48 protein-coding genes and 2 riboswitches (1 of these 50 cut by a window edge) are annotated in these 57,671 nt (G+C 44.8%); of the genes, 37 read left to right on the forward strand and 11 right to left on the reverse strand.

Annotated elements, in window-relative coordinates; genetic code table 11:
- The 8 genes from J7E35_RS13130 to J7E35_RS13165 all read left to right on the forward strand — a co-directional run.
- Window positions 1-486 carry the final stretch of an ATP-binding protein gene (locus tag J7E35_RS13130; RefSeq protein ID WP_214780372.1) on the forward strand. The gene continues 1,875 nt to the left of window position 1, outside the view, so the window shows 486 of its 2,361 coding nt (coding positions 1,876-2,361); its start codon lies off the left edge, out of view; the stop codon is at window positions 484-486.
- Window positions 458-1,798: a sigma-54-dependent transcriptional regulator gene (locus tag J7E35_RS13135; RefSeq protein ID WP_214780374.1), complete on the forward strand. Its 1,341-nt coding sequence runs from the start codon at window positions 458-460 to the stop codon at window positions 1,796-1,798. The genes J7E35_RS13130 and J7E35_RS13135 overlap by 29 nt, the downstream gene beginning before the upstream one ends.
- 237 nt (window positions 1,799-2,035) lie before the next feature.
- Window positions 2,036-3,013, forward strand: coding sequence for an NERD domain-containing protein (locus J7E35_RS13140; RefSeq protein WP_214780376.1), 978 nt, complete (start codon window positions 2,036-2,038; stop codon window positions 3,011-3,013).
- A gap of 391 nt (window positions 3,014-3,404) precedes the next feature.
- Window positions 3,405-3,605 (forward strand): twin-arginine translocase TatA/TatE family subunit, encoded by a 201-nt coding sequence (tatA, locus tag J7E35_RS13145; RefSeq protein ID WP_214780378.1) that lies wholly within the window; start codon window positions 3,405-3,407, stop codon window positions 3,603-3,605.
- Between the two features lie 24 nt (window positions 3,606-3,629).
- Complete coding sequence (locus J7E35_RS13150; RefSeq protein WP_214780380.1) at window positions 3,630-4,517, forward strand: 4Fe-4S dicluster domain-containing protein; 888 nt, start codon at window positions 3,630-3,632, stop codon at window positions 4,515-4,517.
- A gap of 12 nt (window positions 4,518-4,529) precedes the next feature.
- The gene (nrfD, locus tag J7E35_RS13155; RefSeq protein ID WP_214780382.1) at window positions 4,530-5,822 is read left to right on the forward strand and encodes an NrfD/PsrC family molybdoenzyme membrane anchor subunit; all 1,293 of its coding nucleotides are present in this window, start codon (window positions 4,530-4,532) and stop codon (window positions 5,820-5,822) included.
- On the forward strand, window positions 5,812-8,910 hold the full coding sequence (locus J7E35_RS13160) for a molybdopterin-dependent oxidoreductase (protein WP_214780384.1): 3,099 nt from the start codon (window positions 5,812-5,814) through the stop codon (window positions 8,908-8,910). Before nrfD ends, J7E35_RS13160 begins: the two co-directional genes overlap by 11 nt.
- 21 nt (window positions 8,911-8,931) lie before the next feature.
- Entirely contained in the window at window positions 8,932-9,558 is a 627-nt protein-coding gene (locus J7E35_RS13165; protein WP_214780386.1) for a molecular chaperone TorD family protein, read from the forward strand.
- A 207-nt stretch (window positions 9,559-9,765) separates the two neighbouring features.
- On the opposite strand, the gene J7E35_RS13170 is transcribed toward J7E35_RS13165, so the two are convergent.
- The 3 genes from J7E35_RS13170 to J7E35_RS13180 all read right to left on the reverse strand — a co-directional run bounded on the left by J7E35_RS13170 (window position 9,766) and on the right by J7E35_RS13180 (window position 11,880).
- A complete protein-coding gene (locus tag J7E35_RS13170; protein ID WP_214780388.1) occupies window positions 9,766-10,080 on the reverse strand; it encodes a hypothetical protein in 315 nt (104 codons plus the stop codon).
- Between the two features lie 124 nt (window positions 10,081-10,204).
- Window positions 10,205-10,429, reverse strand: a complete 225-nt coding sequence (locus tag J7E35_RS13175; protein ID WP_214780390.1) for a DUF1128 domain-containing protein — start codon at window positions 10,427-10,429, stop codon at window positions 10,205-10,207.
- A 95-nt stretch (window positions 10,430-10,524) separates the two neighbouring features.
- Window positions 10,525-11,880: an alanine/glycine:cation symporter family protein gene (locus tag J7E35_RS13180; protein ID WP_214780392.1), complete on the reverse strand. Its 1,356-nt coding sequence runs from the start codon at window positions 11,878-11,880 to the stop codon at window positions 10,525-10,527.
- 331 nt (window positions 11,881-12,211) lie between these two features.
- Between J7E35_RS13180 and J7E35_RS13185 the strand changes: the two genes are divergently transcribed.
- Window positions 12,212-12,574 (forward strand): YtxH domain-containing protein, encoded by a 363-nt coding sequence (locus J7E35_RS13185; protein WP_214780394.1) that lies wholly within the window; start codon window positions 12,212-12,214, stop codon window positions 12,572-12,574.
- A 50-nt stretch (window positions 12,575-12,624) separates the two neighbouring features.
- The gene (locus J7E35_RS13190) at window positions 12,625-13,440 is read left to right on the forward strand and encodes a YihY/virulence factor BrkB family protein (protein ID WP_214780396.1); all 816 of its coding nucleotides are present in this window, start codon (window positions 12,625-12,627) and stop codon (window positions 13,438-13,440) included.
- 861 nt (window positions 13,441-14,301) lie between these two features.
- On the opposite strand, the gene J7E35_RS13195 is transcribed toward J7E35_RS13190, so the two are convergent.
- Entirely contained in the window at window positions 14,302-16,221 is a 1,920-nt protein-coding gene (locus J7E35_RS13195) for a heavy metal translocating P-type ATPase (protein WP_214780398.1), read from the reverse strand.
- A 194-nt stretch (window positions 16,222-16,415) separates the two neighbouring features.
- Here J7E35_RS13195 and J7E35_RS13200 point away from each other — a divergent pair, with 194 nt between their 5' ends.
- Window positions 16,416-17,354 carry a DMT family transporter gene (locus J7E35_RS13200; protein WP_214780400.1) on the forward strand — a complete coding sequence of 313 codons (939 nt, stop codon included), beginning with the start codon at window positions 16,416-16,418 and terminating at the stop codon, window positions 17,352-17,354.
- 148 nt (window positions 17,355-17,502) lie between these two features.
- On the opposite strand, the gene J7E35_RS13205 is transcribed toward J7E35_RS13200, so the two are convergent.
- A complete protein-coding gene (locus tag J7E35_RS13205; RefSeq protein WP_214780401.1) occupies window positions 17,503-18,681 on the reverse strand; it encodes an MFS transporter in 1,179 nt (392 codons plus the stop codon).
- 162 nt (window positions 18,682-18,843) lie between these two features.
- On the opposite strand from J7E35_RS13205, the gene J7E35_RS13210 reads away from it, so the two are divergent.
- The 5 genes from J7E35_RS13210 to ggt all read left to right on the forward strand — a co-directional run bounded on the left by J7E35_RS13210 (window position 18,844) and on the right by ggt (window position 24,236).
- Window positions 18,844-19,230: an OsmC family protein gene (locus tag J7E35_RS13210; protein ID WP_214780403.1), complete on the forward strand. Its 387-nt coding sequence runs from the start codon at window positions 18,844-18,846 to the stop codon at window positions 19,228-19,230.
- Between the two features lie 622 nt (window positions 19,231-19,852).
- The gene (locus J7E35_RS13215; RefSeq protein ID WP_214780405.1) at window positions 19,853-20,470 is read left to right on the forward strand and encodes a YczE/YyaS/YitT family protein; all 618 of its coding nucleotides are present in this window, start codon (window positions 19,853-19,855) and stop codon (window positions 20,468-20,470) included.
- 154 nt (window positions 20,471-20,624) lie between these two features.
- Window positions 20,625-21,455 carry a YfkD famly protein gene (locus J7E35_RS13220; protein ID WP_214780407.1) on the forward strand — a complete coding sequence of 277 codons (831 nt, stop codon included), beginning with the start codon at window positions 20,625-20,627 and terminating at the stop codon, window positions 21,453-21,455.
- A gap of 175 nt (window positions 21,456-21,630) precedes the next feature.
- Window positions 21,631-22,419 (forward strand): YtxH domain-containing protein, encoded by a 789-nt coding sequence (locus J7E35_RS13225; RefSeq protein ID WP_214780409.1) that lies wholly within the window; start codon window positions 21,631-21,633, stop codon window positions 22,417-22,419.
- A 131-nt stretch (window positions 22,420-22,550) separates the two neighbouring features.
- Complete coding sequence (gene ggt, locus J7E35_RS13230) at window positions 22,551-24,236, forward strand: gamma-glutamyltransferase (RefSeq protein ID WP_214780411.1); 1,686 nt, start codon at window positions 22,551-22,553, stop codon at window positions 24,234-24,236.
- A gap of 38 nt (window positions 24,237-24,274) precedes the next feature.
- On the opposite strand, the gene J7E35_RS13235 is transcribed toward ggt, so the two are convergent.
- Window positions 24,275-24,778, reverse strand: a complete 504-nt coding sequence (locus J7E35_RS13235; protein WP_214780413.1) for a DUF421 domain-containing protein — start codon at window positions 24,776-24,778, stop codon at window positions 24,275-24,277.
- 165 nt (window positions 24,779-24,943) lie between these two features.
- Between J7E35_RS13235 and J7E35_RS13240 the strand changes: the two genes are divergently transcribed.
- Together J7E35_RS13240 and J7E35_RS13245 are read left to right on the forward strand one after the other, a co-directional pair.
- Window positions 24,944-25,129 (forward strand): SE1561 family protein, encoded by a 186-nt coding sequence (locus J7E35_RS13240; RefSeq protein ID WP_214780415.1) that lies wholly within the window; start codon window positions 24,944-24,946, stop codon window positions 25,127-25,129.
- A gap of 347 nt (window positions 25,130-25,476) precedes the next feature.
- Window positions 25,477-27,030 carry a fumarate hydratase gene (locus J7E35_RS13245; RefSeq protein ID WP_251040953.1) on the forward strand — a complete coding sequence of 518 codons (1,554 nt, stop codon included), beginning with the start codon at window positions 25,477-25,479 and terminating at the stop codon, window positions 27,028-27,030.
- 105 nt (window positions 27,031-27,135) lie between these two features.
- Here the strand turns inward: J7E35_RS13245 and J7E35_RS13250 are convergent, their stop codons facing one another.
- Entirely contained in the window at window positions 27,136-28,146 is a 1,011-nt protein-coding gene (locus tag J7E35_RS13250) for a DUF3231 family protein (protein WP_214780417.1), read from the reverse strand.
- A gap of 120 nt (window positions 28,147-28,266) precedes the next feature.
- Between J7E35_RS13250 and pdaA the strand changes: the two genes are divergently transcribed.
- The 3 genes from pdaA to rlmD all read left to right on the forward strand — a co-directional run bounded on the left by pdaA (window position 28,267) and on the right by rlmD (window position 31,818).
- Window positions 28,267-29,076, forward strand: coding sequence for a delta-lactam-biosynthetic de-N-acetylase (gene pdaA, locus J7E35_RS13255; RefSeq protein WP_214780419.1), 810 nt, complete (start codon window positions 28,267-28,269; stop codon window positions 29,074-29,076).
- Between the two features lie 318 nt (window positions 29,077-29,394).
- The gene (locus J7E35_RS13260; protein ID WP_214780421.1) at window positions 29,395-30,255 is read left to right on the forward strand and encodes a DNA-3-methyladenine glycosylase family protein; all 861 of its coding nucleotides are present in this window, start codon (window positions 29,395-29,397) and stop codon (window positions 30,253-30,255) included.
- A 168-nt stretch (window positions 30,256-30,423) separates the two neighbouring features.
- Window positions 30,424-31,818 (forward strand): 23S rRNA (uracil(1939)-C(5))-methyltransferase RlmD, encoded by a 1,395-nt coding sequence (rlmD, locus tag J7E35_RS13265; RefSeq protein ID WP_214780647.1) that lies wholly within the window; start codon window positions 30,424-30,426, stop codon window positions 31,816-31,818.
- Window positions 31,819-31,851: 33 nt separating this feature from the next.
- On the opposite strand, the gene J7E35_RS13270 is transcribed toward rlmD, so the two are convergent.
- Window positions 31,852-32,406, reverse strand: coding sequence for a TetR/AcrR family transcriptional regulator (locus J7E35_RS13270; RefSeq protein ID WP_214780423.1), 555 nt, complete (start codon window positions 32,404-32,406; stop codon window positions 31,852-31,854).
- Window positions 32,407-32,569: 163 nt separating this feature from the next.
- Here J7E35_RS13270 and J7E35_RS13275 point away from each other — a divergent pair, with 163 nt between their 5' ends.
- The 9 genes from J7E35_RS13275 (at window position 32,570) to J7E35_RS13315 (ending at window position 44,854) form a co-directional block, all read left to right on the forward strand.
- Window positions 32,570-34,627, forward strand: coding sequence for an efflux RND transporter permease subunit (locus J7E35_RS13275; RefSeq protein ID WP_214780425.1), 2,058 nt, complete (start codon window positions 32,570-32,572; stop codon window positions 34,625-34,627).
- 2 nt (window positions 34,628-34,629) lie between these two features.
- Entirely contained in the window at window positions 34,630-36,417 is a 1,788-nt protein-coding gene (locus tag J7E35_RS13280; RefSeq protein WP_353050370.1) for a YhgE/Pip domain-containing protein, read from the forward strand.
- Window positions 36,418-36,767: 350 nt separating this feature from the next.
- Complete coding sequence (locus tag J7E35_RS13285) at window positions 36,768-37,271, forward strand: ferritin (protein WP_214780429.1); 504 nt, start codon at window positions 36,768-36,770, stop codon at window positions 37,269-37,271.
- A 529-nt stretch (window positions 37,272-37,800) separates the two neighbouring features.
- Entirely contained in the window at window positions 37,801-38,184 is a 384-nt protein-coding gene (locus J7E35_RS13290; protein ID WP_214780430.1) for a hypothetical protein, read from the forward strand.
- 221 nt (window positions 38,185-38,405) lie between these two features.
- The gene (locus J7E35_RS13295; RefSeq protein WP_214780433.1) at window positions 38,406-39,035 is read left to right on the forward strand and encodes an NAD(P)H-binding protein; all 630 of its coding nucleotides are present in this window, start codon (window positions 38,406-38,408) and stop codon (window positions 39,033-39,035) included.
- 12 nt (window positions 39,036-39,047) lie between these two features.
- The gene (locus tag J7E35_RS13300) at window positions 39,048-40,664 is read left to right on the forward strand and encodes an FMN-binding glutamate synthase family protein (protein ID WP_214780435.1); all 1,617 of its coding nucleotides are present in this window, start codon (window positions 39,048-39,050) and stop codon (window positions 40,662-40,664) included.
- A gap of 110 nt (window positions 40,665-40,774) precedes the next feature.
- Window positions 40,775-41,437 carry an oxidoreductase gene (locus J7E35_RS13305; RefSeq protein WP_214780437.1) on the forward strand — a complete coding sequence of 221 codons (663 nt, stop codon included), beginning with the start codon at window positions 40,775-40,777 and terminating at the stop codon, window positions 41,435-41,437.
- A 213-nt stretch (window positions 41,438-41,650) separates the two neighbouring features.
- Window positions 41,651-42,565, forward strand: coding sequence for an MBL fold metallo-hydrolase (locus tag J7E35_RS13310; protein ID WP_251040970.1), 915 nt, complete (start codon window positions 41,651-41,653; stop codon window positions 42,563-42,565).
- Window positions 42,566-42,844: 279 nt separating this feature from the next.
- Window positions 42,845-44,854, forward strand: coding sequence for a phospholipase D-like domain-containing protein (locus J7E35_RS13315; RefSeq protein ID WP_251040972.1), 2,010 nt, complete (start codon window positions 42,845-42,847; stop codon window positions 44,852-44,854).
- A 165-nt stretch (window positions 44,855-45,019) separates the two neighbouring features.
- Here the strand turns inward: J7E35_RS13315 and J7E35_RS13320 are convergent, their stop codons facing one another.
- The gene (locus J7E35_RS13320) at window positions 45,020-48,079 is read right to left on the reverse strand and encodes an efflux RND transporter permease subunit (protein ID WP_214780441.1); all 3,060 of its coding nucleotides are present in this window, start codon (window positions 48,077-48,079) and stop codon (window positions 45,020-45,022) included.
- A 313-nt stretch (window positions 48,080-48,392) separates the two neighbouring features.
- Here J7E35_RS13320 and J7E35_RS13325 point away from each other — a divergent pair, with 313 nt between their 5' ends.
- On the forward strand, window positions 48,393-49,142 hold the full coding sequence (locus tag J7E35_RS13325; protein ID WP_214780443.1) for a 2-phosphosulfolactate phosphatase: 750 nt from the start codon (window positions 48,393-48,395) through the stop codon (window positions 49,140-49,142).
- Window positions 49,143-49,238: 96 nt separating this feature from the next.
- Here J7E35_RS13325 and J7E35_RS13330 read toward each other — a convergent pair whose 3' ends face one another.
- Window positions 49,239-50,657: a glycoside hydrolase family 18 protein gene (locus J7E35_RS13330; protein ID WP_214780445.1), complete on the reverse strand. Its 1,419-nt coding sequence runs from the start codon at window positions 50,655-50,657 to the stop codon at window positions 49,239-49,241.
- A gap of 266 nt (window positions 50,658-50,923) precedes the next feature.
- On the reverse strand, window positions 50,924-51,409 hold the full coding sequence (locus J7E35_RS13335; RefSeq protein WP_214780447.1) for a QueT transporter family protein: 486 nt from the start codon (window positions 51,407-51,409) through the stop codon (window positions 50,924-50,926).
- Between the two features lie 6 nt (window positions 51,410-51,415).
- A riboswitch (PreQ1 riboswitch) is annotated at window positions 51,416-51,460 on the reverse strand.
- A gap of 927 nt (window positions 51,461-52,387) precedes the next feature.
- On the opposite strand from J7E35_RS13335, the gene J7E35_RS13340 reads away from it, so the two are divergent.
- The 6 genes from J7E35_RS13340 to J7E35_RS13365 all read left to right on the forward strand — a co-directional run bounded on the left by J7E35_RS13340 (window position 52,388) and on the right by J7E35_RS13365 (window position 57,526).
- Complete coding sequence (locus tag J7E35_RS13340; RefSeq protein ID WP_214780449.1) at window positions 52,388-53,233, forward strand: pirin family protein; 846 nt, start codon at window positions 52,388-52,390, stop codon at window positions 53,231-53,233.
- Between the two features lie 67 nt (window positions 53,234-53,300).
- Window positions 53,301-53,384: riboswitch (cyclic di-GMP riboswitch) on the forward strand.
- Between the two features lie 88 nt (window positions 53,385-53,472).
- Window positions 53,473-54,687: a DUF5667 domain-containing protein gene (locus J7E35_RS13345; protein WP_214780452.1), complete on the forward strand. Its 1,215-nt coding sequence runs from the start codon at window positions 53,473-53,475 to the stop codon at window positions 54,685-54,687.
- 502 nt (window positions 54,688-55,189) lie between these two features.
- On the forward strand, window positions 55,190-55,315 hold the full coding sequence (locus tag J7E35_RS23510; protein ID WP_214780454.1) for an FbpB family small basic protein: 126 nt from the start codon (window positions 55,190-55,192) through the stop codon (window positions 55,313-55,315).
- 20 nt (window positions 55,316-55,335) lie between these two features.
- Window positions 55,336-55,734 (forward strand): sporulation protein, encoded by a 399-nt coding sequence (locus tag J7E35_RS13355; protein ID WP_214780456.1) that lies wholly within the window; start codon window positions 55,336-55,338, stop codon window positions 55,732-55,734.
- Between the two features lie 51 nt (window positions 55,735-55,785).
- A complete protein-coding gene (locus tag J7E35_RS13360; RefSeq protein WP_214780458.1) occupies window positions 55,786-56,400 on the forward strand; it encodes a protein kinase family protein in 615 nt (204 codons plus the stop codon).
- Between the two features lie 286 nt (window positions 56,401-56,686).
- Window positions 56,687-57,526, forward strand: coding sequence for an STAS domain-containing protein (locus J7E35_RS13365; protein WP_214780460.1), 840 nt, complete (start codon window positions 56,687-56,689; stop codon window positions 57,524-57,526).
- Window positions 57,527-57,671: the final 145 nt, after the last annotated feature.

A 57,671-nucleotide genomic window follows, 5' to 3' on the forward strand; every position in this document is an offset into this window, starting at 1 on the left:
CACGGAATCCCCGCAGAAGCGATGGATAAACTGTTTGACCCATTCTTTACGACCAAGCCAGTCGGCAAAGGAACCGGCCTTGGTTTGTCAGTATGCTACGGCATCATCCAGCAATTCGGCGGAAATATTTTGATAGACAGCAAACCAGCAGAAGGAACGACAGTGGAAATCCAATTGCCTGCAGGGGGTGCACTGGATGTGGAGAAGCAGCCAATAGTGATGGATCGCAGTAACGGCAGTCGTGTCCCAGGAGATAAATCAGCAATGGATCAGAGTATCAGCAGTCGTGTCCCAGGAGATAGATCAGCAGTGGATCAGAGTATCAGCAGTCGTGTCCCGGGAGATAGATCAGCAGTGGACCGCAGTAACGCCAGTCGTGTCCCAGGAGATAAATCAGCAATGGATCGCGAAGAAAACGGCGAGCCGCCGAAACAAGAAACAATGGAGGTGGGCTGCGATGTCAGCAACAAGATTGCTAGTCGTTGACGATGAACAGGATTTGCTTGAGCTTTTGGTAAGAAGGCTGAAGCGTAAGGGATTTGATGTGGACAGCGCTGGCACGGCCGAGGATGCCCTTGAACTGGTAAAGAGGAAGGATTACGATATTGGCGTCTATGATATCAGGCTGCCGAATATGGACGGCATCGAGCTTTTAAAAGAAACAAAGAAAATCCAGCCCGATGTAGAAGTGTTGATTCTGACCGGGCACGGGACGATTGATACCGCAATTGAAGCGATGAAAGTGGGGGCCTTCGATTATATCACAAAGCCTTATAATCTATCTGAATTGGAATTGACGATCGGGAAGGCTGCAGAGAATAAAGCGTTGAAAGAAAAAAACGATTCTATGAAAAAAATTATCGCCCAGCATAATGGGTTCAATATCATTGGCGACAGTGCCAATTTTTGCGAAGTACTTGAGATGACCAGGAGGATTGCCGACAGCGATGTACCTGTCCTGATTGAGGGTGAAAGCGGCACCGGGAAGGAGCTGTTCGCGAAGGCCCTCCATTATTGGAGCAGCCGTGCTGATGAACCATTCGTGCCGGTGAACTCCGGTGCGCTCCCTGAACATCTGCTGGAAAGTGAATTGTTCGGGCATGCCCGCGGTGCTTTTACCGGAGCGAGCCAGGATAAGAAAGGGCTTGTTGAAGCTGCAAAAGGCGGAACCTTATTTTTAGATGAGTTAGGGGAAATGCCGCTGGCGCTTCAGGTAAAGTTGCTGCGCTTCCTGGAAACGGGAGAATTCCGCCGGGTCGGCGATGTCAGGGAAAGGCATGTTACTGTCCGCGTCGTCGCTGCCACGAACCGCGACATGGTAAAAGAAGTGGCTGAAGGACGTTTCCGTGAAGACCTGTATTACCGGTTGAATGTCGTCAAGCTGACCATCCCGCCGCTGCGTGAACGAAAGGATGACCTGCCTGCGCTGATCGACCATTTCATCGGTAAAACCAAAGATCCATCGAAGCGGCTGTCGGCAGAAGCCTGGCTCGCGCTGGGGAAATATGATTTTCCGGGAAATGTCCGCGAGCTCAGCCATCTGATTGAACGCGGCGTGCTATTATCAAAAGGTAGTTTGATTGAAGCGGAAGATCTGCTTTTGCCTCAGTCTGTAAAAACAAAAGCTGAGACAGAAGTTCGGCTTTCTCCGCTATGCTCTTTGGAAGAAGTCGAAAAAGTGCATATCGAAAACGCCTTGAAACAATTGAACTGGAACAAAACAAAGGCTGCGGACGTGCTGGGAATCAGCGTCCGGAATCTTTATCGGAAGATTGATCAGTATGGGTTGAAAGAATAGTTTTTGGATGGACGGCGAACTGGAAAAAATCGCTTGGAATTTCCAGTTCGCTATAATAATTTTATTTGCGCTATATAATTTAAAAACTCGCTATAAAAAAGAAAAACTCGCTATATAAATGAGAAACTCGCTATAAAAACAAAAAACTCGCTATAAAAATTTTAGTGAAATGATAAAAGGGTTTTGAAGAGTGGAAAGAGAATCATTATAGAGGAAAAATAAAAGGGAGTGATGTGCTTGATTGAAAAAAATCGGGATTTTCCAAGAGAAATTACTGTTTTGAAGACAATATTAAAGAGATTCAGCTTAAATCCGCAGCTGAAATCAGAGCTTGAAAGCAAATTATCAAGAAAATTAGCAGGCTACAAAGGTGAAAAGGAACTAGACTACCATTTGTCGCAATTTGACCACACAAAGTTCTATATTTTACATGATTTAAGGATTCCACATAAGAATACTCACTTCCAGATTGATTCCCTCCTAATATCAGACAACTTCATGCTTATCATTGACTCAAAAAATTACGCTGGCACTTTGGATTTCTATCCGGAATTCAATTATTTGCTTCAAACATGGAATGGAATTGAAAAAGTCTATCCAGATCCAATCCTGCAAACGAGAACCCAGGCTTCACAATTAAAATCCTTCCTAATTAAAAATCATTTTTCCCCACCCCCAATCGAATTCCTTGTTTCCATCAGCAACTCACAGGCTATAATCAGAAATCCTGGGAACAACCAGGAAGTAAAAATGAGGGTTTGTAAAACACCTGCTGTTGCCTATAAGATTCAGTCCTTTAACGACAAATATCATAACGAGGTTTTATCAACTAAAGAAATCAGAAAAATCACCAAGCTGTTATTGAAAAGCCATGAACCGTATATTCCTGATATTTCTTCAATGAACTTGCCTATGGATCAAGTACAGAAGGGAGTCCAATGTCCGGAATGCCGCCAGATCGGCATGAAAAAAATTTATGGCAACTGGGTTTGTAAAAAATGCGGACATTTATCGAAAGATGCTCATATTGATGGGCTTAACGATTTTTTCATCATTTATGGTCCTGCGATTACGAGCAGACAATTCAGCAATTTCCTCAACATTTCATCCATCCACCAGTCAAAAAGGCTGCTTTCGGCGCTGGACCTTGATAGTGCTGGATCCACAAAAGGAAAAATTTACACCCCGGGCAAAAACTTTCACTTATGGGAATGAACTAGGCCAGACCTGCACGACATGTAAAATTAGTACTAAGTTAAATGTAACGTGCCCAAAATTGCAGCCCCATGGCAAAAAAATGTACCATGCCATGATTGCAGTCCATTCTAATAATCTAACATGCCCAAATTGCAGTACCATGCCAAAATGTCACATGTCAAAATTGCAGTACCATGCCAAAATGTCATATAACCAGCGGATGAGATCGAACCAAAAATTCGATTTCATCCGTTTTTTCTAGTTCACAAAAGTGTCACGATTACCCCGCGCCTTACTCCCATAAGCACTCCAGCAGTCCAGTTCCTTAAAAACCAACCATATCAAATAAGTTGGCACGCAGCTTGCATTATAAGTAAGCAAAGAAAAAATTTAAAAAGGAAGTGGCATTATGCTATCCAATATTGGGATTCCTGGTTTGATTTTAATCCTCACCCTGGCGTTGATCATCTTTGGTCCGAAAAAGCTGCCTGAAATCGGCAGGGCGTTCGGACAGACGCTGAAGGAATTCAAGAAATCGACTCGTGAACTGACAAGTGATATTACCGATGATATCGCGGATGACAACAAGGAAATCAAAAAAGAAATCTAAACGCATAAAAAGAGGTGAGTGGAAATGGGTCTTTTTTTAAATGAGAAAAAGGTAGATTACGATAAAATCGTCGACAAGATGCTTCCAGATGCTAAGAAGGAAATGGATGAATCACAGTATGACACAGAGCTTGGCCTGAACATGGCACGCGATGCCAGGAAGGTCATCAGCGGCAAATTGAAAATCGAAGACTTCCATAAAGTCTATTCTTCATCACTGACAAAGGAATTCGGCAACTACTACACTTCAGCTGATGGACCGGATATCAGGAAGGGTGACGGCCCGAAATGGGCGATGGTCATTGACCTGAAAAAATGCGTAGGCTGCGATACATGTACGGTTAGCTGCAAGGCGGAGAACAGGACGCCGCCGGGAATCTCCTACAACGTCGTCATGGAATCACTTGAAGGAGAATTCCCGAACATCAAGGCGGTCAACCTGCCAAGGCCGTGCATGCAGTGTGACAAACCGGCTTGTGCCCAGGTTTGTCCGACAAGAGCGACTTATAAAATGGAAAACGGAATTGTCGCGATCGACAATGACCGCTGCATCGGCTGCCGCTACTGCATCGTTGCCTGTCCTTATGGAGCGCGCTCCTTCGATTTCGGCGAAAGCTATGAACAGGAAATGCAAGGCGCGAATGATGTAACAAGCCCTGAATACGGCGTCGAACGCGGCAGCCGCGAAAAAGGTAAGACACCGATTGGCACAGTCCGTAAGTGCAGCTTCTGCTTCCACCGTTTGCAAAGAGGCGAAGAGCCGGCTTGCGTGGAAACATGCATTGGCGATGCCCGCTTCTTCGGTGATATCAGTGACCCGAACAGTGTGGTATCGAAGCTTGCTGCAAGTCCAAGAGCATTCCGCCTGAAGGAAGAGCTTGGAACTCATCCAAATGTAATTTATCTAAGATAGGAGGGACTGGCGATGGCCAATCTTGCTGTTGATTTAAAAGAGAAAAGCACATCAAAATCAAAAATCAATGTGACCGTATCAAAAGCTTTTAAAATATGGATTTCAGCCCTAACTGTTGCCTTTTTGATCGGCGGTTACTTTATTGTAGAGCGCTTCATCACCGGGCTGGCGGCTACGAATCTATCAAGCATCACTCCCTGGGGAGCATGGATTGCTTTTTACATCTTCTTTGTTGGTTTGAGTGCGGGTTCATTCCTGCTTTCGACCCTGATCTACGTTTTCGGGATGGAAGAGTATGAGAGAGTCGGTAAGGCGGCGCTCTTTACCGCGATAGTCTGTATGATCGTCGCACTGACCTTCGTCCTGATGGACCTTGGACGTCCGGAGCGCATGCTCAATGCGATCATCTACTGGAATGTTACTTCACCGCTTGCCTGGGAAGTCCACTTTTATTTAGTCTATATCGGACTTCTGGCAGTTGAGCTTTACATCGCGATGAGGGAAGACCTCGTCCGCGCTGCAAAAACGAACTCATTGAAAGGCTTTGTCGCAAAATTGATCACGTTCAAAAACGCAACCATCAATGCGGCTACGAAAAAGCGTGACCATATGTGGATGAAAATTCTCGGCACCATCGGGATTCCGCTTGCGATCCTCGGGGTCCACGGCGGAACAGGAACCATTTTCGCTGTGGTAAAAGCACGCCCGGCCTGGCATACAGCCCTTTTCCCAATCATCTTCGTCGTATCCGCGATGGTTTCGGGAACGGCTCTTCTTTTAGCCATGTATATCATTAAGAAAAAGGTGCAGAAACAGCCAATTGACCAGGGAATGGTTGTATCACTGGCAAAACTGATGGTCGGCTTCCTGATCATCGACCTGGGCCTACAATTCTATGAATATCTGATTGGCTGGTACGGCCTTGAGGCAGAACACCTTGATACGCTGGCAACAATGATGGCCAGTGAAAAAGCCTGGTCGTTCTGGATAGTGCAAATGCTCATGGGAGCAGTCATACCAATCACCATTGTTTTCTGGAAAAAAACAAGCCAGAACGTCAATGCGCTTCTTGCAGCCGCGGTACTGATAGTTATCGGGATTATCGGCGTCCGCTTCAATATTGTTCTGCCGCCGCTTGTGGTGCCTGTGTTCCACGAACTGCCATGGGGCAATTACGCGCCAACGATCAAGGAATGGATGGTCAGCGTCGGCGTCGTCGCGATGGGGCTATTAATCTACTCATTCGGCGAGCTGCTGCTGCCAATCGAAGAAACTTCTGACGAGGTGAGCCATAATGGAAAATAAACCAATGAAACGCCGTGGGTTTTTAAAAGCGCTCGGAACGCTCGGAGCGGTCGCGTTCGTCGGACCGGCATTCGTCGGGCCAATTAAGCAGGTCATGGGCGATGTCTGGATCGATTCACCGCATGGAACCGGGACGGATTATCAGGATTACACGGCCGAAAATGTCATTTTCACGTCATGCCAGCAGTGTAATGCGACATGTACGATCAAAACCTATATTACAGCCGGAGCGGCAGGCGGGGCATACTCCTCCATCGTCCGCAAGATTGCCGGAAACCAGTACAGCCCCATCAATATGGTGCAAATCGGACATATCAACTACGACACTCCAGTATCACAGGCTGTGAAAGGTACAGGGGATGTCGCTAAAACGGGGCGCGGACTCCGCGGCGGACGAACCTGCTTGAAAGGGCAGGCCGGCATCCAGACAAACTATGATGCTTTCAGGATCCAGAAGCCGCTCAAGCGTGTTGGTGAAAGAGGCAGCGGCGTCTGGAAAACGGTCAGCTGGGAAGAGGCTTATAAGGAAATCCTCGAGGGCAGCAAGGACCTTCGAACTCCTGGGTTAAAAGAAATGTGGAAATACGTACCGGAAGCAGCGGTCATGGCCGACTGGGAAAAATTTAAGGCTGGCGAAATGACCAAAGCTGAATTTGATAAAAAATACAAGGATGTCCTGATCGACACGAATCACCCGGACTTTGGCCCGAAAGCAAATCAAATTGCGGTCATGGCAGGACATCGGCGTGAATTCATCGAGCGTCTCGCAGCCAACAGCCTTGGTACAGCCAACTATTATGATCACGGCGGCTATTGCGGTATTACCAGCGTTATGGGTAATGTCCGCTCGCATGATTCTGAAAAGCCGAAGAAGCGGATGATTCCGGACTATGATAATGCTGAAATGGTCATTGTCTGGGGTACAAACCCGATGGTGGCAAACCGCGGGCCGACTACATTTGCTCCGCAAATTACCAATGCAATTGACCGCGGCATGAAAATGGTCGTGATCGATCCGCGTTTCAGCAAGACAGCCGAAAAAGCGCATGTCTGGGTTCCGGTAAAACCGGGCGGGGACGGTGCGCTAGCGATGGCGATGTCCCGCTGGATCATTGAAAACAACCGATATGACGATATTTACCTTCGCAACCCGAACCAGGAAGCAGCGAATGAGGATGGCGAAACAACCTGGAGCGATGCCTCTTTCCTTGTCAATGTCGGCGAAAAGAAGCGTCCGTTCGTCCGTGCCCAGGATCTTGGAATCGGCGGCGAGGAGTTTGTGGTCATCGAAAATGGCAAGCCAGTTTCACATGCCAAGGCAAGAAACGGCGAGCTTGATGTTGATACAACAATAAATGGCATCAAAGTGAAATCTGTCTTCCGGATTTTTAAAGAAAGGGTCATGGAAAAATCGATCGAAGAATATGCAAAGCAGGCAGATGTGCCAGTCGACCAGATTGTCCAGATTGCCCGTGAATTCACATCCCATGGCAAAAAGGTCGGGATCCATTCCTACCGCGGACCGGCGATGCATACGAATGGCTACTATAGCGTACGCGCCATCAATATGCTGAACCACCTTGTCGGCAACCACGACTGGAAGGGCGGCGATACTGTCCTTGGAGCCAAGTACAAAGCAACCGAAGGACGATACGATCTTGCGACAGTACCGAATGCGAACAAAGGCTGGGGCATCCCGGTCACAAGGCATAAAGTACCTTATGAAAAAACATCATTATTTGAAAAAGATGGCTATCCTGCAAAACGCCCGTGGTATCCATTCGGCAATAAACTGATCCATGATGTCCTTCCAAGCTCGGCTGAAGGCTATCCATACAAAATCAGGGCATTGCTCATCAATAGGACTTCACCTGTCATGTCTGCGCCAAGATCGGAAATGCAGGCGAAATTCATCAGGGATCCTAAGGTGGTTGAACTGGTTGTGGCATCAGATGTCATCATTGGTGAGACTTCCAAGTATGCAGACTTCATCCTGCCGGATCTTGCGTACCTGGAAAGCTGGAATGCGGAAGACATCTTCCCGATCCTGAAGCATAAGTTCGCAGGTGTCATCCAGCCGGTGACAAGGGTTGTACCTGACGCACGGCCAACGGAGCAAGTTTATATCGATTTACTAAAAGGTTTGGGCCTTCCAGGTGTCGGAAACAATGCATTGGCTGATGGATCGGCGATACACACACCTGAAGACTACTACTTGAAACGCATCGCAAACATCGCCTTTGACGGCAAGAAGCCGGTCAAGGACGCAAACGCTGAAGAGCTGGCGATTTTTGAAAAAGCAAGACAAAAAGCGCTCGGTAAATATTTTGACATCCAAAAGCTCAAAAGTGCTGTGAAACCGGAAGAATGGAAGAAGGTTGTCTACGTGCTGAATCGCGGCGGACGCTTTGAGGCAGCAGGCGATGAATATATCGGCAACAAGCTTAAGTATCAGTGGGCAAAACAGGTTTATTTTTACGATGAAAAAGCAGCAGGCTTCAAGAGTGCTTACACGGGCAAGTTCTTTGAAGGCGTGCCGGTGGCAGAGGCAATCAAGACTTACGACGGCGAAGTTTACAAGCCAAACAAACCGCTGCAGTTCATCAACTGGAAATCAAGGAATATGGCAACGCACCGTACTGAAGGAAATGCCTGGCTCCGTGAAGTGAAGCCGGAAAACTATCTGTGGATCAACCCGATCGACGCGAAGAAAAAAGGCATCAAGACTGATGATGAAATCTACATTTCATCCAATAACTCAAGAGTAAAAGGCCGCGCGCTCGTAACACCAGGAATCAAGCCGGGTGTGGTCGGAGCGAACTTTAGCTTTGGCCATGATGCTTATGGCTCTAAGGCAGTCAAAGTGGACGGCAAAACAATCGAGCCAGCCGGCAAATACGGGCATACAAGCTATGAATTCAATAAACCGCTCCATGAAGAATCTGGCTATGCAAAACCGCGTGGACTGGGCTTCTCAGTCAATGCCTTATCAGACCGGGATGGAAGCTACTTCGAAGGCTATCTCGCAGACTTACTGATCGGCGGACCGGCACAGCAGGACGTATTCGTGGAAGTGGAAAGAGTGTAAAACAACATCGGGGGATGCCTGGTGGGCACCCCTGAAATCTTGTTGAAAATGAAGGTGGAGACAATGATGGAAGAACGATATGGAAAGCTGGCGATTGCGAATATCATGACAAGCATCTGGCTGGGGGACTGGGACACCTATGAAGCATTCCTGAATGACGTCCCTGAAGGAATGCGGAAGGAGCTCTCATTTCATTCCTTATACAATCGGGATGAAGTGCAGCTCTGGTATGACAATCACTTTTTCATACCGGGAGATCATTTTGTCTCCCCTTACTTTTCTTCTTATACAAAAAATAATGAAGATGAAGAAGCCCGCAGGCATGAATTGCTTTGCCTGATCGGCCTTTATGAAAAAACAGCCTTTTACTTCCCGCTCGAGCAAGATCGGCTGCCAGACCATTTTGGCAGCATGACAGCGTTCATGAGTTCGATTTTACAGGGAGAGATCAAAGCGGAACAAGAAGGCGATCGGGAATACCTCCAGCAGCTTGAAGAAATAGAGGCAGAGATGCTGACAAGATTCATCAAGCCGGTCCTGAAACCATTGCTCGAGAACGCGGATGCAAAAATCAACCATCCATTCTTTATGGAGTTTCTCAACTTTTATTCTGAATTGATGAGTGAAGACTGGGTGGAGGCAGCATAAATGAAACGGTCCCCATAATTGGGGACCGTTTCATTTTATTCAAAATTTGCTGTTTCTACTTATTCTGTTTAAAGAGATCAATAAACGCTTGATAAAACTCTAAACTCTGATAAAACATGAAGCCCATTGCAGTCATAGAAAAGAAACCAATCATCAGAAACCGGAACCACATACTATCATTCCTCCTTGATTTTATTAGAGAAAAAATCAAAGAGACTTGATCACATAATTCGACTGGAAAAAGACTGCAGTTAGAAAAGCGGCAAAAGCCGAAATCCTGTTTGTTCTGTATATTGTTTTGCTTAAAAAACTGGTTAAAACAAGAAGTACAAATACGGGTGGGATGAATGCAACTTGTTTGTCTTCTTTACCCGGGCCGGAACCATCCTCGTGCATTTGGTCCATGGCGATGATTGCTTTTGATTTAGGCTCGAATAATTTCAGTTTTTCGGCAGGAAGAGCACCGTAGCTGAGTAAAAGCAAAATGAATAGACTCAGAGAATAAATGGTCAGCTTTTTCACGGTCCCACACTCCCTTCCAAAAGTAGTAATACAATCGTATAACAATATATGCACAGTGGAAACAAAAAAGTTTTGACGTTTTTCTCAAAACAAAAACAGGCACCTTAACAAGTGCCTGCTCCAATTACTGCTTTCTTAAGTTTCCAAGCTCTTCAGCGATCGCCTGCATTTCATTCGGGCTGAAGGTGTTTTTTCGCATGATCATATCATAGATTTCCTTCAGTTCTTCATACATCTCGCCGTCGAAATGTGATGATTTGATAGCGCCGAGGTTCATGACATTCAATTTTTCCTTGATTTTTTCGATCATGAAATCAACGTTTTCAGGGGAATTTTTAGTTAAGTCCACTCCGTTCATCCTTTCAATGGTTGTACAACCATCTTTCCATGTCCGTCAAAAAAAGTCAATTACAAATCCGGCGCCTTTCGAACGCCGGATTGCAATCAGGTACTATACGTGTCAGGTTGGTTCTTTTCTTCTTTAATCGCATTCAGGATATTTCGGGTCTCAACTACAACTACGCCGGACAATCCGAGAAGTCCAATCAGATTCGGGAAGGCCATCAAACCGTTCATGACATCGGCTATGCCCCATACAATTTCTAGCTGGGAAATTGCTCCGATGAATACAGCAGCGACAAACGCGATTCGATAGTATAACACGACCTTTTTGCTGAACAGATAGGAGAAGCATTTCTCCCCGTAATAAGACCAGCCGATGATCGTCGATGATGCGAAGAACATCAATCCGACCGCAACGATTACAGATCCGGTCTGGCCAAGGAACTTGCCGAAGGTCGCAGAAGTAAGGTCGGCTGCTGTTGTATCTCCTGTGTACAACCCGCCCATTACAATGGTAATTCCCGTGATCGAACAGATGACGATTGTATCAATGAATACCTGGGTCATCGACACAAGGGCCTGTCGTCCAGGCAAGTCCGTCTTAGCTGCGGCAGCCGCAATAGGTGCCGAGCCAAGACCAGCTTCGTTCGAGAAGACACCGCGGGCAACACCCATCCGGATGACTGTTCCAAGTGCCCCGCCAGCTACCGCTTCTCCAGTGAAGGCATCTGTAAAAATAAGTGCAACGGCCGCTGGAACAAGGTCAAAGTTCATGATCATGACCACAAGGCCGGCAAGAAGGTAAAATGCAGCCATCACTGGCACGAAAAGCGCAGTGATTTTTCCGATGCTCTTAATCCCGCCAATCAGGGCAAGTGCAGTGAAGACAGTGAGTACAATACCAGTTACCCAGGCAGGCACCGAAAAGGTTGATTGGACGACGCTCGCAACGGAATTTGATTGAACAAGGTTGCCAATCCCGAAAGCTGCAATCGCGCCAAAGAAGGCAAATAAAACACCAAGCCATTTTTGGCCAAGACCTCGTTCAAGATAATACATCGGTCCGCCGGACATCTCTCCATCCTTGTCCTCGACCCGGTATTTAACGGCTAAAACAGCTTCCGCGTATTTTGTAGCCATTCCGAAAAATGCTGTAATCCACATCCAGAAAACGGCACCCGGACCGCCAGTAAAGATCGCTGTAGCGACACCGGCTATATTACCAGTACCCACAGTTGCAGCTAGTGCAGTCATCAATGCCTGGAAATGTGAAATATCACCTTCCGATTTTTTGTCCTGTTTTTTAGTAAATGCCAGCTTGAGTGAGTAAGGCAGCAGCCTCATTTGCAAGAAGCCAATGCGGAAGGTCAGGTAGATCCCCGTCCCAACAAGCAGGATCAATAGAGGCGGGCCCCAAACCCAGCCGCTTATTTTTCCAACCCATTCTTCAAATGTCATAGTGCTCCCCCTTAGAAATTATATTCAAAAAATGTTCTTCAACAAGAATATTCTGATAATTAGTAGTAAGTCAAGCGATATCTATTAGGTAAAACTTAGGAGGGCAGGTGAAATCATACGTGAATAGTTGTCGCTAAGGGGTTTTTCCCTATAAAAATTATTATACAACTTTAAAAATTTTATAGAGTACTTTAATTACTCATTTCGATTGGATATTTAAAAAAGTTTTCACAACACTTGCATGAAGTGATGGCAATCGTGGAAAATGTTAGTTAGGAGACAGGCAAACAGAACCTGCAATACGAAAAGGCAGACTCTAGGAGGAGAAAAAATGGGCAGTTCGAAAAAATTTTGGATGGGCATGGTTTTAGGTGCGATGGCCGGCGGAGCGGTTACTCTTTTGGAAAAATCGACCCGGCTGGCTGTAAAAGAGGATTTCAGTAAGGTATCGAGCGGCGTTATGTATGTCGTCAAAAATCCAAATGAATTTATTGAAGACCTAAGGGAAACAGCGAATAAAGTGCGGACTACAGTGGAACAAGTAACAGAGGACGTGGCTTTTATCACTGAGAAGGTCGAAGAAATAAAGGATGTACCGCCTCAGGTTACTGAGCTGGTCAAAGATACAAAAGAAACGCTTAGGAAGATTGCCGCATCAGGGCAAACACAGCAGCATATAGATGAAAAAGAATGATGATTGACAAGCTCAAGGAAGGACAAGGAAAGCATAAATGAGGTGAAACAATGATTGATATATCATTTTTCAGGCATATGTGGCAGAGGATACAGGAGGACGATGTTCCGGCACTTGCCGCACAGCTTGCATATTTCTTTTTGCTCTCCTTGTTTCCGCTGTTGATCTTTTTGGTCACATTGGTCCCTTATTTGCCCATTTCAGAAGTGGATATCCTCGGTTTTTTTGATGATTATGCGCCAGGTGACTCGATGGATCTGATCAAGAACAGCCTGGAGGATATCATGAAAAAAGACGGAAAATTGCTGAGCTTTGGTTTATTGGCGACAATTTGGTCAGCCTCGAACGGAATCAATGCGGTTGTAAGGGCATTTAACCGTGCGTACCGGGTAGAGGAAACCAGGTCGTTCATCGTAAACAGAATAATGGCGATCTTTTTGACATTTGCCATGATCTTCGTGTTTCTGGTCGCTTTGATCCTGCCAGTGTTCGGCAAAGAAATCGGCAGCTGGCTTTTTGCTAATTTCGGGCTGAAGGAAGAGTTCGTCTATGTTTGGAATATGTTCCGCTGGCTGATCAGTATCTTGATCTTGTTTATAGTTTTTCTCGGGCTATATTGGATCGCCCCCAATAAAAAACTGACGTGTATCAGTGGTGTGCCGGGATCGATTTTTGCTACCGGTGGATGGGTGCTCGTATCGTTGGGCTTCTCCTACTATGTCAGTAACTTCGCTTCCTATACTGCTACTTACGGCAGTATCGGAGCAATCATCGTCCTGATGATCTGGCTCTATTTGTCCGCATACATTATCATCATCGGCGGAGAAATCAATGCCTATTACAGTGATAAGAAAGCAGGCTGCTGACACCATTATTTATCCTGAAATTACCTCAGGTAAGGTCTGCTGTTTTAGCAGAAGATACTGTTGAGGCTTGCTCCTCATTTCTTAAAGTAGTTCGATTTTTGGAACTTAGATTGGTGTCCAGCTCCAGCGCCTAGCCAGTATTCATCTCGAGAATGCTTCCTCGAGTATCTTGCGAGAAGCGTTAGCTTTAAGCAGCTCGAGTCGTTTCGGTCCGCCCAATGAAGTCAAAGAGCGACTTCACCGGTTGGCCCTCTGAGGCACACGATGTGCTAGACCCGCCAGCCACAGGACGTGGCGTTATTGGGGGCAACGCTTGTCGGGGCTGTACAAGGCGCTTGCGCTATTCTTATAATAGGGGGAATATCAGGATGGCAAAGAAGACGAAAAAAGACGGAAGCACGAAGCAGAAAGGCAAAAGCAACCACAGCCAAAAAACATCCGGTTCAGCAAACGGATCAAACGGATATCACTAATGAACAAGCGCCCCCTCGGTGGGCGCTTTTCTGTTGCGGAAATGCTTATAGATATTAGAGGAGAAATGACGGACAGAAATCGGAGGAAACAATGAAAAAGTGTCCGTCATCGGATTCATGACGGACAGAAATCGGAGGAAACAATGAAAAAGTGTCCGTCATCAGGTTCATGACGGACAGAAATCGGCGGAAACAATGAAAAAGTGTCCGTCATCGGGTTCATGATGGACAGAAATGGGTGGAACCAGAGAAAAAGTGTCCGTCATCGGACTCATGACGGACAAAAATCGGCAGAAACAATGAAAAAGTGTCCATCATCTTGCACACTACATACATAGTCGTTTCTAAGAAAAAAACTCCCACTGGGTTTTCCCGGTGAGAGTTATATTTACTTCAACAGCCTCAAGCTATTTAATATAACCAGAATCGTACTGCCTTCATGGCCGATGACGCCGTATGGCAGGTCTAGCAGCTGCAGGAAGTTGGATGCGATCAGCACCATGATGACCAGAATTGAAAAAACGATGTTTTGTTTGACGATCTTGTTCATCCGGCGTGACAGGTTGATGGCTTCGGCAATTTTTGGCAGGTCATTTTTCATCAGGACGACGTCTGCCGTTTCCAGGGCGACATCGGAACCTTCTCCCATGGCGATTCCTACATTCGCGGTCGCTAGCGCCGGGGCGTCGTTGATACCGTCTCCGACCATGGCAACCTGGCCATATTGTTCTTTCAATTTCTTCAATTCCTCTACCTTTGTTTCTGGCAGACATTCAGCAATATATCCTTCGACATGGCTTTCGGCAGCGATCGCCTTACCAGTGTTTTGGCTGTCGCCTGTGAGCATGACGGTGTAGATGCCTTCTGACTTCAACAGGTCGATTGCCTGCTTCGTTTCTTCACGGACAACATCTTTAAGGGCAATCAGGCCGGCAAGCTGCCCATTCCGTTCGATAAACACGATCGTTTTTCCTTGTGCTGCAAGCTTTACTGCCGCTCCGCCAGAAAATGCTTCAGCAGCGTACTTTCCGACAAAGTCAGCTTTCCCGATTTTCCAATCCTCATTCTCAAAATGAGCCTTCACGCCCCATCCTGATACATCCTCGATGCTTTCTGGGTGAACAAGCTCCTTGCCAAGCTTCTCCTTTGAGTGTTTCACGATTGCGTTGGCCAAAGGGTGGTTCGAGTGGCTCTCAATCGATGCTGCTTTGAGCAGCACTTCCTCAGGATCCACTCCCTCAGCTACAATCACATCCGTCACTTCCGGCTTGCCCTTCGTCAGTGTTCCTGTTTTATCAAAAGCAATGGCTTTAAGATGGCTGAGGTTCTCAAGGTGGACGCCGCCTTTAAACAAAATTCCGTGCTTTGCGCCATTTGAGATCGCCGACAAAGTAGCAGGCATGATCGAGGCAACGAGTGCGCACGGTGAAGCGACGACAAGCAGGATCATCGCTCGGTAAAACGTCTCCGTCCAGCTCCAGCCCAGCAAATAATGGGGAACGAACATCATTAGCACAACCACTGCCAGAACAACTTTTACGTAAGTGCCCTCAAACCTTTCAATGAACAGTTGGGAAGGAGACTTTTCACTTTGTGCGTTCTGGACAAGCTGAATAATTTTTTGAAACAATGTTTCATCATTTCGTTTTGTAATTTCGATTGTAAGTGATCCAGTCAGGTTGACCGTGCCGGCAAAAACATCGTCGCCGGAATCCTTTGAAACCGGAATCGATTCCCCGGTAATGGCAGCCTGGTCAATCGTCGTCTGTCCCCTGGCAACTTTCCCGTCAGAGGGAATTCTTTCACCTGGTTTCACCAAGATTAAATCGCCAATTTCAAGTTCTGCAACATGCACTCTTTCCTCAACGCCATCCGTAACCCTCAATGCTTCCTCCGGCTGCAGCTCCATCAAAGAGGAAATTTCCTTATGGCTTTTGTTCATCGTATACGTTTCAAGCGCTCCGCTCATCGCAAAAATGAAAATCAAAATCGCGCCTTCTGTCCAGTAACCAATGATGGCCGAGCCAATCGCAGCAAAGATCATCAACATCTCGACGTTCAATTCTTTGTCTTCGATTGTGGCTTCAATGCCTTCCTTCGCTTTAGCAAAACCGCCGATTACATAGGCCAGGATAAAAGCGATGACAGCTGCCGTTTGTGAATCTCCCTTGCTTAAAATCCAGCCTAAGACGATCAGGATTCCGCTGGTTCCGGCGGCGATCAGTTCCGCATGGGGCTGTATCTTTCCAAAAAAGCTAACTTCTGGAACCGAGTTTTCCTTTGCTAATGCATTTGCTCCCTGTGCCATCCTTTTCTCCTCCTTTTTAAATCTCTAAATGATACTAATAATCACAATCAATACCCTTAAAAAACACGAAAGCTGCCACCAAATTGGTGACAGCGAGAATCCAAGTCAAAAAATACATATTGTGTTCACTATTATGTTACCATACAATATATGCTTTTTGAAAGAATAATGCGTCTGTCTAAGGAGATAGTTTAATGACAACAAAAGACTTTTTTACCCACCCGCTTGGAATTGCTGTTTCGGCAGTCGGTGCGACCTTCCTTTGGGGAAGTGCCTTTCCGTTTATTAAGCTGAGCTATAACAGCCTTGATATCAGGCCGGAAGAGATGGGTGAGCAAATGCTGTTCGCAGGATACCGCTTTCTGCTTGCCGGGCTGCTGATCCTGATCATGTTCCTCCTTTTGAAAAGGAATATGAGATTCAGGCCGGAAACGACGAAGTCTCTTCTGAAAATTGGCCTGTTCCAGACGTTTTTACAATATGTCCTGTTTTATATCGGACTCAGTTATTCAACCGGAATCCAGGGTTCGATCATTGCCGGAACAACTTCATTTTTCCAGATCCTGCTTGCGCATTTCCTTTACCCCGATGACAGGATGAGCCGTTTGAAGGTAGCTGGACTGATGGTCGGATTCACCGGGGTCATCTTCGCGAACTGGCCTAATGGGGATTATGAAATCAGCTTTGGCATCGGAGAGGTCCTACTAATGGGAGCTATGATGGCCGGTGCCTACGGAAATATCCTTGCCAAACAGGGAAGCGGAAAGATGGAGGTCATTTATTTAACAGCTTACCAGATGATTTTGGGCTCCCTTGGTCTTATTGCAATCGGAGCTTTTTCAGTGGGGCTTGCTCCATTCGATTTCGACCTTAAGTCTGGTCTTATGCTCCTATATCTTGCGTTCCTATCAGCAGCAGGCTTTATTTTATGGAACAATGTCATGAAGTACAACCAGGTCGGCAAAGTGTCTTTGTACCTGTTCCTGGTCCCTGTATTCGGCGTCATTTTATCAGCGCTCCTGCTTGCTGAACCAATACATTATTTTGTCATTGCCGGATTAATATTTGTAGTCGTCGGTATCGTACTTGTCAACCGGCCGGCCCGAAAAAGAAACAGCCTCCCTGCGAAATAGGGAGGCTGTTTTGCATTGTTTACCAGGAACAAGATGTTTGCGCTTTTGGGTTTAAGATAAGAAAGTATAAATTTTCACTGCCACACGATGTGGCGTTTTAGGCGGGCAGCGCTCGTCGGGGCTAAACAAGGCGCTTGCGCTTTTCTAATTACACAGAGTTTGCCTGTTGTGTTGGACCATCATGCCGAACCGCCACAAGGGCGATGAAAATCAGCAGGAGCATTGTGCTGATCACATAAAAGAAACTGATGCCTTTCAGCCACTGTATCGCCAGTCCGCCAATGAACGGACCGCTTATGCTGCCAAAGCTGAAGAATATCCCGCACATTAAATTACCTGCCGGCAGCAGCTGTTTCGGCAGCAAATCTGCCATATAGCTGATGCCGAGAGAGAAAGTGGAACCTACCACCGTTCCCGCTAAAAAGAAACAAATAAGCAGGCCAATTGTTGAATTTTCAAGCAAGCCAGCGGTGGTAAAGCTGATGAAACCGGCTAGCGTGACGACGATCAACACATTCCTCCGGCCGAGTTTATCGCTCAATATGCCTAACGGAAGCTGGGAAAGGATTCCGCCGATTGCAAATGCCGGAAGCAGGAGTGCGACCGCATCGACGCCGATGCCAGATCTCATGGCGTAGACAGGGAAGTTGCCATTTAGGCTTGCTTCCAAAAATCCGTAGCCAAATGGAGGCAGGAATGCGACCCAGGCGTATTTAAATACTTTTCCAAACCTTTTCATGGTCCCGAAGAATGAACTGTTGTCAGTATCATGTTCGGGACGTTCATTATTCAGCAGCCAGACGGTCAGCCAGGCGGCAAGGCTTATGGCAGAAGAAATAATAAAAGGAAGGGTAGTGTTAATTTTCACGAAACCTGTCATCAATGGACCAGCAGCGAACCCCAGCCCGAAGAACAATCCGTATAGGGAAATATTCCTTCCAATCCGGTCTTTAGGTGAAAAAGAAGTAATCCAAGTCTGTGTCGCAAAATGAAGCATATGATCGCCAATCCCGATCGCCAGCCTCAGCAAAAACCAGAACCAGAATGATTTCCATAATGGAAACAGGGCAAGTGAGATGGCTACGGTAAAACCGCCGATGAGAATGATGGGCTTGTAACCAAATCGACGAAGCGGGGCCTCCATCAATGGCGAGGCAATCAATATTCCCAAATACAAGCCTGTGGCATGAAAGCCATTCATTGATGATGACACGCCATCCTGCTCAAAAATAATTGCAATCAATGGAAGCAGCATTCCCTGTGAAAAACCTGAAATCGCAACAATGCTGACCAAAATCCAGAAACGAAGCTTAATACTTATATTCATATCATAAAATCTCCCTGAGTACTTAATACTCTTTAGATGTTAACGATATAAAATTTTATGTGCAACGGTTTTTATTTTTAATTATGGAAAAAATAGTGTAATCTCATGGTAATAGTCAAATATAACTGGTGTATCAGAGGTTGTGGAAAGGGAGAGAGTAACATGGAATTCAAAATGAAACCGGATGTAGGTTTTTTTACAGAGACAGGTTTTGGCAGGCTTGATGTGGCCGGTGATGATCAGTATGGTTTCAGGCCCTACCAGCTGCTCGTTTCATCAGTTGCCGTGTGCAGCGGCGGTGTCCTTCGCAAGGTACTGGAAAAAATGAGGATGGACATCCAGGATATCCATATTCAGGCTGATGCAGAACGTGTAGAGGAGGAAGCGAACAGGGTAAGCAAGATTACTGTCCATTTCCGCATTGCCGGCAACGATCTCGATGAAAAGAAAATCGAAAAGGCGATGGCTCTTACGAGAAAAAATTGCTCAATGGTCCAATCTGTACTTGGCAGCATTGAGATTGAGGAAACGTTTGAAATCGTTCTATAAAACGACAAAAATGCGAGTTACACCATTAATGCAATATGCTATAATGAGTATTGGATTTTGTCTGTCTTAATATAATAGAAATAATGAACTCTGTTCCGGGAGGACAGGGTTCTTTTTTCGCTGTTCAGAAGGGATCAGCTTTTAATTGACATTTTAAGCTGGATCAGATGACGAAATGTCTAAGAAAAGGCACTTAATAGACATTTCAGGCCAGATAAGCTGACGAAATGTCTAAGAGGCACTTAATAGACATTTCAGGCCAAATAAGCTGATGAAATGTCTAAGAAAAGGCACTTAATAGACACTTCAGGCCAAATAAGCTGACGAAATGTCTAAGAAAAGGCACTTAATAGACATTTCAGGCCAAATAAGCTGATGAAATGTCTAAGAAAAGGCACTTAATAGACATTTCAGGCTGGATAAGTAGACGAAATGTCTAAAAAAAGGCACTTAATAGACATTTCAGGCTGGATCAGCTGACCAAATGTCTAAGAAAAGGCACTTAATAGCCATTTCAGGCTGGATAAGCCGAGGAAATGTCTAAAAAGAGGCCTTTCTGGAACAAAAGTATCCTAAGCTTCAATACATTAGAACGGTTTTACTAAGAAGGAGAATATGAAATATGGCTTTTGTTTATCGCACTCTTTTTTACATCATTGGGTTAATTATTCTATCTTTTGGAGTATCGATGACCATTAAAGCGGGATTGGGAACGGGCGCATGGGATGCGCTTAATGTCGGTTTATCGAAAACTGTGGGACTGACACCTGGCAGCTGGGTTGTAATCGTTGGTATCATCATGATCTTCATCAATGCAGCTTTAGTAAAAAGGCGTCCGGATTTGGCTGCGATTATCACGCTGCTGATCACAGGTGTGCTGATCGACTTCTGGCTTTTGCGTGTGTTTGAGGATCTGGTTGTAACCGGCTACGTAAAACAATTTGCAGTCTTTTTATTGGGAATGGTCGCGCTAAGCTTTGGACTGGCAGTTTATTTGCAGCCGAAGTTCCCATTGATTCCGATCGACAATTTTATGATGGCATTAAGGGAACGGTTTGGTCTCAACCTGATGGCAGCAAAAACGCTTGGTGAAGTATTTGCCTTGTCCGCTGCCTTCATTTTTAAAGGACCAATCGGAATTGGTACGTTGATTGTAACCTTCGCAATCGGACCGCTGATTCAATTGTTCTACCCTTACTGTGAAAAGCTTTATAATAAGCTGCTCACTTCTGCACGATAATTGTGAGGCTCTGTCTTGGGCAGGGCCTTTCATTATGCCTGTAAACCACAAACTTTCCGAAAGCAGCCTAAACTTTGGATAAAGTTAATGAACTCCGAAAACACTATAAACAAACTTATAAGTTTCCCGTAGTGAAAGGAGAAGACAACACCAAATGAAAAAAGCAGCTATCCTTGTTATGACGATTGTTTTCATGATGTCCATTTTAGCGCCTGGGTTTGCTGAGGAAGGAAAAGGTAAAAAGGCTCCACAGCCTAAGCAGTCGGAAAAGGCAAAGTATACAATTCCGAATTCAGTTATGAATATCACAAAGGATAACACCTATCCCAACCCGACGGAGGATTTGCCTTTCCTTCAGCCAAGTGAGCTGACGAAGAATCTGTTGAAAACGTCAAAAGTGAAGATTGAGAATCCTGATTTGATTCGTATGCTGAATGAAACTTCCATTAACAGCACTCCTTTTGCAATCGGCTATCGAGCGATTGTTTATCTTGGGGAATGGCCGTTGAATTATGTGTCGACTGAAACTTCGCCGAACTGGGAGTTCCAGAAAATCAATACGAACTACTTTGATAATCGCGGCGGGAATTCTATTTATCAAATCCATTATGTACAGGAACAGCAAAAGGTCGTGAAGGGCGGCTTGACCGCGAAAATCAAGAATGCCGAAGATGTGCAAAAGATGATGCTGTTAAAAGCAGCAAAGAATACAGGGCTGCCGCTAGCGTTTGAAACCATTGTCGGCGCTGGTACGAAAAAAGATCATATCTATAATATCCAGCCGAAACGCCTCGGTTACCTTTATGCTTATGCCCCGGCGATCAATGAAAAGGGAAAGGTGACATATGGAGAGGTCTATTTGATGCTAAAAGGGAGCAAGAAATTCATTGTCGTCAAAAATGTTGTTTCACAGGGGATTGGAGCATGGATCCCGGTGCAGGATCATGTCAGCTTTGGTTTTGTTTCCAGCGATAGACCCAGATAAATATCAAATAAGAGAACCTTATTCCTTTATTTAGGAGTAAGGTTCTTTTTTAATTTTCTAGTAATTTTTTCCTCTTGACAAAAGGTATATATATCCTGTTTAACGGTCGTCCAAGGCGGGAATTAGTTAGACATAACAAAATAAAACACCAAACATTAAAAGGAGGAAATATATTATGGCTGACAACACTTTTTCTAACCAAACAGGTAACACTTCAAATTATAATACGAACAACAACATGTACACTTCTTCAAGGGAAAATGCTTCATATGATACAACAACTGGAACAACAACATACGCAAGCACCACTTCAGGTGATTCGTATTCGAACAACAATTCAATGGGTGGCTACTCTAGCAGCTACGGAGTAAACAGCTCAAGTAACTCTAGCTCATCAAACGGCAAGCTTATGAAGGGTGTGCTAATCGGCGCAGCGATTGGCGGTGCAATGGCAATGCTTGATTCGAACACTCGTACAAAGGTGAAGGATAAGGCTGTCAGTGCAAAAGACACATCAATGAATGTAATCAGCGAAGTCAAAAACAATCCTTCTGAAGTAAAGGATCAAATGATGAGCAGCTTCAAGGAAGCATCCAGCATTCTAAAGGAAGCGATCAGCGATGCTCAAAACCTTTATCAGCGCCTGAATGATGATGTATTCAGCAAGATGGGTGATGCTAAATCCATCTCTGGAGATGCGGTCTTAACTGTGATGAACGCAAAGGATGACTTGAAGGAAGTCAGCTCAAAAGTGAAGGAGGCAGGTTCTGTTGCAATGGACAACCCAGTGGTTAATTCTGCATCTGAATCAAGCTCTTCAAACTCAGGTTCAGGTTCAAACGGCGCCGCTGACGGATACGCTACAGGCATGGAAAGCAAACCGTCTGATACAACAGGTTTAGGCAATACTTCAAATACCTTCACTGTATCGCCGGAAAACCAGAAGAACGATAACAACCGATAAACGTATATGAGAAACCAGTCCTGAACTCCAGGACTGGTTTTTTATTGTCTTTTCTCCCATATATTTGTTTGTTTTTATCCTCCATACGGGGGTATTTATAAGTACAAGCAGAAATTGGGAGGTCACAGCCAATGGATAAGGAATTTAAACCACGCTCAAACAGATGTGATTATGATAGAGAAACAGCGACAGGTAAAATTGCGATGGCAGCTTCAGCCCATCCAGTTGCAACGAATGCCGGGGAGAAAATCCTTCGTGAAGGAGGCAACGCGATTGATGCGGCAATTGCCATCCAATTTGGTTTAAATGTCGGAGAACCGATGATGACTGGAATCGGCGGCAGCGGCTTTTTTATGGTCTATCATGCCGAAAGCAAGACAACGAAAATTTTTGATGGTCATACAAGGGCCCCGAAAGCGGCACATACTGAACTTTTTTTAGATGAAAAGGGAGAAGTCATCCCATTTAAAAAAAGGTCGACACATGCCAGTGGAGTTGGTGTCCCTGGAATCCTGAAAGCAATGGAGGCGGCAAGGAAGGAATATGGGACAAAGCAGCTGGCTGAATTGATCGAACCCGCTGCCCAGGCCGCTGAAAAGGGCGTCGAGGTTAACTGGGTGATGGAGGAAATCCTGAACACCTTTGATTACCGTCTTGGAGATCATGCGAAGGAACTGTTTCAGCCTGGAGGCAAATCCCTTAAAGAAGGGGATGTCTACCAGAAGGAGCATCTTGCAAAAACCTTCCGCATCCTTCAGCGCGACGGCATCGAAGCTTTTTATGAAGGAGAGATCGGGGAAGCCCTTATCTCGACCCTAAAAGAACTTGGCGGCATCATGGAAATGTCAGATCTTAGAGATTATGAAATTTCGATTGATGAGCCTGTCTGGGGAACGTACCGAGACTACAAAATAGCTTCTTCCAATATGCCAAGTGCCGGCGGAACAACGATGCTGCAAATTTTAAAACTGCTTGAAGGCTTTGATCTCAGTAAGTATAACGTGAAATCATGGGAGAAATATTTTCTGTTTACAGAAGCAATGAGGATTGCTTTTTCAGATAAAATCGCTTTTTCCGGAGATCCTGATTTTGGGGGTATCCCGTTAGAAGGATTGCTTAGTGAAGAGTATCTTGCAGACCGCCGCAAGCTGATTAATTTCGAGCGGAGAAATGACGCAGTCGACTTCGGCAACCCGTGGGCTTATACGGATGGAAAAGAAATAAACGTGGTGCGCCAGCCGTTCGAGCCAGAAAAGGAGAGAAGCGAAACGACCCATTTCACTGTCATGGATAAATGGGGCAATATTGTTGCCTGCACATCAACGGTAGAGCATCCATTTGGTTCTGGAATTATGGTCAAGGACCATGGGTTTGTATTAAACAACGAATTGACTGATTTTGATGCGGTCCCTGGCGGCTTGAATGAAGTTCAGCCAGGCAAACGTCCGGTAAGCTGCAAGACGCCGACGATTGTATTCAAGGATAATGAACCTGTCTTAACGCTGGGGTCTCCAGGCGGACCGACAATCATTGGCTCGGTTTTCCAAACAATCGTCAATGTTCTTGATTTTAGGATGGACCTCAAAGATGCTATTGAGGAGCCGAGGATTTTCAATAGTAGCGGCCCGCTCGTTGGCTGGGAATCTGGAATCAGCATGGAGGCGAAAGGCGAAATGGAATCGAGGGGATTTGAGTTCGCCGATGGACCATTCCCACTCGGAAATGTACAGGCGATCAAGATTGATCGAGAAAAAGGCATCCTTTATGGAGCAGCCGATTCAAGCCGGGAAGGGAAGGCCACTGGGCTTGATGAATAAATCAAAACAAAGCAGGCTGTTAATTCAGCCTGCTTCTTCTATTTGTCAACATTATTCAGCGTGTTGGTCTCTGAATCTGATTTTTTTATGACAGAAATGCGGCCGTCTGTTTCTAGTACAACGGCTTCCACTTGTTCCATAGAATTGATGCCGCTGGAACGCGCAGCCTGGAGAATTTCAACCTCCAACACACGCTCTTTGACGATATTTTCTTTTAAATAATTGCCTTGATAATAAATCAGCTTCGGATCTGACTTAATTAGTTTCTTGAACAGGTCTGAACGGATGGAAAGCCATGCCACCGAGTACTGAAGTGCAATTAAGATGAAGAAGGCAGAGATTCCTTCAGCGAGGGCTACATTTTTATTCAACAAAATAGTTGCCAAAGTTGAACCAAGAGCCACGGTTACAATCAAGTCGAAAGCATTCATCTTGGATAACGTTCTTTTTCCCGATATCCGCAGTATAAATACGAGTGCGGCATAAGCAAGTATTCCGACAATCAAGGTTCGCCAAACCGCATCCCATGAATTAAAGAACATTTCATCACCTCCTATATGTTTTTTCCTAAATAAGCCGGGGCAAACATATATGAAAGGGGGAATACTATCCAATAGATATCAATGGTGTGTTAACTATTAGCTGTCATATTGCACATTCGCCCATTTTTAGGTAGGATGTTAGTGGTAGTGAAAGGAGAGAGAATTTTGGGTAATCCGATAAATGATAAAAATACGCAGGTGGTATTTTTGAAGCAGCGTTTGGATATGTTTGCTGAGTTGCTTGAAGCAATTGATCCAGTGGAAGCGGACTTGGAGGATATCGACCGCATGATCCAGATCGTTGAAGAAATGGACGCGAAATGCCGCGAGTTTAAGCATCGCGATTTGTAAGAGACCTTTTATGTGGTCTCTTATTTTATTTCATAAACTTTTCCGGTGTTCGCTCCAGCGCCTAGCCAGTTTTCATACCGAGTATCCTCTTCGAGTATTTTGTGAGAAGCGTTAGCTTTGAGCAGCTAGAGAGCTTGTCTAGCTGCGGCTTCTAATTGGGAGGCGCGGCGTTGTAGACGGGCAACGCTTGTCGGGGCTAACCAAGGCGCTTCCGCTTTTCGTATTTGTAAACGATTTCACTTTCTATCTTTAAATACATAGATGATAGGAGTATAATGATATCGGAGAAATTGTTATAAAATTTTCACATATAAAGAGACAGCAAACAAGGGGAGAGGGGAAGTCAGATGAATATTGAAAAGTTTCAGGAAAGCATGTACCAGCTGATTGTTGAAACATCCACGAACCTGCCTAGGGATGTGCGCAGGGCGATCAAGTCGGCAGCGGAGCGTGAAAACGAGGGTACCCGTTCGGCGATGAGCCTTGATACGATCACGAATAATATTAAAATGGCTGATGACAAGGTATCGCCTATATGCCAGGATACTGGGCTGCCAACCTTCAAGATCAAAACTCCGGTTGGCGCAAACCAGCTTGAAATGAAAAAAGCGATTTACAACGCGATTGCACAGGCAACGAAGGACGGGAAGCTTCGTCCGAACTCCGTTGATTCACTGACGGGGGATAACAGTGGTGACAACCTTGGCGGAGGCACTCCTGTCATCAAGTTTGAGCAATGGGAAAAGGACTATATTGATGCTCGTCTGATTTTAAAAGGCGGCGGCTGTGAAAATAAAAATATTCAATACAGCCTTCCTGCAGAATTGGAAGGACTAGGACGTGCTGGACGCGATCTAGATGGTATCCGCAAATGTATCTTGCATTCGGTTTATCAGGCACAGGGACAAGGCTGCAGCGCCGGCTTCATCGGCGTTGGTATCGGCGGCGACCGTTCTTCCGGGTATGACCTTGCGAAAGAGCAGCTGTTCCGTACGGTAGACGATGTGAACACGCATCCTGACCTTCGCGATCTTGAAGAATATGTAATGGAAAATGCGAACAAGCTTGGAATAGGTACGATGGGCTTTGGCGGCGAAACGACACTTCTGGGCTGCAAAATCGGTGTCATGAACCGAATTCCTGCAAGCTTCTACGTTTCCGTGGCCTATAACTGCTGGGCATACCGACGTCTTGGTGTTGCAGTAAATCCTGAAACAGGGGATATCCAGGAATGGATGTATCAGGAGGGTGAGAAGATCGATTTTGCCCAGCCTGCTGCCCAGGAAATTGCGGCAGCTGTTGAAGCACCGGCAGAAGAGAATGTTGTCACACTGACCGCTCCGATTACAGAGGAGCAAATCCGCGGGCTAAAGGTGGGAGATGTCGTGAAAATCAACGGCATGATGTACACCGGACGTGACGCGATCCATAAGTATCTGTCAGACCATGATTCGCCAGTGGATCTGAATGGCCAGATCATCTACCATTGCGGCCCGGTTATGCTGAAGGATGAAGAAGGTAACTGGCAGGTGAAGGCAGCAGGCCCGACAACAAGCATTCGTGAGGAGCCTTATCAGGGCGATATCATGAAAAAGTTCGGCATCCGCGCGGTCATCGGCAAAGGCGGAATGGGCGCGAAGACGCTTGCTGCCTTGAAGGAGCATGGCGGTATTTACCTGAATGCCATCGGTGGAGCTGCCCAGTATTATGCTGACTGCATTAAGTCAGTGGAGGGTGTTGACCTGATGAACTTTGGTATTCCTGAAGCAATGTGGCACCTAAACGTGGAAGGCTTTACTGCCGTTGTCACAATGGACTCACACGGGAACAGCCTGCACGAGGATGTTGAGAAATCTTCCCTTGAAAAATTGGCACAGTTCGCAGATCGAGTTTACAAATAATACTAACAAAAGGAGACTCGCTTTTTGAGAGTCTCCTTTTACATGCCTATCTGTGCTTATGACTCCTTGAGACGCTTGTAAGAGCTGGGCAATCCCTCCGCTTTTCTATTTCTTCTTTTTTGCGAGCTGGTCGCGGTCCACATTTCCCGGAGGCCTTTCCAGCCATTCATTTTCAATTTGGATATTCCCGCCATCTTCAGCAAAATTGGCTGTTTCCATCAGGAATCTTGTGTAGGTCGCCCCGAGATCATGTCGCGGGCTTACTGCCATTGAATCTCCGAAGTTACGTACCTTTGCGGAGGACAGGTTTGAAATATGGAATAGCATCAGCTTATCTGAGTAAGGAGCCTGAGTCGATTCTGTAATCATAAACTGGCTTGGAATTGTTACAGGCAAGTCCTCTTTGTACATGATCTGGGAAAGTGTATTGTGCTGCTTGATATTGATTTTTTTTCCACGTAAAAAATAATTCCTTACTTCTTCATTCTTAGCCACCTGGCTGAATCCCATTACAAGGATCGTTTTAACCGCATTGACCTGGATGTTCAGGAATAAATGGGTTATTTCCAAAGCTGAAAGAGGTCTTTTATCACCAAAATAACCATTAAAAAAGCTTTGTTTTTCAACAAAAGACGTCTCATTCGTTATCGGGATGTATGGCGGCCTGACATGCAATCCCTTCTTCAGCATCATTTCAGTTACCTTATTTGAAAGATTAAGGGTAGAAATATGGATATTCGTGATTGAATGGCGCAGGTCCATCTTCGAGAAACCAGGCAAAGCGACGCTGTAATAGAGCGCCCCATATTTGACCATCATATCTAGATAGTTCAGGTAAAAACTATCTGAAAACAGCCTTGGGGCCTGTTCGTTCACGTCCGCCCCTGAAAATCCATTTGGTATTGCCATTCCTTCGTTTGAAAATAGTTCTTCCAATTCCGAGAGAATCTTCTTGCTCAATTGATCCGCTGATATCAGGCAATCCTTAATCTCCTCGTCTTCCACATTCAATAGAAAATGCCTGAACATGCAGGCAGCCATTGAGTTAGCCATGTATATATTCCAAAGATTGCCCACTTCTCCAGATGTCCAATTAATTTTTTGTTCTTCTGACATAACTTTCTCCTTAGGGTTTTGTATGTTTTTACTATTCGCCATTAAAATTCGAGTTATACTTATAAGAATTTTTTTGACAAGCTGGCGAACACTAAGGAAAAACATCAATGGAGGAACATCATGAAAAAGATAGTTAAAGTTTTTCTTGCTTCAGCGATGCTGCTGTTGATTACCTTGCCAGCGACAACAGGTGCGGAGGTAAACTCCAACTCACCATTGCACTGGGGTTTCAAGAAGGGCCGCAACGGAAGGCAGGCGGATGCCGGCAGGATGTTTGAGGTCATCCTTGAAGACCACGGAGCAGTCTACAAAGGAGACAAGAATTCAAAGGATATTTATTTAACCTTCGATAACGGTTATGAAAATGGCTATACTGAGCAAATCCTTGATATTTTAAGGGAGGAGAAGGTGCCGGCTGCTTTTTTCGTGACTGGCCATTATCTCGAGAGTGCTCCAGAGCTGGTTGCCCGAATGGCCAATGAAGGCCATATCATCGGTAATCATTCATGGCACCATCCTGATATGACGAAAATCAGCGATGAGAAAATCAAAAAGGAACTGGAAATGGTCAGGGCTGAAACGGAAAGGATCACTGGAAACAAGCATATGGCGTATTTGCGTCCGCCGCGCGGGATTTTCAGCGAAAAGACGATGGCAGTTGCGAAGGAAGCTGGCTATACCCATGTGTTCTGGTCGCTCGCCTTCGTTGACTGGAATACCGACCAGCAAAAAGGCGCTCAATACTCTTATGATAAAATCATGACGCAGATCCACCCGGGCGCAGTCCTGCTGCTGCACACCGTATCAAAGGACAATGCCGACGCCCTCGGAAAAGTAATCAGGGATCTAAAGGAACAAGGCTACAATTTTAAAAGCCTGGATGATCTGATGCTAAGCAAAGGCGGAATGAAGGATCCGATGTTGTACTAGTATGTATTTTTCCCGGCATCTTTTCTGGTGCCGGGATTATTGGAATTGGAAAAAAGGGCTCATTTTTTCCAGTTCGCCAATAAAATCGGATTTTCGCCAATAAAATAAAATTATCGCCAATAAAGTTGTGAACTTCGCCAATAAAATGAGATTATCGCCAATAAAATTGTGAACTCCGCCAATAAAACATGAAAGGGCAAATTATCCCCCTGGTCTTCAACTCGATTTTGTGAAATAAGCGCCGGATTCTATACTATTTTCGTAAAAATCCTCTGAAAATGCTATAATACGGGGAAAATATTAAAGGGCGGTTTATATATGTGGGAAGAAAAGGTGTCATTTTCAGGACCCTATGATTTTGATTTAGCTTTAAGCAGGCTGGCGCTCGATCCTTTGCATTCTGTTGATATCGAAAAGCGGCATGTTAAGATTCCGCTTTCTTTTAACAATAAAAAAATCGTTGCAGAAGTCATCGGAACTGGGACTCTGGAAAAGCCCGAATTCCTGATTCGTGCGGACAACGAAAAAGAAAGTACGCTCGATCGACTGTCCGAAATTTTTCAGTGGGATGTGAAATTGATTCAGATTCATGAGCATTTTCAGACGACGGAATTAAAGGACTTGTTCATTGAACATTATGGCACTCCGCTCGTTCTTGAGTTTGATCCGTTTTCAAGTTTGGTCAAGAGCATTATCCATCAACAGGTCAACCTTAAATTCGCTTTTACTTTAACAGAACGGTTTGTGAAATCTTTCGGGGAGGAACTGGATGGTGTCTGGTATTATCCTAACCCGGAAAAAGTAGCACAGCTGACAGTTGAACAGCTGCGGGAGTTACAGTTCAGCGGGCGGAAGGCTGAATATGTGATTGGAATCGCAGAAATGACAGCATCTGGCCAGCTTGATTTTGAAAAAATGAAGACAATGCCTGATGCGGAAGTCACCAGAGAATTGATAAAGATTCGCGGTGTCGGTCCATGGACGGTTGAAAACTTTTTAATGTTCGCGCTCGGGCGGCCGAATTTGTTTCCGATGGGGGACATCGGCATCCAAAATGCGCTGAAAAAATATTTCAGTTTGGAGGAAAAACCGACTCCTGCCGAAATGGAAAAGTTTAAAGAACCCTGGAACCCTTATTTAAGCTATGCTTCGCTCTATTTATGGAGAAGCATTGAATAATTGGAGTGAAGTTTTATGAAAAAAGAGCAGCAAATAAAAGTAGATCAGCATACCAGAAAAGATCAGCACAACACCAATGGGGTGCAAAGCAAAGCCCAGCACAAGAAAAGTCCAGATAGCAAAGTCCAGCATAAAAAAGGTGTACAAAGTAAAGGCCAATATAAAAAAATGGGCCAGCAAACGAACAAAGACCAGCAGACAGCGAAGCTGGAGCTGAAACAAACCTTTCCGCTGACGATCAAGCGTCTTGGCATCAATGGAGAAGGCGTAGGCTATTTCAAGCGCCAGGTTGTGTTCGTGCCAGGTGCTCTGCCGGGTGAGGAGATTGTTGCGGAGGCGACAAAGGTCCACCCTAAGTTTGCTGAGGCAAAAATCAAGAAAATCCGCAAACAATCAGAGCATCGGATCAAGCCGCTATGTCCGGTTTATGATCAGTGCGGAGGCTGCCAGCTCCAGCATTTGCGCTATGACCAGCAGCTTAATGAAAAGCGCGATATTGTCATCCAGGCTTTGGAGCGCCACACAAAGCTGAAAATCGATGACCTGGATATCCGGCCAACGATTGGTATGGAGAATCCCTGGGGTTACCGGAACAAGAGCCAATTCCAGGTAGGTGAAAAGGATGGAAAAGTGCTTGCCGGCCTGTATGGCCTGAACTCCCATAATCTGATCAATATCGAGCAATGCGCGGTACAGCATCCGGCAACGACGAAAGCTACAGAAGTTGTAAAAGGCATTCTTCAGGATTTGAAGATCCCGATTTACAATGAGAAAAAGCACAAAGGGCTCGTGCGCACAATTGTTGCGAGAACGGGAGTCCAGACCGGGGAGCTCCAAATTGTCCTGATCACGACCAAAAAAGAGCTGCCGAAGAAGGATATCGTTATCCAGGAAATCAAGAAGCGCCTTCCTGAGGTGAATTCTATTGTCCAAAACGTCAACGGAGAAAAAACTTCTGTCATTTTTGGAAGCGAAACCGCAACGTTAGAAGGCAGCGATTTTATCCAGGAGACACTGGGAGACCTGCAGTTCGAATTGTCGGCTCGTACATTCTTCCAGCTGAATCCAGAACAGACCGTCAAACTCTATAATGAAGCGAAGGCAGCCGCGAAGCTGACAGGCAAGGAAAAGCTTGTGGATGCTTATTGCGGAGTCGGAACGATTGGGTTGTGGATGGCCGGTCAGGCAGGCGATGTCCGTGGAATGGATGTCATTCCAGACTCTGTCGAGGATGCCAAAAAGAATGCCGAGAAGCACAAAGTCAAGCATGCAAGATTCTATATGGGGAAAGCGGAAGAACTGCTTCCAAAATGGCTGAAGGAAGGATGGCGTCCGGATGTGATTGTCGTCGATCCTCCGCGGACAGGCTGCGACGAGCAATTCCTCCAGACCGTCCTGAAAATCAAGCCAAAAACCTTTGTGTATGTATCCTGCAATCCTTCAACACTTGCAAAGGATATCACGACACTCGGCTCAAAATATAAAGTTGAATACATTCAGCCAGTCGACATGTTCCCGCACACTTCTCAGATTGAGAGCGTCACGAGACTGGTGTTGAAATAATGAAAGCGCCGGCCCAAATCAGGGGCCGGCGCTTTATCGTATATTTGATAATCCTCTATTTATGAAGTTATAGATGATTTCTGCCATCTCTCTCGGTGTTTTATCCATCCCGTTCTCCACCCAGTTTTTAATCACATAAATACTTCCGCTGACAACAAAGATATTAATATATTCAAATGTTTCGCGGTCATGCTGGCTGTCGGAAATCCAGTTTTTGAAGATGAATTCCTGGGTGATCATCATTCCTTTTTTCTGGAAGTGAATGTCGCTATTTTCGCTCAGAAGTGTCTGGCATACATCGCTATTCTTGGCAATATATTCGAGGATCTTCTCGGTCATCTTTAAAGCTTCTTCTTCTTTGGAAAAATTATATTGGTTAAGCGTTGATACCATGTCTACAATAAATTCCTCTTCAATTGCATTAAGCAGGTCATATTGACTGGAATAATGAGAATAGAATGTGGAGCGGTTGATGTCTGCCAGCTCACAGATTTCCTTAATGGTGATGTTGGAAATTGGCTTGTTTTTTAATAAGTCCATCAGGCTTTCCTTTAAAACCATCCTTGTATATCTTTTACGTCTGTCCATTTCCTTAAACCCTTCCTTTATTTTCAAAACATAGAGTTAAACAACAGATATTGACTTTATGTTGTTTATTGCACGTTATATGCCCAACTGTTTGTTGAATAGACAACACGGTGTTTATATAATGATAAAGTGAAATGGCAAAAGACTCAAGTGAGGTTGAAGAATGATAAGCATTGCAGAAAAAATCATCAAACATAAGAAAGCTGTTGTGATCGCGTTTGTTGTATTTGCGTTAATTTCAACAGTGGCGCAATTTTTTGTTTCGGTCAATTATAATATGGTCGATTATTTGCCTGAAGATGCCCAGTCAACAAGGGCAATGGAAATCATGGAAAAGGAGTTCACTGCTGAGGTACCAGATACAAGGGTGATGGTAAGGGATATATCCTTGCAGGAAGCGCTCAGTCTTAAAGAGAGATTGTCAGCCATTGATGGTGTTGGCGACGTCATTTGGCTTGATGATGTGGTGGATTTGAAGAAACCCCTCGAAATGGCAGACAAAGAGACAGTCGAAAACTACTACAAAGATGGTAATGCGCTGTTCTCGATCAGTGTCCGCTCTGGTGATGAGGTTCCGATCACCGATGCGATATATAACTTGATTGGTGAAGACGGAGCGATTGCGGGCGAAGCCATCAATACGGCATCATCACAAAAAATGGCTGGAACAGAATCGATGTATGCTGCTGTTTTGCTCGTTCCGATCATAATTTTCATTCTTGTCGTCTCAACTACGTCGTGGATCGAGCCTTTATTCTTCCTGCTGGCAATCGGAGTCTCGGTCCTGATCAACCTGGGCACGAACATTTTTATCGGCGAGGTTTCCTTCGTTACTCAGTCGGTCGCTCCGATCCTGCAGCTGGCCGTTTCACTCGATTATGCCGTATTCCTGCTTCACAGTTTTTCTGATTATCGAAAGCAGACTAATAATCCTGAAGAAGCCATGCGTCTGGCGATGAAAAAGTCATTCCCTGCGATTACCGCCAGTGCGGCGACAACATTTTTTGGATTCATCGCGCTGACATTCATGAAATTTGAAATTGGCTCAGATCTTGGAATCAATCTGGTTAAAGGAATTGTACTGAGCTTTATCAGCGTCATGGTGTTTTTACCGGCGCTCACTTTACTGTTCTATAAATGGATGGACAAAACGCAGCACAGAAGTTTTGTTCCAAGCTTTACTGGAATCGGTAATATTGTGGTCAAACTTAAGATACCAAGCCTGCTGCTTGTTTTTGCGATTCTCATTCCAAGCTTTTTGGCGCAAAGCAATACGGCATTTACGTATGGGCTTGGCGAACAGCCGGAAACAACACGTGCCGGCAGAGATTTTATCGAGATAAAAGAAGCGTTTGGAGAAACGACTCCGATTGTCCTTTTGGTTCCTAAAGGAGATACAGCAAAGGAAGCGGAGCTAGTCCAGGATCTGGAGGATCTCGATTACGTAACGAGCGTGATTGCCTATGTGAATATGGTAGGCTCGGTCATTCCGCCTGAATACCTGGATGACTCAATCACAAACGAATTCTATTCGGAAAATTACAGCCGGATCATCATCAATACGAATCAGGGGACAGAAGGAGATATTCCTTTTTCAATTGTCCAGAAGGTAGAAGCGGAGGCTGAAGGATATTATGGTGATCAGGCAATGAGCATGGGAGAGAGTGTGACACTGTATGATATCAAGAATGTCGTCAACAAGGATAATATCGTCGTGAACGTGTTGACAGTCGTAACGATTGCCATTGTCCTGCTGGCAACCTTTAAGTCGATTTCGATTCCACTCGCATTGCTGATCACGATCCAGTCTGCCGTCTGGATCAATCTGTCGATTCCGTATTTTACAAGTTCATCGCTGGTGTTTGTCGGATATTTGATCATTAGTACGGTACAGCTGGCGGCAACGGTGGACTATGCAATTTTGCTGACGGAAGCATACCAGCATAACCGTCAGGAAATGTCCGCGAAAAAAGCAATCGTGAAAACATTGGATGAAAAAACGTTCTCCATCTCCATATCTGCAGCTATTTTATCGAGTGTCGGGTTTATTTTATGGATGACGTCTTCCAACCCGATTGTTGGATCCATCGGCCTGTTATTAGGAAGGGGCGCATTGCTTGCGTTCGTGATGGTCGTATTCTTCTTGCCGGCTATGCTGCTGGTGTTCGATAAATTCATTAAAAAGACGACCTATAAAGCAAACTTTTACGAGGAGAAATGATGATGAGAACAAACAAATTACTTCCTGCTGCCCTCGCATCGATGATTATCTTGCCTTCATTTCTTAGTTATGGAGCGGCGGCAGAAACTGAAGGGAAAATCGCCGCCAAGGACGAAGTCGTATACGCAACATTAAAATCCAATGGAGACCTTGATGATATTTATGTTGTCAATACTTTGGAGGTAGCGAAGGCTGGAGAAATTCTCGATTATGGGAACTACAGCAGTGTCAAAAACCTGACTGACCTTTCCGAACTTGCTCACAATGGGCAGGCCGTCCAGATTGATGCCCCTGAAGGAAAGTTTTATTATCAGGGCAATATGGAAGACAACACTGAGCTGCCATGGGATATTGAGATTTCCTATTTACTCGATGGGCGTGAGGTTGAAGCATCCGAACTTGCTGGAAAAGAAGGCAGTTTAGAAATAAAGATCAATACTGCTGCCAATGAAAAAGCAGACGGTATTTACTTTGACAATTACTTATTGCAAGTTTCCCTGCAACTCTCAAATAATTATCAAAATATAGAAGCAGATGGCGGCATGGTTGCAAATGCCGGAAAGAACAAGCAAATTACTTTCACAGTAATGCCTGGACAGGAGGAAGAGTTCATTGTCGAAGCAGATGTGGAGGATTTTGAATTCACCGGTGTCGATATTGCAGCTGTTCCGTCGACCCTGCCGATTAATACTTCTGAAATGGAGAGTATGACCGATGATATGTCGGCATTATCGGATGCAATCAGGGAATTGAATGATGGAGTTGCCGACCTGAAGAGTGGTGTTTCGCAATTGAACAATGGCGCAGCAAGCCTGCGTGATGGTTCGGCAAAATATAAAAACGGCATGACTGAGCTGAACGGTTCATCCTCACAAATCGTCGGTGCATCCAGTTCGATTGGCGATGCATTGAAACAAATGAGCACCTCTCTTTCCGGGGATTCTGCCCAAATGGATGTGTCGAGTTTGAGTGAACTGCCTGCGGTCCTGACTAAATTAGCCAGCGGGATGAACCAGGCAGCAGATGGGCTGACCACTTTGCGCCAAAATTACGCTTTGGCGTACGGTGCACTTGATGGTGCAATTAAAGAAATTCCGGCCCATCAGATTTCAGATGAAGAGATAAAAGCATTATACAGCAGCGGCGCGGATGCGAATGTTGTCAACAAACTAGTTGAGTCCTATGCAGCTGCCCAGAAAGTTAAAGGTACTTATTCACAAGTACAGGAAGCCTATGCAGCCGTTGATCCTACACTCATGCAGGTAAGCGGATCGGTAACGGAGATGAGCGCAGGACTAACAGCGATTGCCGGTGACCTGTCTGTTTCTCTTAAGGATATGGATATGAGCGGTCTGGAACAGCTTCAGAAAGGGCTCGCGGAATTGTCCTCTCAATACGGAGAATTCCACTCCGGTCTTGTTGGTTATACAGGAGGAGTGAGCAAGCTGGCAGCTTCCTATAACAAGCTGCATTCAGGAGTTGCCGGTCTGGCAGATGGCACAGGTGAATTGAATAAAGGAGTCGGCGAACTCCACAACGGAACAAGCGAATTGCATAAGGAAACGAAAGACCTGCCTGAGCAAATGCAGCAGGAAATCAATGAAATGATCAAGGAGTATGACAAATCAGACTTCGAGCCAGTTTCTTTTGTGTCCCCGAAGAACGAGAACATCACTTCCGTACAATTCGTCATCAAAACAGAAGCGATTGAAAAAGAAGAACAAGAAGAGAAACAAGCAAAGCCTGAGAAAAAGAAAGGGTTTTGGGATCTTTTAATGGATTTATTTTAATGACGCTCTTTTCGTAAACTTTGTTGCTCTCAACCAAAAGTAAAAACCGGCACCTGGGTTTTTACGAGTTTTAGGGCCATCCATATTCAGAAGTCTTCTCGAAAGAGCTTTGATGCGGTTACCAAAACCTAGACGAATAGCAATAATCAATGAGCAAACAGCCTTTAATGTTTCAAGGACAGTTCAGGAGGTATGGCATAAGCGTTTGCATCCGTGCTGTCCTTTTTTATTGCCGACCTTTGGATAAACATGGTTTTAAGAAGCGCAAAAGGGTAAAATTCAATTGTTAAGGCAAAATAATTATGTTAGCGTAAAAAGAAAAGAGCTGCATGAATTGAGGAGGAATCACAATGATCAGCGATAAGTTGGTTAATGGTTTGGTCGAACAAATGAATTATGAGTTTTATTCTGCCCATGCGTACATGGCAATGGCTTCGTATTGTTCAGCGGAAAACCTGGATGGTTTTGCGAATTTCTTTTTGGTACAAGCTGAAGAAGAACGCTTCCATGCGATGAAATTTTACAATTTCATCAATGATATGGGTGAGCGCGTGACATTCGATGGCTTCAATGCCCCATCAAACGAGTTCGAATCTGTTCTTGATGTTTTTAAGAAAGGCATGGCACATGAGAAGGAAGTCACGCGCCGAATTTACAATCTCGCGGATATCGCCCTTGATGAGCGCGAACACGCGACGATGACATTCCTGAAATGGTTCATTGAAGAACAGGTTGAAGAAGAAGCCCTGTTCGACAGCCTGATTCAGAAGCTGCGCCGGATCGACCAGGACAGCAACGCATTCTTCATGCTAGAAAACGAACTCGCACAGCGTTCATTCACTGCACCAGAGTGAAAATAAAGTAGTAAAGCAGGATTCCAGGGTCGGAATCCTGTTTTTTTGTGTATATTGCTGAAAAAGAGTCCTTTTTAGCAAGGATGTTTGAAAATTCGCTTGTTTTAGCCTGATGAGGAATGCATTTCAACAATTCTTGCTTAGTTATTACCAGTTATAGAATTTTATTTAACAGTTTATAAGTGATTATTAACGGTTGGAAGGAATTTATCGACGGTTAGAAGAAATATATTAACGGTTGAGTAGAATTGATGAAGATTTGCAGAGTTTGAACATCAGTTTTGCAGCCATAATACCAGTTTCATCACATATAATCCTGGTATCGGTGTTTTTAATCCCAGTTTTAACAAACGAAAGAGTTATAATCCCATTTGTAACAAATTTAATACCATTTGATAGATTTCAACTTAACTAGTTAAGTATTTCTACACTGACTTTTCCAATTCCATCCAAATAGTCACGAATACTTTTTCTGCCTGGTATTTAGGGTAAAAGGATGATAAGAGAATCTTACAAGAAGGAGGATCTTATGAAGAAAATACTTATATCTTTAGCAGCGGCTGGGATCCTTGCTGGATGCAGCGCTGATGATAGTGAAATTGGGCAGGAGGGACCGCCGGAAACGGAAGTGAAGACTGAGGAGGATCCGGTGACCACGGATTACCTGCAGGAAAGGTTCTATGAAGGAATGGATTATGATGCTTATGCTGTTGAGGTTCAATCCTGGGTTGATAAGGGGCAGGCCACAATCGCTGATACCGTGGAACCAGAGGGACAGAAGAATGTTTCTGCAGATATTATTCAGGTAGCGGATGGATTCCTGGCAGTTGCCAACGACGGCAAAGAAGTTACCTTTATAAAACCATTCGCCTCTCCTGAGGAAGCGAAGGAATACTTGAATGAAAACTTATAAAAAGCAAGCCCGCTGACTAATCGTTTAGCGGGCTTTCGCTTGTGGTATACGACCATTAAAGCAACATTTCGTTCGTTTATGATAGGTTCTCTTATTATTACCTTCCAAATTAGTCAGGAAGAATGAATGTAGATAAGACTGTGTTACTTTTTCAAGACGAATCAAAAGGGGAAAAGAGAAACGGTTAATCTGTTTCTCTTTTTTACAAAGGAGGGAATGTAATGAAGGTAATCGTGATTGGTGCGCATAGCAGTGTCGGGGAGTTTGTTGTCAGTAAGCTGATGGAAAATGGATATACATCCTGCGCAGTCGTCAGCGATGAAAATCAAATCGAGCTGCTGAAAAAGAGAGGAGCTACAGAAGTAGTTCTATATGAAGAAAGAATCCTGCCGAACTTATTCCACGGATATGATGCTGCCATTTATCTTACTGGTATCAATCCTAAGGCTAAAACTGGGAGAACAGTAATGGTAGATCATGAGTCGGTCATTGAGACTGTAAAGGAAGCAGAGAAGCAGGGCGTCAAGCGTTTTGTGATGATGAGCGCAATCATGGCCAATGAAGAGGCAGGAGATGACAGCCGGGAAATTGGCGCGAAAGAGATGCCCGATGAGTTGCTGCGGCAATCAAATTTGACATATACCATCGTGCAGCCGGGAGCATTTACAGACAAACCTGGTAATGGAAAAATATCTGCAGGTGAAACACTGGATTCGAATGAGCTTGAAATTTCACAAGAGGATATCGCGGAGGTGCTGGTCATGTCGCTCGAAAACGAGGCCGCTTTTAACAAGACTTTCGAGGTGGCAGAAGGAGATACAGTCATAACAAAAGCTTTATCTTCATTATAAAGGAGGATTTCAATGGGTTTGACGGACTATCTAGTGATCGGCTTGTTTATTTTCATAGCTTTGATTATCCTGGTGCCGGTCCTTCTATTTATCTATTTATACATTAAAGACGATAACCAGCAGCAGCATTCAATTTTAAGGAATTTCCCCGTGCTCGGAAAGGTTCGTTATTTTACCGAGCATATTGGTCCAGAGCTAAGACAATATTTATTCAATGGAGATAATGAGGGGAAGCCTTTTTCACGCAAGGAATATCAGGATGTCGTCAAGGCAGGCAAGTATAAGGATAGATTAATCGGTTTCGGTTCATTAAAGGATTTCGACGCTGAAGGCTTTTACATCAGAAATACACTTTTTCCTAAATTGACTAATGAAATGAAGGTCGATAACGCGGAAAAAATTAAAACAAGAGTTTACAAGATTGATGGGGAGGGCCTTTTTACAAGAAAAGAACATAGCGAGGAAAAACTGGCTGACCCTTATTATTTGCAGGATGATGACGCTGTAGTGCTTGGCGGGCACACTTGCCGCTATCCATTCCGTGTAAAAGGCCAGGTAGGCCAGTCTGCGATGAGCTATGGGGCACTTGGGGAAAAAGCAATCCAGGCGATGTCCAAAGGCCTGGGACTTGCAGGCGGAACGTGGATGAATTCAGGTGAAGGCGGATTGTCTGAACATCATCTCGCCGGAAATCCGGATATCATGATGCAAATCGGGCCAGATTTATTTGGAGTCCGCAAGCCGAACGGCGAGTTTTCGTGGGAAGAGTTCAAGAAGAAGAGTGAAATGCCCCAGGTTAAAGCTTTTGAAATCAAGCTTGCCCAGGGAGCGAAAACACGCGGAGGCCATGTTGAAGGGGAAAAGGTAACCGAAGAAATCGCAAAAATACGCCTTGTTGAAGTGGGTAAGACAATTAACAGTCCGAACAGATTTTATGAGTTCAGCGACGTCCCTTCCATGTTTGATTGGATTGAGGAATTGCGTTCGGTTGGCGGAAAGCCGGTTGGAATCAAGATTGTCGTTGGTGATATGGATGCGCTAGAAAACATGATTTCCTACATGAAAGAAAGCGGGAAAGGCCCTGACTTCATTACGGTTGACGGCGGGGAAGGCGGCACGGGTGCAACCTATCAAGAGCTGGCGGACACGGTTGGCCTTCCTATCAACTCAGCGCTTCCTGTTGTGGACGAAATGCTTCGCCAATATGGAATCAGAGACAGAGTCAAGCTGATTGCATCAGGAAAACTGATCACTCCTGATAAAATCGCCATCGCCCTGGCTATGGGAGCAGATCTTGTGAATATAGCCCGTGGGATGATGATCAGCGTCGGCTGCATCATGGCACAGGTATGCCACTCGAATACATGCCCGGCAGGTGTAGCTACTACAGATAAAAAGCTGCAGGATGGGCTGGTTGTAGAAGAAAAAATGTACCGGGTTGCCAACTATATCATTTCCCTGCGTGAAGGACTTTACAATTTGGCAGCGGCTGCTGGAATTGACAGCCCGACACAATTCGAAAGGAAGCACATTGTTCATAAAGACGAACTCGGACGTGTATCTCCGGTAGAAGATTTGATCATCGCTGCAAGAAGGACTCAGTTGCAAAAGGAAAGTAAGGTAAACTAGAATCATGGCAGCCAGTCCAATTGCGGGCTGGCTTTCTTGCTTTTAAATTTTCTTCTCAGCCAAATTGTGAAATAATAGAGTATCATGCTTTCTATTAGGGGGTTACTTGCTTGGCGGGTAAAACAGCTTTGATTGCCGGTGCGACCGGTTTGATTGGAAAAGAACTTTTGCAGTTTTTATTAAATGCGAATGAATACGATAAAGTTGTTGCGATTGTGAGAAGGCCGATTGGGATAGAGCATCCTAAGCTGGATGAAAGAATCGTGGAATTTGATCACCTGGAACAATACAAAGAGTTTTTTTCTGTTGAAGATGTCTTCTGCGCCCTGGGGACGACGATCAAGAAGGCGAAGACGAAGGAAGCGATGTGGAAAATTGATGTCGATTATCCAGTAGCGATTGCCAGATTGGCCAGTTCACAGGGTGCGAAGAAATTTTTGCTTGTCAGCTCGATGAATGCCGATCCTGGATCCCCTATTTTTTATCCAAAAATGAAAGGGAAGCTTGAAGAAGAAGTTAAACAAATCCCATTTGAAACAACTGCAATCTTCCGTCCATCATTGTTATTGGGAGAGCGTAATGAATTTAGGCTTGGTGAGAAGGCGGCAGCCGCTATTTTCACAAAAGTGCCTTTTCTCTTTAGGGGGCCATTCAAGAAATATAAAGCGATTGAAGGCAGGACAGTTGCGTCGGCCATGTATCAAGTTGCCCAGAAGGATGCGCCGGGACTGACCGTATATCCTTCTGAAAGAATCCAGGAAATAGGCCGATGATCAATCAGAACTAATGAGGTAGAAATCATGTTAAATATACTAATAATCCTGGCTGTGATTGTATTTGCAGCCTATGCAGTCCTGAATTACTATCCGGCATTTGGCGGTAAGCATACGAAAAAAAGAAGATCTATATACGCGAGGTCTCCGCAATATCGGAACGGTAAGTTTGCCAACCAGGTTGAAACTTCCTGGGATACGAGCTTCAGCTCGATGATATCCATGATGAAGGATTTTTTAAAAGGCAGTCCGGAGAGAAGGCCGGAAGCACCACTTCCGATGGCAAGTTATGCACGTGGGCCAAAAAGAGATGCAGCAGCGAGTGTAACCTGGTTTGGCCACTCCGCCTTCCTGCTGGAGATAGAAGGCAAAACTCTTTTATTCGATCCGATGTTCGGGAAAGCGCCAACTCCTTTCCCGGTAAGAAATCAGCGGTACAGCAGGGAGCTGCCTTTTAAGATAGAAGAACTTCCGGTTGTAGATGCAGTTGTGCTTTCACACGACCATTATGACCATCTCGATTATGGTTCGATCATGAAGCTAAAGGACAAGGTGAAGAACTTTATCGCTCCACTCGGAGTAGGGGCGCATTTACAGCGATGGGGAATCGCTCCTGAAACCATCCAGGAGCATGACTGGTGGGATGAAGTAACCTTCGAAGGACTCCAGCTTGCCTGTACTCCTGCCCGCCATTTTTCAGGCCGAAGTCTTAACGACAGGGATGCCACCCTCTGGTCGTCTTGGGCAATCATTGGCCAGGAGACAAAAATCTTTTTCAGCGGAGATGGTGGATATGGTCCGCATTTTAAAGAAATCGGCGAAAAATACGGCCCATTTGATTTAACCCTGATGGAATGCGGCCAGTATGACGCTCGCTGGGCCGCGATCCATATGCTGCCCGAAGAAACAGTTCAGGCACATCAGGATGTAAAAGGGAAGCTGCTTGTTCCTGTACACTGGGGAGCTTTCACCTTGTCGCTGCATGCATGGCATGACCCGGTCGAGAGGGCGGTCAGGAAAGCGGAAGAAGCCGGAGTTGATATTGCAACGCCTAAGATAGGCGAGACTTTTACAGTGAGTGCTGGTGACCAGCCAAGATCAGACTGGTGGCGGTTGGACAAAGTTTGAATGTGATCTTTCCAAGCCAGGGTGTCTGTTCTCCTCCTACAGCAGTTTTATAAGTGCAAAGATTCCATATTCAGTGGAATCTTTTTTTTCTTCCCGGGAATGGAAACAGGATGGAAGGTTACTGGGTCATTAGTTTCTTTTGTGATTCATCACACAAATTTAAACTCCTCAATAGGAATCATTTTTCGGAAAATTTACAAATCCACCATATTTCGACAACTTTTTTACATTATGATTATCTTGGATTTATATTTGAGGAGGTAGTCAAAGTTGAAGAAAATGATTTCTGTTTTACCAGCAATGATCCTATTGTTTTCAACTCTTTACCCATCATTCATGACCAGTGCGCCAACCGTGAATGCTGCTGAGGCTGCGAATGTAGTCATCAGTGAAGTTGCCTGGATGGGTACGAACAACAGCTACAGCGATGAATGGATTGAGCTTTATAACAATTCCGGCTCAGATGTAGTGCTGGACGGCTGGAAGCTGAATGCCACCGATGGTGCACCTGCCATCACGCTAAGCGGCACTCTTCCGGCAAATGGCTATTTTTTACTTGAAAAGACAGATGACCTATCCGTTACAGGAATACAAGCTGACCTTGTTTATAGCGGCTCACTGGGGAATACTGTTGAACATCTTAAATTGATTGATGCATCCGGTACTGTAATCGACGAGGTTGACAGCTGGTATGCAGGAGATAATACGGCAAAAGCGACAATGGAACGAATCGACCCAGGTGTTTCCGGTCTGGATTCCACGAACTGGGCGACTGCGAATGAAAGCTATGCTGATGGTATTGGAACACCGAAGGCCTTCAATTCTACAGGCACGGATGGCAGCGGTTCTGGCGGCGATGCAGGTGGCGGTTCCACACCTCCTGAGGCACCGAGTGTATGTGATGACAGGACCCAGCGCCTGAATAATATTTCCGAAGCTGAGGGAGCAATGAATGTTTATTTTAATAAATGTGCATTTCCACAGTATGCTTCAGCAGGGAACGAAGCGAACTATAATGTGAACTTTGAGGATATTTTAATCAAGAGGCTGAACTTGGCAACAAAAAGTATTGATTTTGCTACATATGAAATTAACCTCCCGCGAGTGGTTGATACATTGATGGCAAAAGCAGCACAGGGTGTAGATGTACGGGTTATTGCAGATTCAAAGGACGCAGCAGACCCTCACTATGCGGAACGATTTGAAACGATGCGACTTTACCTGGAAAAAATGGTGCGAGGGGTGGATGCGAAAATCGGCACCGCAGATGACATTGTGGTTTTTTCAGACTCACCGATGTTTGCCGTGGAGGACAGTGTGAAAAGAACAGCTATAGGATTGCCGGCCAGTGTAAGTGATATAGCACAGGTAACTGTGACTGTCGGAAATAGTACAACGACTGGCAGACTGTTTGTTGATGCTGAGGCAAAAGCGGCAGGAAGCTACTATAGTCCTGGCAACCAGATGCACAATAAATTCGCGATTGTGGATAACCGCTGGGTATTCACAGGGACATGGAATTTTACCGTCACTGGCTTGTATGGTTCAGATGAAAACATGCAGCAGGGAATCCTTGACGGCAACCAGAACCAGATTGTCGAAATCAACTGGCCACAGCTGGCAGGTATTTATGAAACGGAATTCAATGAGATGTGGGGCAGCAATACAGTGAATCCAGATCCGGTCGCATCGAACTTCAGCACGCGTAAAACAGATAATACAACACATGTGATAGATATCAACGGAAAAAAAGTCGAAATCTATTTTTCAGCAGGGGACAATGCTGTTGGGAAAATGGCCGATTTGATTCGCAACGAAGCTGACTTCAATACATACTTTTCGATTTTTGCCTGGAGCGACCAGGCGTTAGCGGATGAATTGAAGAATAAGTGGGAAGGGTCCTACAATGATAGAGAAGGAACCTTGACTGGTTTTGATGTAAAAGGGTTGTTCGACTCAGATTTTTGGAACCAGTGGTGGTCTGCGAGTGTCGATATGACAGGGCGGACTGCTTCACAGACAAGCGTGAACAATCCAAACACGCGCTGGAATAACCCAGCACCTGTTTACGCGGATGCAGAGACACGCAAACTCCACAGCAAAACAATGCTGATTGATGCCGATACAGACAGTGACCCGACTGTCATCGTCGGATCAACCAACTGGAGCAACAACGGAAACAATGTGAATGATGAGAACATGCTGATCATCCATGACGCAGCCATCACCAACCAGTTCGTACAGGAGTTCAATGCACGCTACGTCCAGGCTGGCGGAATATTGCAGTAACAAAAAAGGTGTCTAACCAAGTGGTTAGGCACTTTAAATTTATAGCGATAGCACAAAATGCTCAATGAGAGATCGCGCATGAAAAAATCCAGGCTGTCCTGATACAGCCCTGAAAAAGCAAGAAGGCAAAACGATGAAAATAATCGTTTTGCCTCATATCGCTGTTTAGCTCAAAATCTCTGAAACAGGTGTGATGGAATCTTGTCTTTTCTTGGCTTTTCTGCTGAACCAGCTTCGCTTTTCAGCGCTTCTTGTGAAGATGCGGTAAACGGCCGGGATTAACAGCAAAGTGATTAGTGTTGCAAAGCTCAGGCCGGCAATGATGGCTGTTGCCATTGGTGCCTGGTAATTGCCTGATCCTCCGGTAGCCAATGCCAGTGGCAGCATGCCGCCAACTGTTGTCAGTGTCGTCATCAAAATAGGGCGGATACGGTTTTTGCCTGCTTCAACCAGTGCTTCCTGAACAGTGCAGCCTTCGTTTCTCAGCTGGTTTGTGCGGTCGATCAATAAAATCGCGTTATTCAAAACAATCCCGATCAGCATGATGATGCCCATTCCGGACATGATGCTTAATTCCTGCTGTGTCAGGGATAATCCAAGGATGACGCCGACGATGGTCATCGGAATGACCGACATGACGATCAGCGGGTGGCCCAGGTGGTTGAACTGGACGGCCATGACCAGGTAGACAAGGAAGATGGAAATCGCCAGGATCAGAACCATATCCTGAACCATTTCCTGCTGCTGCTCAAGATCTCCTGCAGGTGCAATGCTGTAGCCTTCTGGTACATCATATTTGTCCATTAGCTTTTGGACTTCACGGTTGATGGTGCCAAGGTCTTTACCTTCAATATCTGCCGAAATCGAGATATAACGTTCGCCATCCTTGTGCGAGATTTCATTTGGATTTTCGACACTCTTCAATGAGATGAATTCAGATAGCTTTTTTTCACCTGAAGGAGTTGGGACTATCAGGTCAAGCAAAGCGGATTTGGTCGTCATCTCTTCATCCCACTTCACTTTTAACGGAACGTTTTCCTCATTGATTTTCAGTTCACCTACAGGCATCTGTAAAAAGGCCTGTTCGATGAATTGCTTGATTTGCGGCTGGGACAATCCCGCTTTTTCCATTTCAGATTCATTCAGTTGTACGACTTGTTCAACAGAAGTCCTTTCAATGGAGTTTTCGACCGCGACAATTCCTTCGATAGACTTCAGCTCTCCTATAAATCCATCAGCAATTGTTTGGAGTTCATCAAAGCTTTCACCTGAGATATTGATTTGAACAGGGGACCCGCCCCCTCCAGACATGGCCGCTGCTGCGCTCTTCAAAGGAACCTTCTCATCAAGATCTCTTAATGACTTAAGAATTTCCTCATTTACATCTTTTTGTTCTCTTGTGATTTTATCGCCTTTTGTCATGTTGATGATGGTGTACATCATGTTGCCATTATCCATCACATAATTTGATTCAACATCTTTAATTCCGTCTAATGCTTTGTTCATTTCGGTTACGATTTCCTGTTTTTCTTCCAGGCTGAGCCCCGGTTCGACGGTTACCAAAAGTTCAGCATAACGGTTCATCATGTCCGGCATGATGGTCATTGGAATCTTTGTCACCAGCATCAGGGATCCGATGAGCATCAGGAAGAACAGTCCGATGATAGCAAAGCTGTGGCGCTTTTTCTTGATGGTCCAGGAAATCATTTTGCTGTACCCGCGTACACGCCGGCCTTCCTTCTTGGTATTTTCTTTCTTTTTCAGCTTCAGAAACTTCTCGGATAGAGAAGGAATCAAAGTGAACGAAACAATCACAGAGCTAATGAGAGTAATGGCGACGACAACAGAAAGGATGATCATGAACGAACCCATCTCACCGCCAAGCAGGCCGATTGGCAAAAAGACAACAATCGTCGTCAGCATCGAAGCCAGTACGGCTGTGGCTACTTCCTGGGTTCCTTGTATTACAGCCTCCATATTATTGGTTCCAAGCTCTTTCTTACGGTAAATGGATTCAAGAATAACGATGGATGAATCGACCATCATTCCGATCCCAAGTCCGAGACCAATCAGGGTCAGCATATTGAAGCTGTAACCAAAAACCCACATCGAAGCAAAAGTGAGCAGTACTGATGTTGGGATCGATAATCCGACGATCAGTGTAGCGCGGATATTTCTCAAGAACAGCATAAGGATTGCAACGGCAATAGCAGCTCCAATCAGGATGTTGCTTGTCACTCCATCTATTGAGTCCTTGACATAATCCGCCTGGGCGACCATTTCATTCAATTCTACGCCGCTGACCAAGCCATCTTCGCGGATTTGTTTGATTTCTTCTCGCACCGCTTCGGCCATCTCGATTTGAGTGGCATCGGCTACTCTGCCTACTTGGACAAAAATGAAATCCTTCGAGCCATTTTTCCAGACGAATGAGGAGCTTTCCAGTGGCTGTAATTTTACGTTTGCAATTTCGGATAATTTGATAAAACCGTTCGCTGCCGGAATCTGCAGGTTTTTAACATTCTCAACTGATTCTGGCTGTGTATTCCATCTAAGGGAAGGAGAGTTTGTTTCGTTATTCAACTGGCCCAGGGTTGCTTCATTGTTTGCCTGCTGGATGGCGCCAATCACCTGTGCTGCATCCAGCCCATTTTTTAATAGTTCCTCACGCTTAAGTTCTACAGTCACTTCTTTTTCCAGGCTGCCTGACAGCGAAACATCATGTACCTCAGGAAGAGCTTCCAGCCTCGGTTCCAGGATATTCTTAGCAAAGGCTGTCATCTTCTCCATGTCAGAGCCAGAAACATCCATGAAAAAGTCGTAAGCCTGGCTAGTGCCGAATTGTCCGGTCATCACGTCTTTGACACCGCTTATATCAGAAGTTGTGGAATTCACCACCGACTCGACTTCCTTGAACACTTCCTCTCCTCGCCCGCGTTCAATCGTGAGCTGCATGGAGCTTTTTCCGATATTGCTGCTCGAAAGGACTTCCTCTACGCCTTCAATGCCGAGGATCTTTTTTTCGAGCGGAGAAGTGATGGTTCTTTCGACTTCAATTGCCGCCATCTCCCCAGCATAGATTTCGACATAAGCACCGTCCATCTTGATCGATGGAAAGAGCTCCTTATCCAGCTTTAAAACTGAAAAGCTGCCAATCAATAAAACTAATACAACCATTAAACTGACCAAGATTTTTCTTTGAACAATAAATTTCAATAAACTCATAAGATCCTCCCCAATACTATCGCAAAATAGGAATGTAAAAAATTTCTATTTTATGCACCCGAGGACAGATTATACACAATTTTATAGGAAAATATAACTATTATTTTGTAAATTTATAATTACATTTCCATAAATGGAGCTGAGTGAAAAATAGAATTTTTTAGGTCCTTTAAGATATTTCCATTTTATCCCTTGAAGAAGAGTCGCATAATGAGCCTGAGACAGATTTTTATATAGGGCTGAAGACTGAGAAGGAATAGGCAGTAAAAAGGAGAATAGTTAATGTCCATAGAAAAATGAGAGGTGAGTTCAAATGTTCAGTCAGTCTCCTTATGAATGCAAACTGGAATGGGGGAGGCGCGGGGCGAGGGAAGCAGCGGAGCGTGGGGATATAGTCATCATTGTTGATGTACTAAGCTTTTCCTCAACAATTGTCGCTGCATTGAGTGCGGGGGCAATTATCTTTCCCTATCCTCCAAATCTCGATGGGAAAAAATATGCAAGCAGCATTAGGGCCAAGTATATACTTGGCAGGGCAGAAGCAGCAAGGACGGGTAATCCCAGCTTGTCGCCGGTGACATTTAATGAGGAGCATTGCAACGAGCGTTATGTTTTAACTTCTCATAATGGTGCATATTGTTCGTGGATTGCTTCCAGTGTGCCGGCGCTGTTGATCGGGTCATTCCTCAATGCTTCAGCAGCAGCTGTTCTAGCCGATAAGCTGCAGCAGAAAACAGGTGCAGACATCACAGTCGTGCCATGCGGGGAAATGTGGAATGATGCTCGTGAAAATGAAGATCGGCTAAGGCCGTCGATTGAGGACTATTTAGGTGCTGGTGCAATCCTTGCAGAGCTGGGCGGTAAAAAATCTCCGGAAGCAGAGGTTTGCTCAGGAGCTTTTAAAAGTTCAGAATCTCGCTTAAAAGAATTGATTTGGGATTCAGGCAGCGGACGTGAATTGCGTGAAAGAGGTTTTGAGGAAGATGTACACTATTGCAGCCAATTAAATCTTACGGACATCGTGCCCGTTTTAAAAGACGGAAGGTTTATCATATATAAATAGAAAGTGCCTGGCTAGGAGCCCTTGGCTTGGGGCCACTGGCTAGGAGCCCCTGCCTAGGAGCCCCTGGCTTTTAGCCTGGCACTTTCAAACAGGGATCTATGTCAATTTTTTTATATTGAAGTTTTCCTCCAGCAATGCCCAGTTTTGCGGGAATGGATAGCCAAGCACCCAGTAGCTGACGCCACGCAGGTTGTACTGCTTAATCAGGTCAAACTTAGCCTGGGCACTTCGAGCGTCTTCGAACCATACTTCGTGTTGCCGGCCCTGTTCATCGGTATAGCGGAAATAAGGCGAAGCGGCCACTGTATCATATTGGATTGCAGCTCCATATTTGATGGCACGGCTGACTGCTTCCTGCGGGCTGTATGTTTCAGCTTGCTGGCCCTGGACATGGGGGATGACCCAGTCTCTGGCATATAGCTGGAAGCCCATCAGGATTTTATTCCTTGGAATCGCCGTAACCGCATAATCAAGCACCCTGCGGATTTCATTCAATGGTGAAACAGCCTGAGGTGATCCATAACGGTATCCCCACTCATAGGTCATTAATACGACGAAATCTGCTATCCTGCCGTGTGCTGGATAATCATGCGCTTCGTATAATAATCCTTTCTGGTCTGCCCTGACTTTCGGCGCAAGGGAAGTTGAAACGAAATAGCCTTCTTTATGAAGAGTATCAACGGCTTCTTGAAGAAATGTATTATAAAGCTCTCGGTCTGCAGGAAGGACATTTTCAAAGTCAATGTTCAAGCCGCGGTAACCTTTTTCACGCATGACAGAAATTATATTGTTGAGCAGTGTATTACGATTTGCTTCACTGGCAAGAACTTCATGGGCAATATTCTCCCCAGCCTCAGTGGCTGTGAAGTTGGTGATCGACATCATTGGCAGTGCCCCTTTTGCCAGTCCTGTCTGGATAGCTTCGGTGTCGTCCTTCATATAAAGGACCAGAGACCCGTCAGGCTGGATGACATAAGCGAATGGAGCGATATAGGTCATCAGATCGGCAACTTCGCCGACCAGCTCAATGGCTTTTTCGTCGGAATGGTAAGTGAAGGCATTCGATTCAATCATTGGTTTCGGTTTTGGAATGACCAGGATCGTCCCTGGATAAAGCAGATTCGGGTTTTGAATTTGATTGGCCTTGATGATTGCCTGTACGGTTACACCATAACGCTGGGATATTTGCCATAGGGTTTCACCTCGTTGAATGGTGTGGCGGGCAGCGGGTATGCGGAGTACGGTTCCAGGGTAGATCAGAGAAGGGTTGGTGATGGCGTTCGCCCGAATGATGGCATCTACGGTCGTCCCGTAACGCTGGGCAATAGACCATAAGGCTTCACCATATTGAACTGAATGGAAAGCATCATAAGATGGAATAAGCAAAGCCTGGCCCACGGCCAATTGGTTTGGGTTTTCAAGGCCATTTATTTCGCTGATTTGTGTTACGCTCACCTGATACCTGTTTGAAATCTGCCACAGAGCTTCCCCTCTTTGCACAACATGAATGATCATAATGAACCCCCTCAGGAAAAAGTCCTACAATATGCTATGAGAAAAAAAGGCATTATATGTTGAAGGAGGAACGTTTATTAATCTCTAAATAGATTTGGAAAACATTTTTCGCGGAGGAAAGTGAAGAAACGAAAGAGAACATAGTAAGATATCTGGCTTGTATGGTGAAAGTCTTATTGGAAACTTAGATCTATGTTTACAGCGCGTTTCCAGGTTCAGCCCATAACAAAACGCATGGACCCCTTGTCCATGCGTTTTCATCTAACTTACACTAATTTTTCAAGGTTTACGCGCTTATGAATCGCAAGCATGACAGGAATACCTACAGCCATTACCGTAAATTCACCTGCAGCTGTTGTCAGCCATGTGAACCAGAATGGCAATTGGAATGCCAGGTTTAGTTCAATCGCAATCAGGAACATCGTGAACGTGAAGACTAATGTGTTCACCATCATACGGCCCATGATACTCTTAATATATTTTGCTGTGAAAATCGTGATCAGCAACGATATTACTGACTGCCCGACTCCAAAAACAAGGTCGTATGCGACCATTGGCGAGAAAAGCAGATTTGTTAAAAATACACCTAAAACTATTCCAAAGAAATATTTCTTATTGAAAACGATCAAGTGGTTGAACATTTCGGATACGCGGAACTGCACATTGGTGAAGCCAAATGGCTGGAAGACGGCAGAAACGGCAATGTATAAAGCAGCTAGGATTCCGTTCCGGACAATCGTTCTAGTATTCATTTATCATCTCTCCTAGTTTTTTTTCGTGGGATGGTTACGAACCACGTTATTTAAAAGCCAATTTAATATTATATAGGATAAAGGGCCTTCTCACAATACTATTTTTATAGAATACAGGTAGGTTTCCAAGACTAAAAATAAAAGGCGCCCAGTCAGTATCATTCGAAAGAAAGCTAATAAGGCTACCTCTTTGAAGTGACTTTCTTACTCTACTCTTATGACCACGCCACCTGCTTTTTGGGCACTGGATGGCCTTTATAACTCTTCTAAAGACCACGCCAATCATTTTTTCGGCACTGGCTGGTCTTTATAACTCCTCTAAAGACCACGCCACCCGCTTTTTGGGCTACCGATGGTCTTTATAACTCCTCTAAAGACCACGCCAATCACTATTTCGGCACTGGCTGGTCTTTATAACTCTTCTAAAGACCACGCCGCCGGCTTTTTGGGCTATCGATGGTCTTTATAACTCCTCTAAAGACCACGCCACCAGCTTTTTCGGCACTGTATGGTCTTTATAACTCCTCTAAAGGCCACGCCACCTGCTTTTTTGGGCTATCGATGGTCTTTATAACTCTTCTAAAGACCACGCCACCCGCTTTTTCGGCACTAGATGGTCTTTATAACTCCTCTAAAGACCACGCCACCCGCTTTTTCGGCACTAGATGGTCTTTATAACTCCTCTAAAGACCACGCCACCCGCTTTTTCGGCACTAGATGGTCTTTATAACTCCTCTAAAGACCACGCCACCAGCTTTTTCGGCACTGTATGGTCTTTATAACTCCTCTTATTACGATTATTGACGTATATTGTATTGGGAAGCATTTTCGAAAAGAGCCCGAAACCTTTAAGAGTGCGGATAACGGTACGTGTTCGTACAGTATCAAAACATTCGAAAGCAGTCTTATTTAAAATATATCGCGGGATTGTTATAATTTGGGGATAGTCACTACAGCTAGTATAAAGGGGTTATCAAAATGTTCAAAAGAGATGTCAAGAAACATTGGACAGTTCAATATGAGGAAAGAGGGATGCCGCATGTCCAGGCAGGACTTGTGCTGAATCCCCAAAACTGGAGGGAATTGGACCCCTTCATTTTAATGGCGGAAGACTGGTTTAAGCGTGGTACTTTTTCTGATCACCCGCATCGCGGCTTCCAGACAATCACCTATATCATAGACGGCAGGCTGGAGCACATTGACAACCATGGCGGCCACAGCATCATGGAGTCTGGGGACATTCAGTACATGAACGCTGGCAGCGGTGCGCGGCATGCTGAAGAGGCGGTTGATAACGATATTGCCCATACACTGCAGCTGTGGCTGAATCTGCCTAAGGAGTTGAAAGGCACAGCCACTTCTTATCAAAACGTGTATTCCGAACATGCACCCCTTGTCCAGTTTAAAGGCGGAACTTTAAAGGTGTATTCAGGTGAAACAGCGGGAGTGAAAGGCCCTCTCGAACCATTGGTACCTTTTACCCTGTCAGAAATTCAGCTGGCGGAGGGAGCGGAGTACGAATATGAATTGCCGGAAGGACATAACGCATTCCTTTATGTACTTTCAGGTGACGTCCAGGCAGGCTCAAGCCATACAAACCTTAAAAAGTCTTCCGCCGCAACATTGACCTTTAAAGACGGCGGCGAAGGCCTAAGTGAAATTTCACTAAAAGCAAATCAGCGTTCCCGCGTGCTGGTATACTCCGGTAAGCCAATCAAGGAGGAAGTGGTTGCCTACGGACCATTCGTGATGAATTCGATGGAGGAGATTCGCCAGGCTTACCGTGATTATCAGGAAGGGAAATTCGGCACTGCGGCTGAATAAACCAAACTTTTTTAAAGTTTCTATTTATTTTTCTCTGTCGAAAAAGTAAGATAAAAGTAGAATTAAAATCCGATAATGGCAAACCCAGGGAAATCTGGGGACGCAAAGCTACAGGGGCTAAAGTCATCGACCATGCCAGCCAGTTGCCGAAGATTCACATAGCTTATGCATGTGCTGTTCTTCGGACAGCACTTTTTTGTCGATTTTAATTCCAATATGGTAAAAGTGGAGGTATTGGAATGAAGAAGATTTTAGCATCAACATTTTTGACAGGAATGCTGGCTTTTGGAACAGGAGTCTCTGCAGATGAGATAGTCGAAACGGTAGATCCGGGTACGACTCCTGACGAGTTTTTATTTACCTTTGATCAATTGTTTGAGGAATTGAAGCTTCTGCTAACCTTCGATGATGAACAAGAAGCCCAGCTTCTGCTTGAATTTGCGAATGAGAGATTAGCTGAGGCCACAGCAATGTCAGCTGAAGAAAAAGAAGAGTTCGTTCAAGCAGCCTTTGAGGAATACTTAGCGGCACTTGAGGTAGCCCAGGAAAAGGTAACGGAAGTGATTGTAGAAGATGGGACCGATGCTGAAGGTGAAGAAAATCTGACAGATGGGCTTGAAGAAGCATCTGAAGTTGAAGATGAGTTGACTGAGGGCCTTGAGGATGAGCTGAAGGAAGAAGTGGAAGAGGCAACCGAGCAAGCAAAGATCGTTGCTAATGTTGTGAAAGACTTGGACCAGGAAATGGTTGCCCAGCTGCGTGAACAGGAGTTAGGATATGGCCAAATCGCCCAAATCTTCTGGCTTGCAGAAGCAGCTGGCAAAACAGTCGAGGAAATCACTGCCTTATATACAGAGGAAAAGATTGGGTTCGGACAGGCCGCCAAACAGCTAGGTGTCCATCCATCGCAAATGAAAGGTCTCGCATCAGGCAAAAAACAGGAATCTGAAAAAGAAATAGATGAAGATACAGAAACAGATGAAAACATCGAGGCGTCCGAAGAAGAGAGCAGTACAGAAGAAGCCGAACAGCAAGTGGATGAAACTGAAGTTGTAAATGAAAATGAAAGTGATGAGACAGCCACTGAACAATCCACTGTAGAGCAGGTGAGTGTTGCTTCGACACAAAGTATTGAAAAAGATGAAAAGAAGTCTGAAGAGAAACAGGCTATAGCATCAAAAAAAGCTGAAGAAAAACAACTTGAGACTGAAAAGAAAGCTGAAGCCAAGCAAAAAGAGGCAGCCGAAAAAGCAGAAAAGCAACAAAAGGAAGATGCAAAAAAAGCTGAAGAGCAACAAAGAGAAGCAGACAAAAAAGCTGAAGAAAAAAAGCGTGAAGAAGCCAAGAAAAATAAAGAAAAACAAGAAGATGAAGCCAACCAAGAAGATGATGAGCAGGACGATGACGGTGATGAAAAGGGAAACAAGGAAAAAGGGAAAAATAACGGTAAGTAAAAGTTAACATAAGTCAATGCCAGAAAACTACCTGGCAGTTAGATTCCAATCAATTGACGGAATGCGCCCAGTCATGTATCATAATCGTATACATTTGAATAGTTTCTCCTAAAGGGGAGTAGCTTTCACAACAGAGTCGTCATTACGGAGATCACTCCCGGCTTTGTTGGCAACGATCGTTGTTAGCAAGACCTTTGCCATATTTTTTGGTGAAGGTCTTTATTTGTTTTCGGACCTTCACCTGAGCGGGTGAAGGTCTTTTCATGGGTAACCATATACGAATGAGCCTTTATAAGATCATAAGAGAGAAATTATGGTCACAATAAGGCCGATAAAGTACCCTTTGCCACATTCAAGTAAAAATGAAAAGTGTAGAAAAGAGGGTTTCCCATAAGCACGCGCATGAGAAAGGAATGTAGAAACATTTTATAAATCTTCTATAGATATAAAGAGGCATTTTCCTAACGATAAACATAAATTTAAGTATTGGAGTGTGGATGTTGTGAAGAAATTAAGAATTAGTTTTAATGATCTTGTCAAAAAGAACAAGGAAGAATTGTTAGCAGACCAAAAGCGGATCGAGATAATTGAGAAGCGGCTTGATGACAAATACACCAACCCAAAATAGTTAATAGACGGAGGAACAGGATGTTATTACGGAAGTATATGTCTTTGCTGGGAGTAGGCTCCGCCCAGATTGACCTGATTTTGGTGAAGGATGTTTTAATTCCTGGGGAGTCAGTGAATGGAAAGTTCTTGATCAAGGGAGGTACGGTAGACCAGGACCTTCAGCTGATTGAGTGTGCCCTTGTCATGGTTAACTTAAAGACAGAAGCAGAAAAGGTACTGGATACTGCCACAATTGATGTGCCGTTAAGGATCCAGCCAGATGGGGATGATGAGGTGCCGTTCAGCTTCCTGCTGCCTGCGGATGTTCCTCCTTCAAACAAGGATATCTCTTATCATTTTAAAACCAAGCTGGTCTTTAAGCAGGGAACAGAAAGCTGGGATGAAGATATGATCAAGGTGGTAAAAGGGAATCAGTAAGTATAAAAAACCTTTTACATCTTTTATGGAAATAGAGAAAGGGGCAAGAGAATGAATCAATATGAACATCTGGCAAACAGTGTTGTTTATTCAATCCGAGGATCAAAAGCAGCTTTAGTTCATAAAGATTCATCACTAAAGCTGGTTGGAGAAGGGAGAAGTGCTTTTGCGTTCAGAATCAAAGGAACGGATCTTGTTCTAAAGGTTTTTTTTCCGCAGTTTGAGAAGGTTGCAGCAGAAGAAGCGGGTATTTATAAGGAGCTTGCTGGAAATCCATTTTTCCCTGCTCTTCATGAATCGGGAAGCAATTATTTGGTAATGGATTATGTCCAAGGAATGACACTCTATCAATGTTTGGTAAATGGCATGCCGATTGCCGCGGGCCACATTGAGGAAGTCGATCAAGCCCTTAAGCTTGCGAGAGAGAAGGGATTAAACCCATCCGACATACATTTGCGGAACATTATCATCACTCCAGATGATGAAGTCAAGCTTATAGATGTGGCTCGATTCAGGCAGACAAAGCGATGTTCCCAGTGGGAGGACTTAAAAACGGCCTTTTATAAATTTTACAGGCATGACCGCTTTCCAAAGAAAATGCCAGAACCTGCGATGAATATAATTGCTTTTATTTATAAAAAAGGACTGCTGCCATCTATTAATTAAAGCATGGCTGCCAGTCCTCTTTTTATTTTTCTCAATGAGATACCTACGAAGCAAGGAGGTATAAGAAACAGTCTTTATCCATTACATATTTCCCGTATGGAAGGCCGGAAAAGGCAAAAAAATGCTGCCTCACTTGTTTAGCAGAACAAGATGGGCAAGGCCTATAAGTGCAAAAACTTGTCCTGCATTCTGAACCTGCGGTATGATGGTTTATAACAGTGCATTTTGAAGATAAGCCGTAGAAGCATATATATAAAATTGTCATTGAACACATGGAGGAATCTAAATGACCACAGAACTGCAAGCATTAGGAGAAGCAATTGTCAGCAGGAAGCATGAAATCGCTAAATCTGTCCACAAAGATAGGTATTCTGAAGCAGTTTTAACGGAAGCACAGAAATATGACCTTGGAAAAATTGAACAGCAGATTCTTGAGATCCGGGCGAACTTCATTGAAATTTTCGGCCAGGCATTGATTGATCATGAAGACCAGGAAAAAGCATTTGATAAAATTACAGACTGGGGAAAAGAAACCGGAGAGTATATCTACAAACTCGGTGCATCACTCGATGAAGCACTTAAAGATACAAGCTATTACCGAGAGCATATCTGGAGAGCAATCAAAGAAGAAGCGAAGGATATGTCCGCTTCTGCCATCTTTGGTGTATTAGATATAATTGATCCATTAATGGACCATGCTATATACAGCTTCAGCCTTACGTTCGTCGACGCTCACCAAAAAAGCCTTGAAAATGCCAAAACAGCGTTGCTTGAGCTGTCAGTGCCAGTCGTTCCATTAATGCCTGGAGTCGGTGTATTGCCTCTTGTCGGAAACGTTGATACTGAAAGGGCCCAGCTATTGATGGAAGAAACATTGGACCAGGCTGTAAAACTCAAGCTTACTCACCTCATCTTTGATGTGTCCGGGGTAATGATTGTCGATACGATGGTTGCGGACCAGCTGTTCAAGGTCATTAACGCCCTGTCACTAGTAGGGGTAAAAACAATCATGACGGGTATCCGTCCTGAGGTTGCCCATACAATGGTGACGCTTGGTCTAAACCTTGAGGGCATAATGGTAAAATCAAATCTTCATCAGGCATTCAAAGAGATCCAGACTCTGTAAAATGCATAGATTCGAAAAAGCTGCTCAGGCAGCTTTTTTTTTTGCGATAAAAGGAGGAATTACCATATAAGAAGAGAATTTTTTTATTTAATCTAAGTCTGTTTTCGTAAAGATTGTTGTTAAAATCCCAAAGCCGATTTAAACG

Origin of the sequence: Bacillus sp. ISL-45, from assembly GCF_018613195.1 — a bacterium.
Taxonomy (GTDB): domain Bacteria; phylum Bacillota; class Bacilli; order Bacillales; family Cytobacillaceae; genus Mesobacillus.

Bases quoted from the DNA above. Each gene is read 5' to 3' on its own strand.
- J7E35_RS13365 (WP_214780460.1), top strand. From the start codon at position 56,687: ATGACCACAGAACTGCAAGCATTAGGAGAAGCAATTGTCAGCAGGAAG.
- pdaA (WP_214780419.1), top strand. From the start codon at position 28,267: ATGAAAAAGATAGTTAAAGTTTTTCTTGCTTCAGCGATGCTGCTGTTG.
- J7E35_RS13200 (WP_214780400.1), top strand. From the start codon at position 16,416: ATGACAACAAAAGACTTTTTTACCCACCCGCTTGGAATTGCTGTTTCG.
- J7E35_RS13345 (WP_214780452.1), top strand. From the start codon at position 53,473: ATGAAGAAGATTTTAGCATCAACATTTTTGACAGGAATGCTGGCTTTT.
- J7E35_RS13320 (WP_214780441.1), bottom strand. From the start codon at position 48,079: ATGAGTTTATTGAAATTTATTGTTCAAAGAAAAATCTTGGTCAGTTTA.
- J7E35_RS13135 (WP_214780374.1), top strand. From the start codon at position 458: ATGTCAGCAACAAGATTGCTAGTCGTTGACGATGAACAGGATTTGCTT.
- J7E35_RS13215 (WP_214780405.1), top strand. From the start codon at position 19,853: ATGGCTTTTGTTTATCGCACTCTTTTTTACATCATTGGGTTAATTATT.
- J7E35_RS13290 (WP_214780430.1), top strand. From the start codon at position 37,801: ATGAAGAAAATACTTATATCTTTAGCAGCGGCTGGGATCCTTGCTGGA.
- J7E35_RS13360 (WP_214780458.1), top strand. From the start codon at position 55,786: ATGAATCAATATGAACATCTGGCAAACAGTGTTGTTTATTCAATCCGA.
- J7E35_RS13325 (WP_214780443.1), top strand. From the start codon at position 48,393: ATGTTCAGTCAGTCTCCTTATGAATGCAAACTGGAATGGGGGAGGCGC.
- J7E35_RS13195 (WP_214780398.1), bottom strand. From the start codon at position 16,221: ATGGCACAGGGAGCAAATGCATTAGCAAAGGAAAACTCGGTTCCAGAA.
- J7E35_RS13280 (WP_353050370.1), top strand. From the start codon at position 34,630: ATGAGAACAAACAAATTACTTCCTGCTGCCCTCGCATCGATGATTATC.
- J7E35_RS13330 (WP_214780445.1), bottom strand. From the start codon at position 50,657: ATGATCATTCATGTTGTGCAAAGAGGGGAAGCTCTGTGGCAGATTTCA.
- nrfD (WP_214780382.1), top strand. From the start codon at position 4,530: ATGGCCAATCTTGCTGTTGATTTAAAAGAGAAAAGCACATCAAAATCA.
- J7E35_RS13220 (WP_214780407.1), top strand. From the start codon at position 20,625: ATGAAAAAAGCAGCTATCCTTGTTATGACGATTGTTTTCATGATGTCC.
- rlmD (WP_214780647.1), top strand. From the start codon at position 30,424: ATGGGCCAGCAAACGAACAAAGACCAGCAGACAGCGAAGCTGGAGCTG.
- J7E35_RS13245 (WP_251040953.1), top strand. From the start codon at position 25,477: ATGAATATTGAAAAGTTTCAGGAAAGCATGTACCAGCTGATTGTTGAA.
- J7E35_RS13340 (WP_214780449.1), top strand. From the start codon at position 52,388: ATGTTCAAAAGAGATGTCAAGAAACATTGGACAGTTCAATATGAGGAA.
- J7E35_RS13285 (WP_214780429.1), top strand. From the start codon at position 36,768: ATGATCAGCGATAAGTTGGTTAATGGTTTGGTCGAACAAATGAATTAT.
- J7E35_RS13205 (WP_214780401.1), bottom strand. From the start codon at position 18,681: ATGAATATAAGTATTAAGCTTCGTTTCTGGATTTTGGTCAGCATTGTT.
- J7E35_RS13315 (WP_251040972.1), top strand. From the start codon at position 42,845: ATGATTTCTGTTTTACCAGCAATGATCCTATTGTTTTCAACTCTTTAC.
- J7E35_RS13180 (WP_214780392.1), bottom strand. From the start codon at position 11,880: ATGACATTTGAAGAATGGGTTGGAAAAATAAGCGGCTGGGTTTGGGGC.
- J7E35_RS13250 (WP_214780417.1), bottom strand. From the start codon at position 28,146: ATGTCAGAAGAACAAAAAATTAATTGGACATCTGGAGAAGTGGGCAAT.
- J7E35_RS13295 (WP_214780433.1), top strand. From the start codon at position 38,406: ATGAAGGTAATCGTGATTGGTGCGCATAGCAGTGTCGGGGAGTTTGTT.
- J7E35_RS13300 (WP_214780435.1), top strand. From the start codon at position 39,048: ATGGGTTTGACGGACTATCTAGTGATCGGCTTGTTTATTTTCATAGCT.
- J7E35_RS13355 (WP_214780456.1), top strand. From the start codon at position 55,336: ATGTTATTACGGAAGTATATGTCTTTGCTGGGAGTAGGCTCCGCCCAG.
- J7E35_RS13275 (WP_214780425.1), top strand. From the start codon at position 32,570: ATGATAAGCATTGCAGAAAAAATCATCAAACATAAGAAAGCTGTTGTG.
- J7E35_RS13270 (WP_214780423.1), bottom strand. From the start codon at position 32,406: ATGGACAGACGTAAAAGATATACAAGGATGGTTTTAAAGGAAAGCCTG.
- J7E35_RS13335 (WP_214780447.1), bottom strand. From the start codon at position 51,409: ATGAATACTAGAACGATTGTCCGGAACGGAATCCTAGCTGCTTTATAC.
- J7E35_RS13225 (WP_214780409.1), top strand. From the start codon at position 21,631: ATGGCTGACAACACTTTTTCTAACCAAACAGGTAACACTTCAAATTAT.
- J7E35_RS13185 (WP_214780394.1), top strand. From the start codon at position 12,212: ATGGGCAGTTCGAAAAAATTTTGGATGGGCATGGTTTTAGGTGCGATG.
- J7E35_RS13210 (WP_214780403.1), top strand. From the start codon at position 18,844: ATGGAATTCAAAATGAAACCGGATGTAGGTTTTTTTACAGAGACAGGT.
- J7E35_RS13310 (WP_251040970.1), top strand. From the start codon at position 41,651: ATGATATCCATGATGAAGGATTTTTTAAAAGGCAGTCCGGAGAGAAGG.
- J7E35_RS13260 (WP_214780421.1), top strand. From the start codon at position 29,395: ATGTGGGAAGAAAAGGTGTCATTTTCAGGACCCTATGATTTTGATTTA.
- J7E35_RS13235 (WP_214780413.1), bottom strand. From the start codon at position 24,778: ATGTTCTTTAATTCATGGGATGCGGTTTGGCGAACCTTGATTGTCGGA.
- ggt (WP_214780411.1), top strand. From the start codon at position 22,551: ATGGATAAGGAATTTAAACCACGCTCAAACAGATGTGATTATGATAGA.
- J7E35_RS13160 (WP_214780384.1), top strand. From the start codon at position 5,812: ATGGAAAATAAACCAATGAAACGCCGTGGGTTTTTAAAAGCGCTCGGA.
- tatA (WP_214780378.1), top strand. From the start codon at position 3,405: ATGCTATCCAATATTGGGATTCCTGGTTTGATTTTAATCCTCACCCTG.
- J7E35_RS13150 (WP_214780380.1), top strand. From the start codon at position 3,630: ATGGGTCTTTTTTTAAATGAGAAAAAGGTAGATTACGATAAAATCGTC.
- J7E35_RS13190 (WP_214780396.1), top strand. From the start codon at position 12,625: ATGATTGATATATCATTTTTCAGGCATATGTGGCAGAGGATACAGGAG.